The sequence below is a fragment of the Roseomonas sp. AR75 genome, from assembly GCF_005222815.1.
Lineage (GTDB): Bacteria > Pseudomonadota > Alphaproteobacteria > Acetobacterales > Acetobacteraceae > Falsiroseomonas.
The window spans coordinates 607776-665446 of record NZ_STGB01000005.1 but is presented as its reverse complement, the minus strand read 5'-3'; the positions used below and the strand labels follow the sequence as shown (position 1 = coordinate 665446).

General features: G+C 71.2%; 40 protein-coding genes (2 of these 40 cut by a window edge). 16 read left to right on the top strand and 24 right to left on the bottom strand.

Features of this window, described 5'->3' with window-relative positions:
- Positions 1 to 203, bottom strand: the 5' portion of a protein-coding gene (locus E4T13_RS22585) for a pentapeptide repeat-containing protein (RefSeq protein WP_240791245.1). Its footprint begins 181 nt before the window's first position; only the first 203 of its 384 coding nucleotides appear in the window; the start codon lies at positions 201 to 203; the stop codon falls past the left edge of the window.
- Positions 204 to 374: 171 nt separating this feature from the next.
- Between E4T13_RS22585 and E4T13_RS22580 the strand changes: the two genes are divergently transcribed.
- Together E4T13_RS22580 and E4T13_RS22575 are read left to right on the top strand one after the other, a co-directional pair.
- Complete coding sequence (locus E4T13_RS22580) at positions 375 to 1316, top strand: hypothetical protein (protein WP_240791244.1); 942 nt, start codon at positions 375 to 377, stop codon at positions 1314 to 1316.
- A 66-nt stretch (positions 1317 to 1382) separates the two neighbouring features.
- On the top strand, positions 1383 to 1817 hold the full coding sequence (locus E4T13_RS22575) for a hypothetical protein (protein ID WP_137180598.1): 435 nt from the start codon (positions 1383 to 1385) through the stop codon (positions 1815 to 1817).
- On the opposite strand, the gene E4T13_RS22570 is transcribed toward E4T13_RS22575, so the two are convergent.
- Entirely contained in the window at positions 1801 to 2385 is a 585-nt protein-coding gene (locus tag E4T13_RS22570; RefSeq protein WP_137180597.1) for a Uma2 family endonuclease, read from the bottom strand. The genes E4T13_RS22575 and E4T13_RS22570 overlap by 17 nt on opposite strands.
- Positions 2386 to 2432: 47 nt before the next feature.
- Positions 2433 to 3368, bottom strand: a complete 936-nt coding sequence (gene metF / locus E4T13_RS22565) for a methylenetetrahydrofolate reductase [NAD(P)H] (protein ID WP_137180596.1) — start codon at positions 3366 to 3368, stop codon at positions 2433 to 2435.
- 192 nt (positions 3369 to 3560) lie between these two features.
- Between metF and E4T13_RS22560 the strand changes: the two genes are divergently transcribed.
- On the top strand, positions 3561 to 4355 hold the full coding sequence (locus tag E4T13_RS22560) for a VacJ family lipoprotein (protein WP_240791243.1): 795 nt from the start codon (positions 3561 to 3563) through the stop codon (positions 4353 to 4355).
- A 61-nt stretch (positions 4356 to 4416) separates the two neighbouring features.
- A complete protein-coding gene (locus tag E4T13_RS22555) occupies positions 4417 to 5049 on the top strand; it encodes a phospholipid-binding protein MlaC (protein ID WP_137180595.1) in 633 nt (210 codons plus the stop codon).
- A 259-nt stretch (positions 5050 to 5308) separates the two neighbouring features.
- On the opposite strand, the gene E4T13_RS22550 is transcribed toward E4T13_RS22555, so the two are convergent.
- The 11 genes from E4T13_RS22550 to E4T13_RS22500 form a co-directional block, all read right to left on the bottom strand.
- Entirely contained in the window at positions 5309 to 5827 is a 519-nt protein-coding gene (locus E4T13_RS22550; RefSeq protein ID WP_137180594.1) for a GNAT family N-acetyltransferase, read from the bottom strand.
- Positions 5828 to 5888: 61 nt separating this feature from the next.
- The gene (gene ettA, locus E4T13_RS22545) at positions 5889 to 7568 is read right to left on the bottom strand and encodes an energy-dependent translational throttle protein EttA (protein WP_137180593.1); all 1680 of its coding nucleotides are present in this window, start codon (positions 7566 to 7568) and stop codon (positions 5889 to 5891) included.
- 83 nt (positions 7569 to 7651) lie between these two features.
- Positions 7652 to 8095 (bottom strand): host attachment protein, encoded by a 444-nt coding sequence (locus E4T13_RS22540; protein ID WP_170985163.1) that lies wholly within the window; start codon positions 8093 to 8095, stop codon positions 7652 to 7654.
- Between the two features lie 69 nt (positions 8096 to 8164).
- The gene (pqqE, locus tag E4T13_RS22535; protein ID WP_137180591.1) at positions 8165 to 9265 is read right to left on the bottom strand and encodes a pyrroloquinoline quinone biosynthesis protein PqqE; all 1101 of its coding nucleotides are present in this window, start codon (positions 9263 to 9265) and stop codon (positions 8165 to 8167) included.
- Positions 9262 to 9540 carry a pyrroloquinoline quinone biosynthesis peptide chaperone PqqD gene (gene pqqD, locus E4T13_RS22530; protein WP_137180590.1) on the bottom strand — a complete coding sequence of 93 codons (279 nt, stop codon included), beginning with the start codon at positions 9538 to 9540 and terminating at the stop codon, positions 9262 to 9264. Before pqqD ends, pqqE begins: the two co-directional genes overlap by 4 nt.
- A complete protein-coding gene (pqqC, locus tag E4T13_RS22525) occupies positions 9537 to 10265 on the bottom strand; it encodes a pyrroloquinoline-quinone synthase PqqC (RefSeq protein ID WP_137180589.1) in 729 nt (242 codons plus the stop codon). The genes pqqD and pqqC overlap by 4 nt, the downstream gene beginning before the upstream one ends.
- Positions 10237 to 11202 carry a pyrroloquinoline quinone biosynthesis protein PqqB gene (gene pqqB, locus E4T13_RS22520; RefSeq protein WP_137180588.1) on the bottom strand — a complete coding sequence of 322 codons (966 nt, stop codon included), beginning with the start codon at positions 11200 to 11202 and terminating at the stop codon, positions 10237 to 10239. The genes pqqC and pqqB overlap by 29 nt, the downstream gene beginning before the upstream one ends.
- A 49-nt stretch (positions 11203 to 11251) precedes the next feature.
- Complete coding sequence (pqqA, locus tag E4T13_RS31025) at positions 11252 to 11329, bottom strand: pyrroloquinoline quinone precursor peptide PqqA (RefSeq protein ID WP_170985220.1); 78 nt, start codon at positions 11327 to 11329, stop codon at positions 11252 to 11254.
- 134 nt (positions 11330 to 11463) lie between these two features.
- Entirely contained in the window at positions 11464 to 12618 is a 1155-nt protein-coding gene (locus E4T13_RS22510; RefSeq protein WP_170985162.1) for a hypothetical protein, read from the bottom strand.
- A 171-nt stretch (positions 12619 to 12789) separates the two neighbouring features.
- On the bottom strand, positions 12790 to 13383 hold the full coding sequence (locus E4T13_RS22505; protein WP_137180585.1) for a transposase: 594 nt from the start codon (positions 13381 to 13383) through the stop codon (positions 12790 to 12792).
- An 89-nt stretch (positions 13384 to 13472) separates the two neighbouring features.
- Positions 13473 to 14189: a PEP-CTERM sorting domain-containing protein gene (locus E4T13_RS22500; RefSeq protein WP_206030270.1), complete on the bottom strand. Its 717-nt coding sequence runs from the start codon at positions 14187 to 14189 to the stop codon at positions 13473 to 13475.
- A gap of 395 nt (positions 14190 to 14584) precedes the next feature.
- Here E4T13_RS22500 and E4T13_RS22495 point away from each other — a divergent pair, with 395 nt between their 5' ends.
- From E4T13_RS22495 to E4T13_RS22480, 4 genes are all read left to right on the top strand, one after another.
- Entirely contained in the window at positions 14585 to 14824 is a 240-nt protein-coding gene (locus tag E4T13_RS22495; RefSeq protein WP_137180584.1) for a type II toxin-antitoxin system Phd/YefM family antitoxin, read from the top strand.
- A 38-nt stretch (positions 14825 to 14862) separates the two neighbouring features.
- Positions 14863 to 15249: a hypothetical protein gene (locus E4T13_RS22490; protein ID WP_137180583.1), complete on the top strand. Its 387-nt coding sequence runs from the start codon at positions 14863 to 14865 to the stop codon at positions 15247 to 15249.
- A 76-nt stretch (positions 15250 to 15325) separates the two neighbouring features.
- Positions 15326 to 15610 carry a DUF2442 domain-containing protein gene (locus E4T13_RS22485; RefSeq protein WP_137180582.1) on the top strand — a complete coding sequence of 95 codons (285 nt, stop codon included), beginning with the start codon at positions 15326 to 15328 and terminating at the stop codon, positions 15608 to 15610.
- Positions 15607 to 17181 (top strand): hypothetical protein, encoded by a 1575-nt coding sequence (locus E4T13_RS22480; protein ID WP_137180581.1) that lies wholly within the window; start codon positions 15607 to 15609, stop codon positions 17179 to 17181. Before E4T13_RS22485 ends, E4T13_RS22480 begins: the two co-directional genes overlap by 4 nt.
- Positions 17182 to 17229: 48 nt before the next feature.
- Here the strand turns inward: E4T13_RS22480 and E4T13_RS22475 are convergent, their stop codons facing one another.
- Together E4T13_RS22475 and E4T13_RS22470 are read right to left on the bottom strand one after the other, a co-directional pair.
- Entirely contained in the window at positions 17230 to 19278 is a 2049-nt protein-coding gene (locus tag E4T13_RS22475; protein ID WP_137180580.1) for a hydantoinase/oxoprolinase family protein, read from the bottom strand.
- Positions 19278 to 20915 (bottom strand): hydantoinase B/oxoprolinase family protein, encoded by a 1638-nt coding sequence (locus E4T13_RS22470; protein WP_137180579.1) that lies wholly within the window; start codon positions 20913 to 20915, stop codon positions 19278 to 19280. Before E4T13_RS22470 ends, E4T13_RS22475 begins: the two co-directional genes overlap by 1 nt.
- A gap of 84 nt (positions 20916 to 20999) precedes the next feature.
- On the opposite strand from E4T13_RS22470, the gene E4T13_RS22465 reads away from it, so the two are divergent.
- The 5 genes from E4T13_RS22465 (at position 21000) to E4T13_RS22445 (ending at position 34761) form a co-directional block, all read left to right on the top strand.
- On the top strand, positions 21000 to 22607 hold the full coding sequence (locus E4T13_RS22465; protein WP_170985161.1) for an AMP-binding protein: 1608 nt from the start codon (positions 21000 to 21002) through the stop codon (positions 22605 to 22607).
- 24 nt (positions 22608 to 22631) lie between these two features.
- Positions 22632 to 24032 carry an MDR family MFS transporter gene (locus E4T13_RS22460; RefSeq protein ID WP_137180577.1) on the top strand — a complete coding sequence of 467 codons (1401 nt, stop codon included), beginning with the start codon at positions 22632 to 22634 and terminating at the stop codon, positions 24030 to 24032.
- Positions 24033 to 24129: 97 nt separating this feature from the next.
- A complete protein-coding gene (locus E4T13_RS22455; protein ID WP_170985160.1) occupies positions 24130 to 29304 on the top strand; it encodes an alpha-2-macroglobulin in 5175 nt (1724 codons plus the stop codon).
- A gap of 50 nt (positions 29305 to 29354) precedes the next feature.
- Entirely contained in the window at positions 29355 to 31319 is a 1965-nt protein-coding gene (pbpC, locus tag E4T13_RS22450; protein ID WP_137180575.1) for a penicillin-binding protein 1C, read from the top strand.
- 127 nt (positions 31320 to 31446) lie between these two features.
- Positions 31447 to 34761: a hypothetical protein gene (locus E4T13_RS22445; RefSeq protein ID WP_137180574.1), complete on the top strand. Its 3315-nt coding sequence runs from the start codon at positions 31447 to 31449 to the stop codon at positions 34759 to 34761.
- Here the strand turns inward: E4T13_RS22445 and E4T13_RS22440 are convergent, their stop codons facing one another.
- Positions 34762 to 35457, bottom strand: coding sequence for an RluA family pseudouridine synthase (locus E4T13_RS22440; protein ID WP_137180573.1), 696 nt, complete (start codon positions 35455 to 35457; stop codon positions 34762 to 34764).
- Here E4T13_RS22440 and E4T13_RS22435 point away from each other — a divergent pair.
- Positions 35456 to 36358 carry a PfkB family carbohydrate kinase gene (locus E4T13_RS22435; RefSeq protein WP_137180572.1) on the top strand — a complete coding sequence of 301 codons (903 nt, stop codon included), beginning with the start codon at positions 35456 to 35458 and terminating at the stop codon, positions 36356 to 36358. The two genes, E4T13_RS22440 and E4T13_RS22435, sit on opposite strands and share 2 nt — an antisense overlap.
- A 95-nt stretch (positions 36359 to 36453) precedes the next feature.
- Here the strand turns inward: E4T13_RS22435 and E4T13_RS22430 are convergent, their stop codons facing one another.
- The 3 genes from E4T13_RS22430 to E4T13_RS22420 all read right to left on the bottom strand — a co-directional run bounded on the left by E4T13_RS22430 (position 36454) and on the right by E4T13_RS22420 (position 43624).
- Positions 36454 to 41061, bottom strand: a complete 4608-nt coding sequence (locus E4T13_RS22430) for an Ig-like domain-containing protein (protein ID WP_170985159.1) — start codon at positions 41059 to 41061, stop codon at positions 36454 to 36456.
- A gap of 288 nt (positions 41062 to 41349) precedes the next feature.
- Entirely contained in the window at positions 41350 to 42894 is a 1545-nt protein-coding gene (locus tag E4T13_RS22425) for an ATP-binding protein (RefSeq protein WP_137180570.1), read from the bottom strand.
- Positions 42887 to 43624, bottom strand: coding sequence for a winged helix-turn-helix domain-containing protein (locus tag E4T13_RS22420; RefSeq protein ID WP_137180569.1), 738 nt, complete (start codon positions 43622 to 43624; stop codon positions 42887 to 42889). The genes E4T13_RS22425 and E4T13_RS22420 overlap by 8 nt, the downstream gene beginning before the upstream one ends.
- Positions 43625 to 43843: 219 nt before the next feature.
- Here E4T13_RS22420 and E4T13_RS22415 point away from each other — a divergent pair, with 219 nt between their 5' ends.
- Positions 43844 to 44368: a hypothetical protein gene (locus tag E4T13_RS22415; protein WP_137180568.1), complete on the top strand. Its 525-nt coding sequence runs from the start codon at positions 43844 to 43846 to the stop codon at positions 44366 to 44368.
- 76 nt (positions 44369 to 44444) lie between these two features.
- Here E4T13_RS22415 and E4T13_RS22410 read toward each other — a convergent pair whose 3' ends face one another.
- Together E4T13_RS22410 and pnp are read right to left on the bottom strand one after the other, a co-directional pair.
- A complete protein-coding gene (locus E4T13_RS22410) occupies positions 44445 to 45845 on the bottom strand; it encodes a nitronate monooxygenase family protein (protein ID WP_137180567.1) in 1401 nt (466 codons plus the stop codon).
- A 123-nt stretch (positions 45846 to 45968) separates the two neighbouring features.
- Positions 45969 to 48236, bottom strand: coding sequence for a polyribonucleotide nucleotidyltransferase (gene pnp, locus E4T13_RS22405; protein ID WP_137180566.1), 2268 nt, complete (start codon positions 48234 to 48236; stop codon positions 45969 to 45971).
- Positions 48237 to 48640: 404 nt separating this feature from the next.
- Between pnp and E4T13_RS22400 the strand changes: the two genes are divergently transcribed.
- Entirely contained in the window at positions 48641 to 50914 is a 2274-nt protein-coding gene (locus E4T13_RS22400) for a heavy metal translocating P-type ATPase (RefSeq protein ID WP_137180565.1), read from the top strand.
- Positions 50915 to 50929: 15 nt separating this feature from the next.
- On the opposite strand, the gene E4T13_RS22395 is transcribed toward E4T13_RS22400, so the two are convergent.
- Entirely contained in the window at positions 50930 to 52030 is a 1101-nt protein-coding gene (locus E4T13_RS22395) for an LLM class flavin-dependent oxidoreductase (protein WP_137180564.1), read from the bottom strand.
- An 86-nt stretch (positions 52031 to 52116) separates the two neighbouring features.
- Positions 52117 to 57671 carry the 3' portion of an Ig-like domain-containing protein gene (locus tag E4T13_RS22390; protein ID WP_137180563.1) on the bottom strand. 727 nt of this gene lie beyond the right edge of the window, so only the last 5555 of its 6282 coding nucleotides appear in the window; its start codon lies off the right edge, out of view; it ends in the stop codon at positions 52117 to 52119.

The window sequence follows — 57671 nt, the reverse complement described above, 5'->3', positions numbered from 1 at the left end:
TTGCGCATCGTGGCCCGCGTGAAGTCCGCCTCCCGCAGCGTCGCCTCCGTCATCACCGCATCGCTCAGGTCGGAGGAGACGAAGCGGGCGTTGAAGGCATCCGCGCCGTGGAGTCTGGTGCCGACCAGCCGTGCCCGCTGCAGCGAGGTGTCGCGCAGCACCGCCCCGGACAGGTCGGCGCCGGAAAGATCCCGCCCGTCCATCAGGCATCGTCGCCAGACCACGCCCGGTCCGGCCGGATCCGTGCAGGCTGCGAGGGCCGGGGGCGCGACCAGCAGGGCCAGCGCGGCGAGCGGGAGGAGTTGGCGCGGGAACACACCCCGGGATATAGAACACAGATCGAACGTCTCCAACCGCGCGCGCCACACCACCCCTTGGCTCCGATCCGACATTTCCTCGAATGGGCGGCGCGGCGTGGCGGGCTTCTGCTCGCCGGCTGCATCTTCGTCGGCGTCGCGGTGCCGCCGCTTGCCGCGATCCTGCGGGAGACGCTGACCGTCACCGTTGCCGGGCTGATGACGCTGGTGATGCTGCGCATCGATCTCGGCCAGGTGCTTGGCTATCTGCGCCGGCCGCTGCTGGTGGCGGGGCTGGTGGCGTGGATCCTGTTGGCCTGCCCGCTGATCGTCTTCGCGCTGACCTGGCTCGCCGGGCTGCACGGGCCGCTGGGCGCGGCGCTGGTCATCATGGCGACGGGCTGCGCCGCTACCTCCTCCCCGGCTTTCGCCAGGCTGGTCGGGCTCGATGCCTCGATCTCGCTGGTGGTGGCGGTGGTATCCACGCTGCTGGTGCCCTTCACCGCGCCGCCGCTGGCGCTCGGGCTTCTGGGCATCGACCTGGCGATCTCGATCGGCGGGCTGATGGCGCGGCTGGCGCTGATCGTGCTGCTCCCGCTGGTGCTGGCGCTGGTCATCCGGCGCGTGGTGCCGCCGGCGCGGCTGGCGGGCTGGTCCGGCATGGTGGACGGCACCGTCGTGCTGCTGCTGGTGATGTACGGCATCGGCGTGATGGACGGCATGCTGGCGAAGCTGCTGGCCGAGCCGGCCTGGGTCGCAGGCGGCCTTGCGCTCGCCTTCCTCGGCAATTTCGGGCTGAACGCCCTGACCGCGCTCGCTACCTGGCCCGCGGGGCCGAAGGTGGCACTGGCCACCGGCCTGCTCAGCGGCAACCGCAACATGGCGCTGTATCTGGCGGTGCTGCCCGCGGCGACCGAGCCGCGCATCCTGCTGTTCTTCGCGCTCTGCCAGTTCCCGCTTTTCCTCAGCCCCTTCCTGCTGCGCCCCCTCTACGACCGTCTGCGCGGCATCGCCGCCTGATTGCACGGGGTTACGGCCCGCCGCCGAGGTGATCTACGCTGCGGCCACAACAGCCTCGGTGATGCGATGTCCTGGCCCGAAGCCCGCCTTGGCGAGCCGACCGATCCGAACCGCCCCTGGCACTGGGTGAGCCGGGCGGAGGAACCGGGCGGCCATCCGCTGCCGATCGGCTGGAACCCGCATCTGCGCCACTGGGTGCTGTGGGACGGCAGCACGATCAGCGCGGAGGAGGCCGCGCGGCGCTTCGCCTATATCGGCCCCTGCCTGACGCCGGCCGAGACGCAGGCCGCGGTGGCCGACGCCGTGGCCGTCGCCGCGCCAGCCGCGCCCCCGCCGGAGCAGGAGCCGCGCGGCCTTGCGGCGTTGGCCGCCTCGGCGCTGCCCGAGCCGCCGCCGGCCATGGTCTATCGCAAGGACGCGATCCGGAACCACCTGCTGATCTTCGCGGGCACGCTCTTCGGCACGCTGTTCCTGGCGGAGAAGCTCAACCTGTTCCGCTGATCCCGGCGGTGCGGTAGAGCGCCGCGACCGGCGCGGCGAAACCGATGCTGTCGAGCGCGAACTCGCCTTCCGTCACCTGCAGCGTGTTGGCGGGCCAGTTGCCGTCGGGCTGGCGGCGCAGCAGCTCCGCGCGGATCTCCTTCGTGTGCAGGACGAGGATCTCCCGCACGCTGGGGATGGTGGTGTAGGCCCAGACATTGGCCCAGCTGTCGCGCTCGTTGCCCGGCGAGAGGATCTCGACCAGCAGCACGGGCGCGGGGACGAAGACCGAATCGGTGGGGACTGGCGTGCAGGTGACGCCGAGGTCGGGCACGCGGAAATTCACCCCGGCGCGAACATGCGGGACGACGCCGGGCGTCGCGATCGCCACGCAAGGGCTGCCTCGCTCCGCGAGGTGGTTCCGCAACAGCGCACCCAGTTCGATCAGCAGCGCATTGTGCCCGAAGCGCGCCGGCGCCATCGCGACCGGCTCGCCGTCGATCAACTGCCAGCGCTGCCCGTCATCCGGGCACCAGGCCAGGAAATCCTCACGCGTGAGGTGGAAGGGCAGCTTCGACGCAGCCGACATACAGGGACCCTAGCACGCCGCCGCCAGGCCGGGACCTGAAAAGCGGCTCACCCCGCTGCCTTCGGCCGCACCCCCAGCAGATGCGCAATGGCATAGGCCAGGTCCGCCCGGTTCAGCGTGTAGAAGTGGAACTCGTCCACCCCATTGGCCTGCAACAGCCGCACCTGCTCCGCCGCCACCACGGCGGCGATCAGGCGCCGCGTCTCCGCATCCTCCTCCAGCCCTTCGAACAGCCGCGCCATCCAGGCAGGAACCGAGGCGCCGCACATCGCGCTGAACTTCTGCACCTGCTTGAAGTTGGACACCGGCAGGATGCCCGGCACGATCGGCACCGTGATGCCGGCCGCCGCGCAACGATCAAGGAAACGCAGGTAGATGTCGGTATCGAAGAAATACTGCGTTATCGCGCGCGTCGCGCCCGCATCGATCTTGCGCTTCAGGAAGTCCAGGTCCATCGCCGCGGAGGTCGCTGCGGGGTGAGTCTCGGGATAGGCACCGACGCTGATGTCGAAATCGGCGATGCGCCGCAGGCCCCTGACCAGGTCCTCGGCCTGCGCATAGCCGCCCGGATGCGGCTCGTATCGGCTGGCCCCGGCCGGCGGGTCGCCGCGCAGCGCGACGATGTGGCGCACGCCCGCGTCCAGATAGCCGCGGGCGACCTCGTCCACCTCCTCGCAGGTGGCGCCGACACAGGTGAGATGCGCCGCCGGCGTCAGCGAGGTCTCCCGCGCCAGGCGGGAGACGGTCTCATGCGTGCGCGCGCGGGTGGATCCACCGGCACCGTAGGTCACCGAGACGAAGCGCGGCGCCAGCGGCTCCAGCCGTCGGATCGCAGCCCAGAGCTGCTGCTCCAGCGCCTCGTTCTTCGGCGGGAAGAATTCGAAGGAGAGCGCAGGCGGCGGCAGTTCGGTCGGCTGCGGCAGGCCCGACACGCGCGGCCCGGTGAGCCAGCGCTGCAGGGTGCCCGACAGGGCCAGGTTCATCGTCGATCACTCCCCCGCGATGGCCGGCCGGCACCGCACCGCCCCGCAACACGCCGCAACAGCGCGACCGTTCCGCTCCGGCGCGCGGGCGCATATAAGGGCGCCGCCGCGCCGCTTGGAAGTCCTCGGGGCGCGAGCCTCCGGCCGTGCCGAGCCGGAACCCGCCCGGAGGTCCCCTTGAGCCGAACGCACATGCGTCCGACCCGTCTGCCGATGGCCCTGGCGCTGGGCGCTGCCCTGGCGCTGGGCGCCTGCGCCACCCGCCCCGATCCCGCCGACCCGGAGGCCGTGGCCGAGTTCGAACAGAACAACGACCCGATCGAGCCCTGGAACCGGGCGATGTATTTCGTCAATGACGGGCTCGATACGCTGGTGATCCGTCCGGCGGCCGAGGCCTATCGCATCTTCCTCCCGCCGGAACTGCGCACGGGCATCCGCAACGCCCTGGGCAATCTCCGCTCCCCGGTCATCTTCGTGAACGACGTACTGCAGGGCGAGCCGCATCGGGCCGCGGCGACCGCAGGCCGCTTCCTGCTGAACACCACGCTCGGCGTCGGCGGCTTCTTCGACGTGGCGACGGATCTCGGCCTGCCCGGCCATGGCGAGGATTTCGGCCAGACGCTCGGCCGCTGGGGCGTGCGGGAGGGTCCCTACCTGTTCCTGCCCATCCTGGGCCCGTCCAACCCGCGCGACCTGGTCGGGACCGGCGTGGATATCGCCACCAACCCGCTCACCTGGGTCACCGGCGGCGCCGACTATGACGCCTTCACCTACTCCCGCACCGGCCTGACCGGTCTGGACACGCGGGAGGGGCTGATCGAGCCGCTGGATGCGCTGCGCCAGCAGTCGCTCGACCCCTATGCCGCGCTGCGCAGCGCGTATCGCCAGCGGCGCAACGCCGAGATCAACAACACCGCAGAGGTATCGCCCGCCGCGCGCGGCATGGGCTTCGGCGCCGGCACCGGCATCGAAGGTCCGCGCCGCTGACCGGCCTGCGGGCCCCGGGCCGGCTCCGTCCGGCCTGCCGCCAGGAAGAGGAACCATCGCCATGACGCCGACCCCCCGCCGCCTCCTGCTGCTCGCCGCCGCCGCCGTGGCGGGCATGCCGCGCGGCGCGCATGCGCAGCAGGTGGACATCGCCCGCGCGACCGCCTTCATCCAGCAGACCGGCGAGCAGCTCGTCAGCGCCATCAACGCCACCGGCCAGTCCGTGGCGCAGCGGCGCGACCGCGTCGCGCAGATCCTGCGCCAGGCCGTGGATGTGGAAGGCGTGGGCCGCTTCATCCTGGGCCGCTGGTGGCGCCAGGCCACGCCCGATCAGCAGCAGGAATACCTGAAGCTGTTCGAGCAGGTGCTGATTCACAACCTGTCCTCCCGCTTCGGCGAATATCAGGGCGTGCGATTCTCGCTCGGCCGGACCCAGGCACGCACCGAGGAGGACGCGCTGGTGAACACCGTGGTGGAGCGCCCGGGCAACCCGGCCTTCGGGCTCGACTGGCGCGTCTCGGAAGTCAGCGGCCAGCCGAAGGTCGTGGACGTGATCGCCGAGGGCACCAGCCTTCGGCTGACCACGCGCAGCGAATACAGCAGCGTCATCACCCGCAATGGCGGCCAGGTTGCGGCGCTGCTGAACGCGATGCGCAACCAGATCCGGCAGATGGCGGCGCGCGAAGGCGCCTGAAGCCTTCGCTTGCGGCCGGCGCCGCCGGCCGAGGCCGCGAAGCGGCCCGCGCACAGATCGGCAGCATCGCCAGCGCGTCGGGGGCCTGCGCGAAAGCCAAGCCCGCGGATGCGGGCGCCGGCGCCTGAGGCCTTCGCTTGCGGCCGGCGCAGCCGGCCGAGGCCGCGAAGCGGCCCGCGCACGGACCGACAGCCCCGCCGGCGCGTCAGTGGCCTGCGCGAAGCCAAGCCCGCGGATGCGGGCGCCGGCGTTTGAGGCGCTACCGAAGACTCTCGAACACCAGCATCCGGTGGCCCTGGTGCTGGAACTCGCCGCATTCGCGCATGCCGATGTCGGTCAGCACGCCGCGTGAGGAGAGGTTGCTCTCCCGAGCTACCGCGATGATGCGCTTGAGGCCGGCGCGATGCCCGAAGGCCAGCCCCGCCGCGGCGGCCTCCCGCGCATAGCCCTTGCCGCGGCATTCCGGCCACAGCGCGAAGCGCAGCGCGACGCCGCGGCCGTCCGGCCGCTCCATCAGGCCGCAGATGCCGAGGAACTCGCCGCTGCCCTGCTCGAACACGCTCCAGGTGCCGTAGCCGCGCACCAGCCAGAACTCGATGTCGTCCTCCAGCTCCTCCTTCGTGCGCTCGGCGGAGCGGGTGCCGTGCAGCATGTAGCCGAAGACGCGCTCGTCGGCCTTCAGGCGGATCAGGTCGGGAAGCTGTTCCGGCGCCGGCGGCAGCAGGGAGAGCCGCGCGGTGCGCAGCGTGCGCGGGGCGGAGTGGAGATTGGTGGTCATGGGCGAGCGGGCCTCCCCCGGCCCCGCTCTCCCCCGCGGAAGCGGGGGAGGAAGCGGGACATCAGCGGGCGAGCGGCTTGTATTTCAGCCGGTGCGGCTCGGTCGCGGCGGCGCCGAGGCGGCGGCGCTTGTCGTTCTCATAGGCTTCGAAATTGCCCTCGAACCATTCGACATGGCTGTCGCCTTCGAAGGCGAGGATGTGCGTGGCGAGACGGTCGAGGAACCAGCGGTCGTGGCTGATCACCACGGCGCAGCCGGCGAAATCCTCCAGCGCGTCTTCCAACGCGCGCAGCGTGTCCACGTCGAGGTCGTTGGTCGGCTCGTCCAGCAGCAGCACGTTGTGCTCCCGCTTAAGCATCTTCGCGAGATGCACGCGGTTGCGCTCGCCGCCCGAGAGGATGCCGACGCGCTTCTGCTGATCGGCGCCCTTGAAGTTGAAGGCCGCCACGTAGGCGCGGCTCGGGATGGTGCGCTTGCCGATGGTGATCTGGTCCATCCCGTCGCTGATTTCCTGCCAGACGGTCTTGTTGTCGTCGAGGCTGTCGCGCGACTGGTCCACGTAGCCGAGCTTCACGCTGTCGCCGATCGTCAGCGTGCCGGCATCGGGCTCCTCCACGCCGGTGATCATCTTGAACAGCGTGGACTTGCCGGCGCCGTTCGGGCCGATGATGCCGACGATGCCGCCGGGCGGCAGCTTGAAGTCGAGGTCGTCGATCAGCAGGCGGTTGCCATAGCCCTTGCGCAGCTTCTCCGCCTGGATCACCAGGTTTCCGAGGCGCGGCGCGGGCGGGATGACGATCTCGGACTCGCCGATGCCCTTCTCCTGGCTCTTCTGCAGCATCTCTTCGTACGCCGTGATGCGGGCCTTGGACTTGGCCTGGCGCGCGGCGGGCGAGCGGCCGATCCATTCCTGTTCGCGGGCAAGCTGGCGCTGGCGGGCGCTCTCCTCGCGCTCCTCCTGCTGCAGGCGTTTGCGCTTGGCATCGAGGTAGGAGGAGTAGTTGCCCTGGTAGGGGAAGCCGCGGCCGCGATCCACTTCCAGGATCCAGTTGGTGACGTTGTCCAGGAAGTAGCGGTCGTGGGTGACAACCAGCACCGCGCCCTGCCATTCGCGCAGCGTCTTCTCCAGCCAGGCGACGCTTTCCGCGTCGAGATGGTTGGTCGGTTCGTCCAGCAGCAGCAGGTCGGGCTTCTCCAGCAGCAGCTTGCACAGCGCGACGCGCCGCTTCTCGCCGCCGGAAAGATGCGCCACCGGGCTGTCGAAGGGCGGGCAGCGCAGCGCGTCCAGAGCGATCTCCACGCGCCGCTCCATCTCCCAGCCCTCGGCGGCGTCGATCTTCTCCTGCAGCTCCGCCTGCTCGGCGAGGAGGGCGTTCATCTCCTCCTCGCTCATCTCCTCGGCGAACTTCTCGGAGATCTCGTTGAAGCGCTTCATCTGCGCGTTCAGCTCGGTGAACGCCTCCATGACGTTCTCGCCGACGGTCTTGTCGGGATTGAGATGCGGCTCCTGCGGCAGGTAGCCGACGCGCGCGCCCTCCGCGGCCCAGGCCTCGCCGCCATACTCCTTGTCGAGCCCGGCCATGATCTTCATCAGCGTGGACTTGCCGGCGCCGTTGGGGCCGAGCACGCCGATCTTGGCGTCGGGCAGGAAGGAGAGGGTGATGCCCTTGAAGACCTCGCGCCCGCCCGGATAGGACTTGGTGAGGTCTTTCATCACATAGACGTATTGCCACGCGGGCATGGGCAGGACTTCCGGAAGCTGGGGAGGGGCGGCGCGTTCTATCGCGCCGCGCCCTGCCCTGCAAACCGCGAAGCGGGGCCGGATCAGGCCTGGCGGATGCCGTCCAGAAGCGGAGCCAGATCGGCCAGCGCGTGCTTTGTCAGATCCTTGTCCAGGGAGCCGGCCAGACGCTTCCGCGCTTCCTCCCCCAGCACCTCGCGCAGGTCGCCGAGGAAGGCGGGCGGCGCGACCAGTACCAGGCGGGCATAGCGGGGCGCCGCCGCCTCCAGCCGGTTGGCCAGGTGGCGAGCGTAGCCGTGCTTGGCCTCCCGGTGCGGGTCGGTCTTCGGTTCGATGGCGTGGCGGGCGGTGCCGGCGCTTTCATGGCTCCGGCCCGGCCGTTCCGTGCCGCGCTCATGCGAGGGCCGGTTGTGGGTCTCCTCGGCTTCTTCGGGCAGTTCGTGCCAGGCGCCGAAGGGCACCTGGCGTTCCAGGATGCGGCAGTGCTGGGCGTCGGCGACCAGGGCCCATTCGACCTCGGGCTTCATCGGCGGGTGCTCCTCCATCGGTGACGAAGGGAACGCAGCACCGGCGCCCGGTCGGCGCCATGACGCGGATCAAGCCCGCGCGGGCGCGCGGCCGATCTCGCGATATGTGAACGCCTCCCCTGCCTCGGCCGCTTCGGCCACCGCCAGGTCGAGCAGCGCGTGGTGCGGGGACAGGGCGCAGGCCGGGTCGGTGGCGGCGGCATCGCCGGTCAGGGCGAAGGCCTGGCAGCGGCAGCCGCCCCAATCCTGCTCGCGCCGGTCGCAGCTGCGGCAGGGCTCCGGCATCCAGGCGGTGCCGCGGAAGCGGGTGAAGGCCTCGGCCCGCTCCCACGCCTCGCGCAAGGAGGTGTCGCGGACATTCGGGAAGGTCAGGCCCGGCAGGCTTTCCGCGGCGTGGCAGGGCAGGATTCGCCCGGCGGGGGAGACCGCCAGCACCATCCGCCCCCACCCGCCCATGCAGGCCTTGGGCCGCTTCGCGTGGTAGTCCGGCACGACATAGTCGATCACCAACCTGCCCCGGAGCCGCGCGCGCGCGGCCTCTACCGTCGCGGTCGCGGCCTGGAGCTGGGCGAGGCTGGGCAGCAGCGCATCGCGGTTCGCCAGCGCCCAGCCGTAATACTGCACATGCGCAACCTCCAGCCGTTGCGCACCGAGATCGAGCGCCAGGTCGATCAGCGCCGGCAGGCGGTCCAGGTTCTGCCGGTGCACCACGGCGTTGAGCGTCAGCGGCAGTCCCGCTGCCCTTGCCAGCGCGGCGAAGGCGAGCTTGCGCGCATGGCCGCCGGCATAACCGCCGATGCGGTCCGCGCTCGCTTCCTCGGCGTCCTGCACGGAGAGCTGCACATGATCGAGCCCCGCCTGCATCAGCGCGTCGAAGCGCGCCGCATCGGTCATCACGCCGGAGGTGATGAGGTTGGTGTAGAGCCCGGCCTGCTCGGCGTGCCGCACCAGATCCGGCAGGTCGCGCCGGACCGTCGGCTCGCCGCCGGAAAGGTGCAGTTGCAGCACGCCGAGCGCGGCGGCTTCGCGGAACACGCGCGCCCAGGTTTCCGTGTCGAGCTCCGCCGCGGCGCGCGACAGCTCTAGCGGATTGGAACAGTAGGGGCAGCGCAGCGGGCAGCGATGCGTGAGTTCCGCCAGCAGGCCCAGCGGCGGATCGATCGGCGTCATGTCGTGACGATCCCGCGCGCGGCGAGGTCGGCCAGCAGCTCCGCGACATCCGCCGCGATCTCCTCGCGCGGCGCGGCGAAGCGGGCGGCGAGTTCCTCCACCACCGCATCCAGGCTGCGCGCGCCATCCAGCAGCCGCAACACCTCCAGCGCGATCTCGTCGGGCACGAACATGCGTTCCGGCGCCAGCACCACCCAGCGGCCGCGCGCCGCATCCTCCCGCAGCTTCACGCCGCGTGCCAGGCGCGGGATGGCGTCGGCTGGGATCGCGCTCATGGGCGGAAGGCACCGGGCGGCGGCAGGGCGGGCTCCACATAGGCGAAGTGCAGCGCATCGAGTTGCGCCCAGAGCAGGTCGCATTTGAACCGCAGCGCGCCCAGCACCTGGTCCTGCTCGGCGCGGCTGCGCGCCTCCCGCTTCACGTACTCGAGCGCGAAGGCGACATCCTGCGGCGCCTGGGTCAGCCGCGGCGTGAAGTAGGCCAGCGTGTCGGCGGTGACGAAATCGTAGTTGCGCAGCATGCCGGAGACGCGTTCGGAAATGATGTTCGGGCTGAACATCTCGGTCAGCGAGGAGGCCACGGCTTCCAGCACGGAGCGGTCGCGCACCCAGGCGACATAGGCGTCCACGGCGAAGCGCGTGCCCGGCAGCAGCCCTTGCAGCGAGATGACGTAGTCGCGGTCGAGGCCGAGCCCGTCGGTCAGCTTCAGCCAGCGCTCGACACCGCCCGGCGCCGTGCCGTCGCCGTCATGGTCCACCAGGCGGCGGCGCCATTCGCGGCGGAGCTCCGGCGTCGACAGGCGGGCGAGCAGCGTCGCGTCCTTCCGCGGGATCGAGGCCTGGTAGTAGTAGCGGTTGAGCGCCCAGGCCTGCACCTGCGGCTTCGTCAGCTTGCCGCCATGCAGCAGGCGATGGAAGGGGTGATGCACGTGGTAGCGCTCGTCGCCGATGGCGCGCAGGCGGCGCTCCAGCTCATCCGGCGGCAGCAGGTCGGTGCTCATCGTGCAGCGTAAGCTCCATGCCGTCCTCCGCCACCTCCCAGCCCTCGGCCTCCACATGGGCGCGTTCGGGGCTGTCGGCGAGCAGGACGGGGTTGGTGTTGTTGAGGTGGATCAGGATGCGCCGGCGCGGCTTCAGGCCCCGGAAGGCGGCGAGCGTCCCCTGCGGTCCGACCAGGCTCATATGGCCCATGCGCGCGCCGGTCTTGGGGCCGGCGCCGGCGCGGATCATCTCGTCATCGGCGTAGAGCGTGCCGTCGAAGAACACGGTGTCGGCGGCATCGATGCGCGCGCGCAGGGCGGGCGTCATCGCGGCGCAGCCGGGGATGAAGAGCAGCGTCGCCTGCTCGCCTTCCGCGCGCAGCGCCAGCCCGATGGTCTCGCCCTCATCGGCGAAGCCGGGCGCGCCATCCCGCTCGGCGAAGAGCGGCACCTTGCCGGGAACGGCGAAGGCCTCGGCGACGAGGCCGAGCGGCGCGCCTTCCGCATCCGTCACGGGGAAGGGCGCATCGAGCACCATGGGGCGGCGCGGGACGATGGCCGGGGCGAGCGCGCGGAAGATGGGGTTGGCGTCCAGGACGCCCAGCGTCTGCGGCGCGGCATGGATGGCGAAGGGGTGGCGCTCGCGGAGGGTGAGAAGGCCCGCGATTGTGTCCACCTCGCCGCCCGTCAGCAGCACGGCGGCGATGGGCGAGTGGCGGATGCGGCCGGGCGCGGGAAGCGGGTGCAGCGCGCGTGTCGCGGCAATCTGCGCGCCCAGCTCCGGCGCGGCGTTGAGCAGCGCCCAGCGCGCGCCATCGGCGCTGACGGCGAGGGATGTCTGGGTGCGGCGCTTCGCGGCGGGATCGCCGGCGCGCGCACGCAGGCAGCCCGGACCGGCGGAGTTCCACTGCGGGAAGCCGCCACCCGCCGCGGAGCCGAGGACGCGAACCTGCAGCATCGAAGGTGAGGATGCCGCCGCGACCGAGCCGGACGCGGCGGCGCGCGCGTCAGACCTTCGCGCAGGCGTAGCAGTTGATCTCCATCGCGACGGAGACTTCGACGATACGGGGCTTCTTCCAGGACATGACGTGTTCTCCTCCGGCCTGCCGGCGATGCGACCGGCTGCCGCGAAGATGACCTCGCCGCAACCGCTCCGCAACCCGCAACGCCCCGCACGCCCTTCGGTGGCCTGGTGCTGACGGCTTCGTGTGCGGGCGCATCAGCCCCAGACCCGCCGCGCCACCGCCTGCATCACCTCGATCTTCCGCCACTGCTCGGACTCGCTGAGCATGTTGCCCGCGATGCCGGAGGCGAAGCCGCATTGCGGGCTGAGCGCCACCTGGTCGAGATCCACGAAGCGGCCGGCTTCCTCCAGCCGGCGCAGCAGCGCCTCCTCGGTCTCCACCGCGCCGGATTTCGTGGTGATCAGGCCGAGCACCACCATCGGGCCGCCCTTCGGCAGGAAGCGCAGCGGCTCGAACCCGCCGGCGCGTTCGCTGTCGTATTCCAGCAGCAGCCGATCGAAGCGCAGCCCGCCCAGCACGGCTTCCGCGATGGCGTCGTAGCTGCCCTCCCGGTGCCACATGCTGGCGCGGTTGCCGCGGCAGATATGCAGGCCCGTCACGACGCGCCCGCCCAGGCCCGCGATCACGGCGTTGTCGGCTTCCACCGCGCGGCGCAGGTTGCGCAGCGGGTCCTCGCCGCGTTCCGCCATGCGGGCGAGCGTCGCCGGGTCCACATAGCCGGTGTAGCTGGGCTCATCGAGCTGCAGGTACGAACAGCCGGCTTCGACCAGCTCCTCCGCCATGCGGCGCTGGATGGCGACGACATCGGCGAGGAAGGCGTCCGCATCGGCATAATACGGGGCCGAGCCCGCCACGTCGCACATCTGGCAGACGCGATCCGGGCCCATCAGCGTGATCTTGGCCGGGACATCCGGCGCGATGTCGCGCAGGAAGCGCAGTTCCTTCAGCGGGAAGCTCTCGGTGAGCCGCAGCCGGCCGGTGGCCGGCGTGCGGGCGGAGACGACGGTGTCGAGGCCGCGGGCATTGGGCCGCTCCCCTTCGGCCATGTTGGAGGGCGCGTTCAGGAAGGCCTGCCAGGTGCCCGGCCAGAGGTCCCAGTTCTCCACGGCGGAGAAGGAGACCTGCCAGTTGAGCCGGCGATACTCGCCATCGGTGACGAAGGGCATGCCATGCGCGCGCTGCCGCGCAACCACCTCCGCGATGGCACGGTCCTGCGCCGCGACGAGGTCCTCCATCGGCAGCCTGCCGCGGGCATGGGCGAGGAAGGCGGATTTCAGCCATTCCGGGCGGAGGAAGGAGCCCACCTGGTCCACCCGGCAGCGGCGCAGCGCATCGGCGGCATCGGTCATGCGTCCCTCCTCGGCGGACTCGCCTGCTTTCGGGGCGCGATGCTCCCCGGCATGCGCGGCGGCCGCAAGCTCCCGGAGGTGGCGGCGCGCCGCCCCGTGCCGGGACCGGACGCCCGGGCGGCGGGGAGGCGCGTGACGGCGTGCGATGCGCATGGCGCCGCGCCGCGCGCTTCAATCCGTGGTCCGCCACCGCCGGGGCTGCCCCGCCGCGCGATCCGAGAGATCCAGCAGGGCGCGGAGCAGGCCGAGGGAGAGCGTTCCGGCCAGCGCCTGCGCCCGCGCGGCGATGGCTTTGACGGTTTCGGACAAATTCGCATCCGGCAGCCAGACGGCATCGGCGGGCAGGGCGCAGGCCAGGCCGAGGCGGCGGGCGAAGGGGATGGCGATGCTTGTGATCCGAAAAGCGCGGCGATAGGCGCGGACGATGAACCACTCGATCGCGCGCAGCGGGTTGTTTTGGGCGAACTCCGGATGGTCGGAGACGCGCAGCAGCATGCGGTGCAGGTGCTTTTGGGCCGCCGCGCGGCGCAGCGCGCGATGGGCGGAATCGGCCTTGCCCAGATGTTCGGGCAGGGCGCGCCAGGGCCTGGTGGAGCAGGCGACCCAGAAGATGGCATCCCAGGTGTAGCGCGCGATTGTGGGCGGCCGGCCGCGGGTGGAGCGGTGGAGGATGGCCGACAGCGCCGCCCATTCGATGTCGGTCAGCGCACGCCAGGGGCGCGGGGCGGAGCGGCGGAGGGGGAAGGCGGGGGGTGTGGGGCGCATCCCCCAGTATAGCGGAATCTTATCCTAGATGCAAGCCGAAATTCCTGGGGCCCGGCCCGGTCAGGGCTGCCGGGGCCGGGGCCTGCCGATCAGCCCGCGCCGCGCCGGCGCAGCGTGGCGAGGCCGAGCAGGCCGAGGCCGAACAGGGCGATGCTGGCCGGCGCCGGCACGGCGGTGACGGTGCCATCGTCGCCGAACAGGATCACGCGGCCGCCTTCGTAGTCCGGGGTGTCGAACAGCCCGCTCGCGGCCTCGAAGCGGAAGGAGAGCGCTTCGCCCGCGCGGGCCGACTGGTCGCCGAGGAACGCATCGGAGAGGACAAAGCCGATCAGCGTGCCGGGCGTCGTCTCGAGGCTGAGCAGGCTGAGGCTTCCACCGGGATCGCCGCTGCAGCAATTGCCGCCCAGCCCGGACGCGCCAGGGCCGAAGGAGGCGAAGCCGAAGGGACTGTCGATCAGGGGGGTGAAATCCTCGGCGGGACCGGTGCCGAGCTGCACGTTGCTGAGGCTGAAGCCGAAGGACTGCGTGCCGCCGCCGGATGGAACCGCGTTGCCAATCCCGCCGATCCGGATTCCGGTGAGGGAGCCGAGCACCTGCTGCAGCAGCGCCGCCGAGGCGGCGGGACCACCCGCCGAACCGATGCCGAAATTGCCCGCGGTGAGCGGGACGGAGATCACGGCGAAGGTTCCGGGGGGGCCGAGGTCGAACTGCGCCCAGAGCTCGATGGGCGCCGCGGTGGCCGGCGCGGCCATGCCCAGCGCGATGCCCGCCGCGGCCAGCGTGCGCTTGCGTGTCTGCATCGTCATCGCGAACCCCCTCTCGGCCTTGCACCGCGCCCCTGGGTCGCGATGCAGCCTGGCCAGCCCCTGGATGCGCATTAAGCAAGACCTGGACTGGAAATGGAACAGGCGCAGTCACAACAGCTTGCCGGTTGCGGCGGTGCGCGGAAGGGCGAGATCGTAAAGCCCTCCGACATCAGAAGGCGGGGTGGACGCCAGCGGCGCGCTTTGGCCGGTCCCTGGCCGGCGAGGGGGCGCGCATCCGCCGACCGCGGCCAGGCTGATGCCGGGCGAGCAGCGCGCAAAGATGGAGGCAGCGGGACGAGCGGAAGGCGCGGCGAAATCACGTTGACCGCTCCTGATCTTGCGCATTATGTTGCGCAACATGTTGCGCAACATGTTGCGCCAGAAGGGGGAGCTCAATGCGATCCGTGTCCGCGGCCGAGGCTGCCCGGAGCTTCGGGGCGATCCGGGAAGAGGTCTGCGCCCCCGGCGGCGAGCCCGTGGCGGTGACGCACTACAACATCCCGCAGGTCGTCGTGCTGTCCTTCAAGGAATACCAGGAACTGGTCCGCAAGGCGCGCTTCGCCGGCCGCGTCGCCGACCTGCCGGAGGAGGATCTGGCCTTCCTGGCCTCGGTTGACCGGCGGAACGCGCCCTGAGCGGCATTCCGCCGCTCGACGCCCTGCCAGACGGGGCGGTGGTGCGCTTCGAATACGAATGGGGCAGCGGGAACGCGGATGATTACAAGCCGCGTCCCTGCGCCATCATCATCCGCGGCAACGGACCTCGGGTCTTCTACTTCCCGATCTCCCACGAGCCGCCGCGCGAGGACGACGTGGCACTGGCCATTCCGCCGGAGGCGCGGGCGGCAGCCGGGCTGGACGGCTTTCCGCAATGGGTGGTGGTCAGCCGCTGCAACCGCGCGGATTGGCCTGATGGCGTCCGGAATATCCCGGGCCGGGCCAGCCCGATCTACGGCACGCTGCCGCCGGGCTTCCTGCGACAGTTCCGCAGCGCCGTTGCCGAGGTCGCGCGGCGGCAGTTGATGCGCGGCTGGGACCGGGCGCCGGACAAGGCGGGGTGATGCGCGCGGTGGCAGTCGGCGCTGCTGGTCCACGCCAACCGCAAGGCCCCGCCGCGCGACGCGCGAGGATATGGCGGTGATCGAGGTGGAGGCCCTCGGCCTCGGCATCCATTTCCCCCGGCTGGACGCCGATTTCCATGTTCCGGCGCTGCTGGAGGGCGTTTTGGGATGGAAGGCCTGGATGATCGCGCGGCCGGGTGCGGCGGGCGGCCGGGCGCGCGGTGTGCGGCGCGCGGGAAAGGGAAGGGCGCGGGAGGCATTTGAACGTCCTCGCGCGAAAACATTCCGACTTGGAGGAGGAGTGGATATGGAGAGGGGTGTGTGGTCTGAACCGCAGTTTGAGAGGCGGCGGAGTGGATGAGCCTGCGCAGAACTGCACACAAACATGGTCACGGCAGGCGACTGAATCCCGATCAACTTGGCGCCAAGGGCGAGGCTAGGTTTCCTGAGCTGTGCCTGGACGGAAGAATAGAATGTAACAGGTCAGAACGCGACCGCACGGGCTGGGATTTCCTGGTAGAATTTCCGATTTCCGAAGGAGATGCCTCGCCTCTACACGACAGAAGGATGCCGCTTGAAGCACGAGTTCAAGTAAAGACAATTTGGGAAGGTCAGAGTCGCGTCAAGCTGCGCCTTTCGTCGGCAGAAAGGTTGGCCAAAGCGCCCACTCCTGCGTTCCTTTGCATATTGACAGTATCGCATGATTCGCTTGAGTTTACTAAAATTCAAATACTGCACTTTTGGGGTGCACTAACCGAGCAGATTTTGAAGGACGTTCGCAAGCTGCAGGCGTCTGGGCGTTCTACCAAAATCAACAAGACAACGCTCGCTGTAAACGTTAATCAACACGGTAGCTCGCTGCCTGTGACCGGCCAGACGCTTCGTGCCGAGATGTCAAGGTTCATCGGGCGCGACATGGCATCGTATATTGAAAAGAAGATAGCATTTCTTCAATCCTGTGGATTTGAAGCTGCGCCTCTTCGCGGTTCGTTCACCGTTCAAGGGAACGACGTAACGGACTTCAGCGATTTCTTGCTTGGACTCCGCCCCCTATCTGCTACACAGTTCGAACTGCGGGAGAGCCGGTGGGGAATAGAGCTACCTGCTCTTCCAAATACTGTGGTTGACGGTGAAATTTGGATAGTTCCTGACCCTATCCCAGTCCAAGTTACGTTTAGATCGCCCAAAAAAGGGAAACCTGTTTCTTTCTCTATGGGCCTGCGACGGATACCAAAAGAATTTTCGAAATTGACGCCCAGCAAAGAACTTCTCGAAAATGCAAATTTGAAAATCGTCACCGAAGGTGAAAAATTCAATCTGAAGATATCGTCCGCTAATGTTGTACCAACCTCAGTGCGGACCCTGCGAGCGCTTTACGAACTCGAAGTAATTCTTGCGCAGGGTGGGGTAGATGTAAGAGTTTTGCAGAACGGCCGCCTTGCGAAGGGATTTACACTGAACGATCCGTTATCGTTTGGTGATCAAGGAAGATTAGACGCCGTTAAGACTTTGATCCAGGACCTCGAATTTCTTGCACAAGAGGCCGGTATAGACGATTTTATACTACCGTGCCCTCCGGATCAGAAATTTTACCACAGCGTCGAACTTCTGCACGCAATGGTCGCGCCTCGCCCGGGCGTCTCAATTAACGCGAACTTCACGATAAAAATAATTGATGGCTCCACCATTCCTGTGCGAAATACAGAGGCCATCCTAATTGATGGCATAAAAATGCACGACGGGGTGCTCGCGTTTTACTCAGTATGCAGAGTTGCTCTTACCGAAACGGCTGATGCCACCGAATACGCGACGACGGCGACGAACTTCAATTGCAGACAAATAAGCATGCTTGACGGTACGAGAGGCTCGTTGGAGGCATTTAGGGCAGAGGCCGAAGCTCTAACAGGCATATCGCTCGTGTTGGCGCCGTAACCGTCACAGCGGAGAACCATTGTTGCCCAGGTTTACTTTCTGTCGGTGTCACCCCACCCCCACCTCCAACCACCCCCTCCTATCCAACGTCGCAAAATCCCCCGGCAGCAGGAGCACGGTCGTCGTGTCGCTCTCCACGATCGCCGGCCCCTCCACGCGCTGGTCCGGCGCCAGGTCGGAAAAACTCCAGACCGGAATTTCGGCAAACGCGCCGCCGATGCGGGCGCGGCGGAGGCCCATGGGGGCGGACACGCCGCGCATCTCGCGCGGCGGCGCGGGGCGGGGGGGCAGCTTGCCCACGGCGGCGACGCGGGCGGTGACCAGCACCACCTCCTCGCCGCGCAGCGCGTAGGTGAACAGCGCCTCGTGGCGCGCATGAAACGCCTCGGCGATGCGGGCGGGCAGGCCGGGCTTGTCCCAGTCCACGCCGTCCAGCGGCACCGCAATCTCGAACACCTGCTCGCCGTAGCGCATGTCGGCGCTGCGGCGCAGCTCGGGCGTGCCGGTCATCCAGCGCGCCATCCGCGCGCGCGCCTTCTGGTCGAGTGCGGCGAAGAAGGATCGCACGGACTCCTCGGCGGGCAGGCCTGACGCGTCGGCGAGACTCTGGGAGACCTCGTAGCGCAGGTCGGTCTGCAGCATGCCCCAGGCGGAGAGGCCCGCGGCCAGCAGCGGCACGGCCACGCGCTTCATGCCCAGGTCGCGCGCAACGGCGGAGGCGTGCAGGCCGGCGGCGCCGCCGAAGGCGAGCAGCGTGAAGTTGCGGGGGTCCACGCCGCGGCGGACGGTGGCGACGCGGATGCCCTCGGCCATCGCGACATTCGCAAGCTGGTGGATGCCCGCGGCGCATTCCATCGGGTCCATGCCGAGTTTCGCGGCCAGGCGCCCGACGGCGGCCTCGGCGGCGGCGATGTCGAGGCGGCGCTGGCCGCCCAGGAAGCGATCGGGGTCGAGGTAGCCGAGCAGCAGGTTGGCGTCGGTCACCGCGGGCTCGGTGCCGCCGGCGCCGTAGCAGGCGGGGCCGGGCACCGCGCCGGCGCTGCGCGGGCCGACGCGCAGCATCCCGCCGGAATCGACGAAGGCGAGGGAGCCGCCGCCGGCGCCGAGCGTCACGATGTCCAGGCTCTCGAGCGCGATGCGCTGGCCGCCGACCTCGCGCCCCTTGCCGAGCGCGGCCTCGCCATTGGCGACGAGGGCGACGTCGGTGGAGGTGCCGCCGACATCGAAGGTGACCAGGTTGTCGCCGAGGCCGGCGCGGGCGAGGGCGAGCGCGGCGGCGACGCCGCCGGCGGGGCCGGAGAGGGCGGTGCCGGCGGCCAGGCGCTGCGCTTCCTCCACGGGTGCGACGCCGCCATGGCTCAGGATGACGAAGAGCGGGCCGTGGAAGCCGGCGGCGTCGAGGCGCTGCTGCAGGCGGCCGAGATAGCGCGCGACGATGGGGCCGACGGCGGCGTTCACGACGGTGGTGGAGAAACGCTCGTATTCCTTGATCTGCGGCAGCACGTCGGCGGAGCGGGTGACGTAGGCGTCGGGCAAAGCGGCCTGGATGGCGGCGGCCGCCTGCGTCTCGTGGCGCGGGTCGCGCCAGGCGTGGAGCAGGCAGATGGCGACGGCGTCCACCTCGGCGTCGCGGAGCGCGGCGATGGCGGTTTGCAGCGAGGTTTGGTCGAGCGGGATTTCGGTGCTGCCATCGGCGCGGATGCGCTCGCGCAAGGGCAGGCGCAGGTGGCGCGGGACGAGCGGCGCGGGGGTGGGCAGGCGGAGGTCGTAGCGCTCGGGCTTCAGGCCCTCGCGCATCTCGATGATGTCGCGATGGCCCTCGGTGGTGAGGAGGGCGACGCGGGCGGTGCGGCGTTCGAGCAGGGCGTTGGTGGCGACGGTGGTGCCGTGGACCAGGCGCTCGGTGACTTCCAGAAGCTCGGCGAGGGTGAGGTGCAGCGTGGTGGCGAGCAGGCGCAGGCCGTCGAGCACGCCTTCGGACTGGTCGTGCGGCGTGGTGGCGGCTTTGACGAGAAGCGTCTCGCCATCGGCGCCGATGCACACGACGTCGGTGAAGGTGCCGCCGACATCGACGCCGATGCGATAGGGGGCGCGCATCAGATCAGGCCCTCCTTCGCGTCGGCCTCGCGCAGCGCGGGGGCGCGCTTGTCGGGCGGGCCCCAGCCGCCGCCGCCGCCGGAGCGGACGACCAGCACGTCGCCGGGGCGGAGCTCGACGCCGGTCTCCTTGGTGCGCAGGTCGCGCTCGGTGCCGTCGGCGTGGCGCAGCGTGTAGCGATGGGGCGCGCCGTCCGCGCCGCCGAGCATGCCGGCGGCGCCATGCCGCACGCCATCGCCGGCGGTGTTGGCCATCGCGGGCTGTTGCGTCTCGATCACCAGTTCCAGCTCGGCGCCGAGGCCGCCGCGGAAGGTGCCGTCGCCGGCGGAACCGGGGCGGAATTCGTGGTGGCGGAAGAAGAGGGGGAAGCGGGCCTCGGCCATCTCGACGCTGCCGAATTTCAGGCCGCCGGCGGAATGCCACTCGCCGGCGGAGGACCAGCCGTCGCCCTTCGCGTGGCCGCCGCCGCCGGGGCGGGCGTGGAACAGGTGCCAGACGAACTTCTTGGCACGCTTGGGGTTCTCGCCGGCGATGGCGACGCGGAAGCGGCGGCCCCAGCCGCCCATGGCGCGCTCGGGGCAGGCGGGGGCGAGCGCCTTGACGATGGCCTCGACGATCTCGTTGGAGCAGTGGCTGGTGCAGAGCGTGACGGCGGCGCCCTCCCGCGGGCGCACGATGCTGCCTTCCTGCGCGATGACGGTCAGCGGGCGGAAGGCGCCGTCGTTCTTCGCGACCTCGGGGTCGAGGAGATAGGCGAGCGCCATGCGCGCCGCGCTGACGGTGTTGGGCCAGGAGGAATTGACGAAGCCGCGCACCTGCGGCGACGAGGCCGAAAGATCCACCGCGATGTCGCCGCCGCGCTTCGTCACTCGCGCGCGGATCGGGATGTTTTCGGCGCCGTGCCCGTCATCGTCCAGCGTCGCCTCGCCGAAATATTCGCCATCGGCCCAGGACGCGATGATGCGGCGCGCATGCGCTTCGGAGAGATCGAGGATCGCGTCGGACGCCGCCGCCAGCTTCGTCGCGCCGTGTTCCGCCAGCAGCGCCTGCACGCGCTTCGCGCCCAGCCGCGCCGCGCCCCACATCGCCATCAGGTCGCCCCGGAAATCGCGGGCGATGCGCGTGTTCAGCGCGAGCATCGCGACCAAATCCTCGCGCAGCGCATCGTCCTCGCCGAGCCGGATCGGCGGGATGCGGATGCCTTCCTGCCAGATCTCGAAGGCGGCGGGGTTGTAGGCGCCATGCGTCGCGCCGCCGATGTCGGATTGGTGCGCGCGAACCACGGTGAGGAAACGCAGCGCGCCGTCGCCGAACACGGGAAGGACGATGGTGAGATCCGGCAGATGGCTGCCGCCATGCCAGGGGTCGTTGAGCAGATAGGTCTCGCCCGGCTGCATCGTCGCGCCGAAGCTTTCGAGCACCGCCGCGGCGGCGAAGGGCATGGCGCCGACATGCACGGGTATGTGATCCGCCTGCGCCACAAGCCTTGCCTGCGCATCGCACAACGCGATCGAGAAGTCGCGCGAGGAATTCAGGATCTGCGAGGTCGCGGTGCGCAGCAGCGCCTCGCCCATCTCCTCCACGATGGCGCGGAAGCGGTTCTCGAGTACGGCGAGGGTGACGGGGTCGGGCTGCATGGCCGAAACGCTCGGACGCGGCCGGGGCAGCGTCAAGCCGCGGGCCTCTGGCGGCGCGCCGGGGCCGGGACCATGATGGCCGCCATGGCGCGCCCCGCCACCCTTCCCGCCCTGCTCGAAGCCACCGCCGCGCGGAACCCGCGCGGGGCGGCGCTGCCCGGCCATGACTGGGCGGGCGTGGCCGCGGCGGTGCGGCGGATCGCGGGCGGGCTGGCGGCGGCGGGCATCGGAAAGGGCGACCGTGTCGCGCTGTTCCTGCCGAACCGTTCCGAGTTCCTGTTGCTGCTGCTCGCGCTGGCCCGTCGCGGCGCCTGCGCGGTGCTGCTGAACACGCGCTTCCGCGCCGCCGAGCTTGCCCCGCTGCTGGCGCGCGCGCGGCCGAAGGCCATCGCCGTGGCGCGCGATTTTTCTCTCGTCGACGCGGCGGCGCTGCTGGAGGGCGTGCCGGCGGAGGCGCGGGCCTCGCTGCGCTTCGTCATCGGTGCGGACGGGCTCGGCCCGGACCGCGTGGCGGGGCTGGAGGTGCTGCCGCTCGCCGGGCTCGACGGCGCCGAGGCGGCCGACGCATCCGCGCCGGAAGCCGAATGCCTCACCTTCACCACCTCCGGCACGACCTCCGGCCCGAAGCTCGTGCTGCATCGCCAGCGCAGCATCGCGACCCATGCGCAGGACGTGGCGGCGCGGATCGGCACGGCGGCGCCGGGCGCGGCGTTCCTGGCGGCGGTGCCGCTCTGCGGGACCTTCGGCCTTGCGGCGGCGATGGCCGCGCTGGCCGGCGGCGCGGCGATCCATCCGATGGAGCGCTTCGACGCGGCGGAGGCCGACGCGCTGATCCGGCGCGCAGGCGTCACGCATCTGGTCGGTGGCGACGACCTGCTGCTGATGCTGGCCGACGCTGCCGGCGGGCGAGCCTATGCGCCCTTCGCCTTCACCGGCTTTGCGAATTTTCACGGGCAGGCGGAACGGGTGATGGCGGAATCGGCGCGGCTGAACCTCGCCGCGCGGGGCGTGTACGGCAGTTCGGAGGCGCAGGCGCTGTTCGCGCTGCAGGACCCGGCGGGGCCGCATGCGGCGATCGGCGGTGGCGTGCCGGCAAGTGCGGAGGCGGCGTTCCGCGTGGCGAGTGACGGAGAATTGCTGCTGCGCGGGCCATCGCTGTTCGACCGCTACCTCGGCGATGAGGCGGCGACGCAGCGGGCCTGGACCGCGGATGGGTGGTTCCGGAGCGGCGATCTGGCGAGCGTTCAAGGCGATCCGGATGGCTCTCATGCGGGGGTGCCCCCCTCACCCAACCCTCTCCCCCCTGTGGGGGGAGAGGGCTTTGCCGGGGCGGGGGGAGAGCGCTTTCGGGCGGTCGGCGGAGACGGCGGCGGCTTCGACTTCCGGACGCGGGCGGGGGATGCGCTGCGGCTCGGCGGGTTCCTCGTCGCGCCGGAGGAGATCGAGGCCTTCCTGGACGACCAGCCCGGCGTGATGGCGGCGCAGGTGGTGGCGCAGGACGGGCAGGCGGTGGCCTTTGTGATCCCAGGCGCCGGCTACGACGAGGCCGCGCTGCGGGCCGCGTGCCGCGCGGAACTCGCGCATTTCAAGGTGCCCAGGCGCTTCGTGACGCTGGCGGAGTTCCCCACCACGGACGGGCCGAACGGCCGGAAAATCCAGCGGAGCAGGTTGCGCGAGATGGCGGGTGAGTGAGTCGCGACGGCGGCGCTGCCGCGCATGAGGCAGGCGAAGGACCCCCGCATCGTCGCGGCCATCGTGGCCAGCGCGCTGTTCATGCAGAACCTGGACGCCAGCGTAGTCGCCACCGCGCTGCCGGCCATGGCGCGCGACCTCGGCACCGATCCGGTGCATCTCTCGGTCGCCATCACCTCGTACCTGGTGTCGCTCTGCGTCTTCATCCCGGTCTCCGGCTGGGTGGCGGACCGGTTCGGGGCACGGCGGGTCTTCATGGCGGCGATCGTGGTCTTCACCATCGCCTCGGCCTTCGTCGGCCTGTCGCAGAACGTGCCCTGGCTGGTGGCGGCGCGCATCCTGCAAGGCGTGGGCGGGGCGATGATGGTGCCGGTCGGGCGCCTGCTGCTGCTGCGCCGCGTGCGCAAGGAAGAACTCATCACGGCGATGACCTGGCTGACCATGCCGGGCCTGCTCGGCCCGGTCTTCGGCCCGCCGGTCGGCGGGCTGCTGACCGATGCGATCTCCTGGCGCGCGGTGTTCTGGCTGAACATCCCCGTCGGCCTGATCGGGCTGCTGCTGGTCTGGCGCTTCATCCCCGATGTGGAGAAGCAGGACCCCGGCCCGCTGGACCGGCTGGGCCTGTCGCTCTGGGGCTTCGCCCTGGCCTTCCTGATGGCGGGGCTGGAGACGATGGGAAGGCCCATCGCGCCGCCCTGGTTCGCGCCGGCGATGCTGGCGCTCGGAATCGTCACGACCGTGGCGGCGGTGCGCCATTCGCGTCGCGCCCGGCGGCCGGCCATCGACCTCTCGCTGCTGAAGCTGCCGACCTTCGGCATCACCATCACCGGGAGCATGATGTTCCGTGTCGGCGCTTCCACGCTGCCATTCCTGCTGCCGCTGAAGCTGCAGCTGGTGTTCGGGCTGTCGGCGGCGGGCAGCGGGCTGATCACCTTCGCGACCGCGCTCGGCGCCTTCTTCATGAAGCCGCTGGTGCGACCGACGCTGCGTCGCTTCGGCTTCCGCACCACGCTCGCGGCGAATTGCGGCCTGGCGGCGCTCGGCGTCGCGATCTGCGCGGCCTTCACGCCTTCCTGGCCGGTGGCGGCGATCTTCATCGTGCTGGCGGTCGGCGGCGTCACGCGCTCGCTGCAATTCACCTCGCTCAACACGCTGGCCTTCGCCGACGTGCCGCAGGAGAAGCTGGCCCAGGCCACCGCCATGTCCGGCGTGGTGCAGCAGCTGGGGCAGGCGCTGGGCGTGGTGGTGGGGTCGCTGCTGCTGGAAGGGGCGCTGGCCGCCACCGGCAGCCCCGGGCCCGGCGAGCGGGAATTCGCCATGGCCTTTCTGGTCGCCGGCTTCATCGTGCTGGGCTCGCTGCCCGCCGCGCTGCGGCTGCCGCACGACGCGGGCGCGCGCGTCTCCGGCCACCGGAAGGGCGAGTAGGAAAAGCGTCACGCAGCCGGCGGGACGCTTGCCGCCCCGGCTGCACGGCGACGCGCGCCGTGGCATGCTGCGCATCATCCGAGGGAGTTTTCCGGCCATGCTGCGTCGGGTCGTCTCGCTGCTGCTCGTCCTGCTCGCCCTGTCGCTGCCGGCGCAGGCCTTCGAGATACCGGGGCTGGAGAACGACGCCGTCGGCTACCAGTCGCAGTTGCAGCGCCGCTTCCCCGCCGGCGCCACGCCGCAGCAGCGCACCCAGGCCGAGCAGCGCGCCCGCACCGCGCAGCAGCGCAACGACTGGGCCGCCGCCGCGCAGGCCTGGGAAGAACGCATCGGCATGGGCCAGGCGAACCAGGATGCCTGGCTGGCGCTGGGCGAGGCGCAGCTTCGCCGCACCCCGCCCGAGGCGATGCGCGCCCTTCAGGCGGGCTGGCGCGCCTTCATGATGGTGGATGCCGGCGCGCCCGAGATCCCCTCCTTGCTGCTGATGGCGGAGGCGCTGAAGCGGCTGGACCAGCCGATGTGGCAGATCCAGGCGCTGGAAGCGGTGGTGGAGCGCGCGCCGGCCGATGCCAAGCAGCGCGCCGCGCTGGCCGAGGCGCGGCGCAATGCCGGCATCCTGGTGCGCCAGGTCCGCACCGAGCCGGACGCCGAGCCGGCGCGGGTTTGCCTCAGCTTCACCACCGCGCCGGCGCGGCGCGACGACTGGCAGCCCGGCGACTGGGTGCGCGCCGACCCCGCCGTGCCGGGCATGGCGGTGACGAAGGAAGGCGACCAGCTCTGCGTCGCCGGCCTGCCCTGGGGCCGCACCACGCGGCTGGTGCTGCGCGCCGGCCTGCCCGGCGAGGACGGGCTGCGCATGATGCGCGACACGCCCGTGAACGTGGCGATGCCCAACCGCGCGCCGCGCATCATCTTCGACAGCCGCGCCTTCATCCTGCCGCGCGAGCAGACGCCGGCGATGACGGTGGCGACGGTCAACGTCGCGGAGATGACGCTGCGCGTGACGCGCATCGGCGAGCGCAACCTGGTGGGGCTGACGCGGGACTGGCGGCCGGGCGAGCAGATGGAAAGCTGGCTGGCCGGCGGCCAGGCGGAGGAGATGGGCCGCGTCGTCTGGGAAGGCCGCGTCGTGCTGCCGCAGGCCGAGCCGAACCGGCTGGTGCGCAACGCGATGCCGCTGCCCGAGGCGCTGCTGACCGCGGGTCCCGGCATGTATGTGATGCTGGCGCGGCCGGCGGACGGGTCACGCGGGCGCTACCGCGCGGAAGCCGCGGCGGCGGTGCTGGTGACCGATCTCGGCATCACCGCCTGGCGCGGTGCCGGCGGGCTCTCGGCGCAGATCCGCGCCTTCTCCGATGCGCGGGCGAAGCCGGGCGCGCGCGTGGCGCTGGTGGCGCGCAACAACGACGTCCTGGCGGAGGCGACGACGGACGAGCAGGGCCTCGCCAGCTTCAACGCGGCGCTGCTGCGCGGTGAGGGATCGCTGGCGCCGATGGCGCTGCATGTCTTCCTCGGCGAGGATTTCGCGTCGCTCGACCTGGAGACGGCGGCCTTCGATCTGTCGGATCGCGGCGCGGCGGGGCGGCCGCATCCGGGGCCGCTCGATGCCTTCGTCTGGCTCGACCGCGGCATCTACCGGCCCGGCGAGACGGTGCAGGTGGGGGCGCTGCTGCGCAATGCCGGCGGCCAGCCGGTGGACATCCCCGCGCGGCTGCGCGTGCTGCGGCCGAACGGCCAGGTGTTCTGGCAGGGCGTGCCGGAGCGGGTGAATGGCGCGGCCTTCGTGCAGCCGGTGGCGCTCTCCACCGGCGCGCCGGCGGGGGCCTGGACGGTGGAGGTGCTGGCCGATCCGGACGGGCCGCCGATCGGCCGCACCACCTTCCGCGTGGACGCCTTCGTGCCGGAGCGCATGGAGGTGGAGGCCGGGCCGCTGCCGCCGGCGCTGGTCGGCGGGCAGGCGACGCAGGTGCCGATCACCGCGCGCTTCCTGTATGGCGCCCCGGCGGAGGGGCTGACGGGGACCGCGGAGCTGCGCCTGGTGCCCGACCCCGAGCCCTTCGAGGCCTGGCGCGGCTGGCATTTCGGCCTCGTCGACGAGGTCTTCGCACCCGATCTTCAGACCTTCGAGGTGCCGGAGACGGATGCGCAGGGCCGCACCACGCTGACGCTCAACCTGCCGCGCGCGCCGGACAGCACGCGGCCGGTGAAGGCCGAGGTCGCGGTGACGCTGGAGGAGCCGGGCGGGCGCGGCAGCGGGACGCGCTTCTCCCTGCCGGTGCGCGCCCCGAACACGCTGCTGGCGATCCGTCCGGCCTTCCAGGGCGGCGCGGTGGATGCGAATGCCGAGGCCGCCTTCGACATCGCGGCGGTCAGCCCCACGGGGCAGGCGGTGGCGGCGACGCTGCGCCTGCGGCTGGTGCGGGAGCGGCCGGACTGGCGGATCGTGCTGCGCGAGCGCGTGGCCCGCTATGAGACGGTGTGGCGCGACGAGCCGGTGGATTCCACCGACATCCAGGTGGCGCCAGGCCGCCCCGGCCGCTTCGCGCGCATGCTGCCCTTCGGGCGCTATCGCATCGAGGTGACGCAGCCGAACGGCATGGCCATCGCCTCCTACCGGTTCCGCTCGGGCTGGGCGGGCGGCGAGACGGCGGAGGTGCCGGATCGCGTGGACCTCGCCGCCGACAAGCGCGCCTATGCCGCGGGCGAGGTTGCCCGCATCCGCATCACGCCGCCCTTTGCTGGGCAGGCGAGTGTCGCGGTGCTGACGGACCGGCTGGTCTCGCTGCGCGACATCGCCGTGCCGGAAGGCGGGGCGGAGGTCGAGGTGCCGGTGGATGCGGCCTGGGGGCCGGGCGCGCATGTGGCAGTGACCGTGTTCCGCGCGGGGCAGTCGCCGCCGGGACGGCCGGCGCGGGCGCTGGGGCTCGCCTGGATCGGGTTGGATCCCGCCGCGCGACGGCTGGATGTGGCGATCGAATCGCCCGATCTCGTGCGGCCGAACACGCGCGTGGAGGTTCCGGTGCGCGTGGCGAATGCGGCGGGCGGCACGGCGATGCTGACGCTGGCGGCGGTGGATGAGGGCATCCTGCGCCTGACGCGCTTCCGCTCGCCCGATCCGGTCGAGCATTTCCTGGCGCGACGGCGGCTGGGGCTGGATATCCGCGACGATTACGGCCGCCTGATCGCGCCGGCGGAGGGCGAGGCGGCGGTGCTGCGCCAGGGCGGCGACGAGCTCGCCGGTTCGGCGCTGGAGATCCCGCAGCGCCTGGTCGCACTGTTCGTCGGGCCGGTCGCGGTCGGGAATGACGGCGTGGCGCGCGTGCCGCTCGACATCCCCGATTTCGCGGGCGAGCTGCGGCTGATGGTGGTGGCCTGGGACGGCGCGCGGATCGGCGCGGCGTCGAAGCCGATGACGGTGCGCGAGCAGGTGGTGGCGGAGGCGCTGCTGCCGCGCTTCCTGGCGCCGGGCGACGAGGCGCGGCTGCCGGTGCTGCTGCACAATATCGAGCTGCCGGCGGGCGATATCGTGGCGACGCTGACGGCGTCCGGCGCGATCGAGCTGGCGGGGCCGGCGAAGCTGTCGGAACGGCTGGCGACGGGGGCGCGTGCGACGCCCGCGACGGCGCTGCGCGCGACGGTGGCGGGTGATGGCGTGCTGCGCCTGACGGTCACTGGGCCGAACGGCTTCGCGACGCAGCGGGAGGCGCGGATCACCGTGCGATCCTCCCGCGCGCCGGTGACGGAGATCGCCACGCGCACCCTGGCGCCGGGCGAGACGGCGCCGGTGGAGGTGCCGTCCGCGCGCTTCATCCCCGGCACCTGGCAGGCGCGCGCCACCTGGGGCGCGCCGGTGCGCTACGACCCGGCGGCGCTGCTCGCCTCGCTGCTGAACTATCCGCTGGGCTGCATCGAGCAGACCGCCTCGCGCGCGCTGGCGCTGGTCTATGCGCCGCAGAACCCGGACACCGCGGCGGATGACGCGGCGGCGCTGGGGCGGGCGATCGCCTCCATCCTGGATCGGCAGCGTTTCGACGGTCGCTTCGGGTTCTGGACCGCGGAGGGGCAGGCGCAGGAATGGGCGAGCCTCTACGCGACGGAAGTGCTGCTGCGCGCGCGTGCCGCGGGCGTGACGGTGCCGCAATCGGCGCTGGACGATGCGCTGCGTGCGGCGGAGGAGGCGCTCGATCGCAACGCGGACCAGCCGGATCAGCGCGCCGCGATGGCGTATCGCGTGCACGTTCTGGCGCTGGCCGGGCGCAACCGGCTGGGCGCGGCGCGGCGGCTGGCGGAGGATGTGGAGGCGCTGCCGACGCCGCTGGCGCGCGCGCAGCTTGCCAGCGCCTTCGCCCGCGCCGGCGACACGCAGCGCGCCGAGCAGATTTTTGCGCGCGCGCTGGATGCGGGCGCGCGGGAGTTCTGGTCCTTCGACTTCGGCACGGCATCGCGCGACCTGCTGGCGATGGCGGTGCTGCTGAAGGAGAGCGGCGTGGCGCAGGACCGGCTGCCGAACCTGCTGGGGCGGCTGCCGGGCGCGGATTTCACGCCCGCCAACACCAACACGCAGGAGCAGGGCTGGGCGGTGGCGGCGGCGCAGGTGCTCGGGCGCGATGGCCGCCCCGCGCGCATCGTGCTCGATGGGCGCGATCTGCCGGTGGCGGCGGTGGTGGGCGCGCAGCTCACCGGCAACGCGACGGCGCAGAACCGCGGCCAGGCGCCGGTGGTGCAGGCGGTGTCGGTGGTGGGGGTGCCGAGCTCGCCGCTGCCTGCGGCCTCGCAGGGGATGCGCGTCGCGCGGCGCTTCTTCGCGCTGGATGGCCAGCCGCTGAACCTGGATGCGCTGCGCACCGGCACGGATTTCGTGCTGCTGCTGGAAGCGCGCGCGCTGACGAACGAGCAGCACCAGGCGATGGTGCTGCAGGGCCTCCCGGCGGGGTGGGAGATCACCGGGCGGCTGCCGGCCGGCGATGTGCAGGGCATGCCCTGGCTCGGCACGCTGAACGAGCCGGACAGCATGCCCGCGCGTGACGACCGCTTCGCCGCGGCGGTGACGCTGACGCCGCAGCAGCCACTGACGCGGCTCGCGGTGCGGCTGCGCGCGGTGACGGCGGGGCGGTTCGAACTGCCGGGGATGGAGGCGCAGGACATGTATCGTCCCGGCGTCTTCGCGCGGCAGAACAGCGCGCGGATCACGGTGCTGGGGCCGGATGATCCGGTGCCGACGCCGCCGGCGCCGGCACCGGCGCGTCCGGCGGCGCCGCAGCAGAAGCGGTAGTGGTCGTGGCGGGGGAGGGCGCGCCGCCCCCACCCCGACCCTCCCCCGCAGTGCGGGGGAGGGTTGGGTGGGGGCTTTTCTGCGTCGTTCTCCTCGCGCTCGCCGCCCTTGCGCTCGATCGGCTCTTCCCGCCCGACCTCTCGCGCTACCGCAGCACCGGCACGGAGATCCTGGACCGTGAGGGCCGCACGCTCTCCGTGCTGCCGGTCGGCGGCGGGACCTGGCGGTTGCGCACCATGCCGGCGGACGTGCCGCCGCATCTCGTCGCGATGCTGATCGCGGCGGAGGACCGACGCTTCCTCAGCCATCCCGGCGTGGATCCCTTCGCCATCGCGCGCGCCGCGGCGCAATGGGTGCGCGCGGGGCGCGTCGTCTCGGGCGGCTCCACGCTGACCATGCAGGCCGCGCGACTGCTGGAGCCGCGGCCGCGCACGCTGCGCAGCAAGGCCATCGAGGTGTTTCGGGCGCTGCAATTGGAAGCGCGGTTCAGCAAGGACGAAATTCTCTCGATCTGGCTGACGCTGGCGCCGCAGGGCGGGAACCTGGAAGGCTTGCGCGCGGGATCGCTCGCCTGGTTCGGCCGGGCGCCCGCCACGCTCGACGCCGCGGAATCCGCGCTGCTGATCGCGCTGGCGCGGCGGCCCGAGGCGCTGCGGCCGGATCGCCACGCCGAGGCCGCGCGGCGCGCGCGCGATGCGGTGCTGCTGGCGCGCGCGCCGCAGGCGGGCGAGGTCACCGATGGCGAACGCCGCCACGCCCTGGCGCAGGATGTGCCCGTGCGCCGCCAGCCCATGCCGCGCCTGGCGCCGCACCTGTCGCGCGAACTCGCACGGCAGGCCGACCCCGGCGCGCGCATCGCCACGACGCTCGACCGCGACCTGCAGCGCGCGGCGGAACGCCTGGCCTTCGACGCGCTGCGCGACCTGCATCCGCGCGCGGCCCTCGCCCTGGTGATCGCGGAGAGCGGGTCGCGCGAGGTGCGCGCGCTGGTGGCCGGTGCTTTCGGCGAGGAGGCGCGCGCGGGCATGATGGACCTGACGCGCGCGGTGCGCTCGCCGGGTTCGGCGCTGAAGCCGTTCCTGTATGCGCTGGCCTTCGAACAGGGCGTGGTGCGGCCCGACACGGTGCTGGCGGACATGCCGCGCCGCTTCGGCAGCTACGCGCCCGAGAATTTCGACCGCGGCTTCGAAGGCCGCATCACGGCCGCCGAGGCGCTGCGGCGCTCGCTGAACCTGCCGGCGGTGGCGCTCCTGAACGAGGTCGGTCCGCTCCGCTTCGCCTCGCTGCTCAAGGCCTCCGGCGCGCCGCCGCGGCTGCCGGCGGGGGCGGAGCCGTCGCTGCCGCTGGCGCTGGGCGGGGCGGGGATGACGCTGCGGGGCATGGTCTCCCTCTATGCGATGCTCGGCGATGGCGGGCTGGCGGCGCCGGTGCGCGTGCTGCCCGCCGCGCAGGAGGAGGCGCATCCCCGCGTGCTGTCGGCACGTGTCGCCGCGCAGGCGGCGGGCGTGCTGGTGCAGCCCTTCCCGCGCGGCGGGCCTGCCGGCGTCGCGTGGAAGACCGGCACGAGCTGGGGCGGCCGCGATGCCTGGGCCTTCGGGCTGGATGCACGCCATGTCGCGGGGGTCTGGATCGGCCGGCCCGACGGCACGCCGATGCCCGGTGCGACCGGCGCGACGCTGGCGCTGCCCGTGCTGGCGCAGGCCTTCGCCCTGCTGCCAGCGGCCCCGCGCGAGGCGCTGCCGGTGCGCGCCGCGCCTGCCCCCTTCGCCGAGGCCGCGGACCGCCTGCGGCTGCTGTTCCCGATGCCCGGCGCGGTGCTGGCCGAGGGCGGCAGCGTGACGATCCGCGCCGCGGGCGGCCGCCGCCCGTTGACCTTCCTGGTGGATGGCGCGCCGGTGGAGGCGCAGCGCGCGCGGCGCGAGACCGCATGGACGCCGCCCGGCCCGGGCTTCTACCGTATCACCGTGCTGGACGCCGATGGCGCGGCGGCGCGCGCGGAATTGCGGGTGCGCTGACGCGGCGCGGTCGCGGCGCCGGTGGCCCGCGGCCGATCCCGCTCAGCCTGAAAGGACTTGCGGCGGGTCCGGTTGCATCGGATGATGCAATTCTTGAGAGATCGTTAAGCAAACTGGGACATATCTCATGTCGTCGAGCGGCGCGCCGGGGAGCCCGGAGTTTGACGTCAACATCACCGAGCGGAAGTGGACGGTCAGTCCGCAGTACTTTCCCTCTCCCGGCGACGGTCTGGAAATCGCTTTCCTGGTAGGCGAAGAATATTCCTACAACATCAATATCCAGGCGGCCTCCGGGTTCGAGGAATTCTACAAGTATTGGTACACCTGGGTCGCGGATTCGACCGTCGTCGAGGATGACCTTCTGTGGACCCAGGTGTACGGCACCTTCGCGATGGGCGACGGCAACGACACGATCACCAATGCCATCGGCGGCCCCGGCGTCACGTCGCTTTCCGGCTATTTCCTCGGCGGCCCCGGCGACGACCTGATCACCACCCAGGACCCGACCTACTTCAACACCGCCTTCATCTACGGCGGCTCCGGCGCCGACACGATCGGCGGCACCGATGCCGATGATCTGCTGTACGGCGACGAAGTGGACTACTTCAGCCTCTGGCCGACCACTTCGGGCTTCACCCCTGCGATCTACGTCCTGTCGTCGCTGGGCGGCGCCGATTCGATCGATGGCGGCTTCGGCAGCGATACGCTGGTGGGCGGCGGCGGCAACGACACGCTCACCGGCGGGGGCGACAACGATTCCATCACCTCCGACAGCGGCGACAGCCAACTGCTCGGCGGGGACGGCGCGGACACGCTGGTGGGCGGGATCGGCAACGACTTCCTGTATGGCGGCCCGCGCGGCGCCGGCTTCCTCGACGTCCTGAGCGGCGGCGGCGGCGCCGACGTCTTCATGCTGAGCTACACGGACGGCAACGACACCAACAGCAGCAGCGGCGCGGAGTTCTGGACGGGCTATTTCGCGGCGAACGCCGTCACCATCACCGGCGATGCCGTGCAGAGCACGCTGGCCGACTGGTTCAAGGGCGAGGCGAAGGACCTCACCACCGGGTTCCTGGGCGCGGCCCTCGGCGGTGCCGGCGCGACGCTCCTGACGGATCTCTTCGGCTGGCTGCTCAGCCTGAGCCCGGTCGCGACGCCGGAGGAGGACATCCTCGTCATCCGCGACTTCGACCCGAGCCAGGACGTGCTGGTGCTGCCGACCTCGACGGGCGTGGACCTGACGGGGACCCCGGGGGCCTTCGCGCCCGACCCGGCCGGCGATTCCGGCCAGGGCATCACCTTCACGAACAACAGCACGAAATACGCGGAGCTGACGCTCAGCGACGATTTCCTGGCGTCGCTCGGCCTCAGCCAGGACAGCGACCCCAGCATCATCGACTCGATCCTGCAGTTCCTGCTCGACCGGCCGACGCGGATCGTCGCCGGGGCGCAGTTCGATTCGCTGTCCAGCCTGGCCGAATCGCTGCCCGGCGGCACCTTCGACCCGCCCTCCGATTACGGCGTGCCGGCGGGGACGAGCGTCGACCTCTACGGCGCGATCGGCGGGCTGGTCTATCGCGGCGAATCCGGCGGCGCCGGCAGCCCCTTCATCGTCGGCACGGTGTATGCCGACATCCTGACCCGCAACCCCGTGATCAGGCTGGCCGAGGACTACTACGCCGACAGCGCGATCATGACCGACCTGGGCTCCGTGGTGCATGGCCTCGGCGCCGACGACCTCATCTACGGCACCAACGGCTCCGACGACCTGTATGGCGGCGACGGGAACGACATCCTCTACAGCTTCCGCGCCGGCTCGGAGGGCGAGGATCTGTACGGCGGCGCGGGCGACGACACGATCTACGGCGGCGGCAGCTACGGGAATTTCGACGGCGGCGACGGCGTGGACACCTTCGGCGTGCTCTACATCGCCGACGAGCTCGCCGACGCGCGGACGGTGATGCAGCTCTACGTCGACCTGAAGAACAACGTCGCCGGCGAGCGCGCCTTGAGCGACGATGTCGACCTCTCGGCGCCCGTCAGCGCCGATCGGCCCTTCATCGCAGCCGACAGCAGCACCTACGCCCTGTCGGGCTTCGAGAACGTGATCGGCGGGCCGCTCAACGACTGGATCCGCATGATGGCGGGCGGCACGGTCGAAGGCGGCGCGGGGGCGGACTACATCGACGCGACCGCGGGCGGCGTGACCTTCAGCTATGCAAGCGCCGGGGTCCTGCTGGACAGCCCCGTGCTGGTGCAGCTCTTCTTCACCGATGCGGTGACCAGCGGCGGCGACGCCGAGGGTGACGTGCTGAACTTCGAGGGCAGCGCGCCGGCCGGCCTGATCGGCTCGGGCAGCGCCGACACGCTGGGCGGCACCGCGAGCGCGACGGACGGCTTCACCTTCACCGGCGGCGGCGGCGCGGATCTGTTCCAGGTGCTCAGCGTGCGCAACGGCGAGGTCTACACGATCACCGACTTCTCCCCCGCGGATGGCGACCTGATCGACCTGCGGCCCGTCGGCATCGCGGCGTCGCAGGTCCAGCTCGGCAGCAGCGGGGTGACGATCTTCACGCCGGATGGCGGCACGGCGAGCGTCGTGCTCGAGAACTTCACCGGCACGCTGACGACGCAGGACGTGCGGTTCGCGACTGCGGTCTCCGGCGCCGCGCGCGCCGATATCGGCGGCGGCGCGCTGTCCGGCGGCGAGGGCAACGACGTGCTGAAGGGCCGCGGCAGCCAGAACTTCCTCAACGGCAATGGCGGCGACGACACGGCGATCGGCGACAGCGGCGTCGACATGCTGGATGGCGGGCGTGGCCGCGACGTGCTGCGCGGCAATGGCGGCGACGACCGCCTCTCGGGCGGCGACGACGACGACCAGCTGTTCGGCGGGGAGGGCGACGACCGGCTGATCGGCGGGGCGGGCAACGACAGCCTCTGGGGCGGCGGCGGCGGCGATCTCATCCTGGCCGGCGCGGGCGACGACGTGGTGCGCACGGGATCGGGCGGCGACACGGCGCGCGGCGAGGCCGGCGACGACATCCTGATCGGCGGCGACGGACGCGACCAGCTGTTCGGCGACGACGGCGCGGATACGCTGAACGGCAGCCTCGGCCATGACGAGATGTTCGGCGGCGCAGGCAGCGACATCCTGATGGGCGATGCGGGCGACGACACGCTGGAAGGCGGCGCGGGCGGCGACATGATGCGCGGCGGCCTCGGTGCCGACCTGTTCCGCCTGGTCTTCGGCTTCGCCGCGGGCGATTCCATCCTGGACTTCAATGCCGCCGAGGGCGACCGCCTGGTGGTCGAAAGCGACCATCCCATCGGAGTCTCCCATCTCGGCGGGCGGCGGTTCGCGATCACGGATGGGTTCACCACCGAGATCCTGCAGGTGAAGGGCGCGACCCAGGCCGATTTCGACATCCTGATCGGATAGTCACGCGCAGGCCGCGATGGCGGGCTGCATATGCGCCGGAACCGGCGCCGTGACCTGCAGCGGCGGCTCGAGCGGCAGGGCGAGGCTGCGCGCCAGCAGGTGCAGCCCGCCCGTGCCGCCGCCGTAGAGCGCATCGCCCAGGATCGGCGCGCCGAGTGTCGCGCAATGGACGCGAAGCTGGTGCGTGCGGCCGGTCTCGGGGCATAGCTCGACCCAGGTCAGGCCGGGCGCGCGGCCCAGCACGCGCCAGGCGGTGCGGGCGGGATCGCCTTCGGGATGCGCCTCCATCCGCCAGCCGCGCTGCCTGGTGCTGACCTTGCGCAAGGGCGCGTCCACCACGCCCGCTTCCCCGCGCAACGTGCCGCGCAGCACCGCCCAGTAGGTCTTCCGGGCGCGCCGTTCCGCGAACAGGGCGTTGAGGCGGGCCAGCATCGGCGCCGTGCGGCCCAGCACCAGGCAGCCGGACGTATCGGCATCCAGGCGATGCGCCGGCTGCGGGTCGCGCCGCTTGCCCATCCGCAGGGAAGGCAGCCAGCGTTCGAGGGCGTCACCCGCACGGGACGAAACCGGCAGGCCGGCGGGCTTGTCCAGCACCAGCACCTCCGGCCCGACATGCAGCAGCCGCGCGCGCAACCAGGCGGGCGGGTCAATCTCCGCTTGCGGCGGTGCAGCATTGGCGGGCAGCCTGCGCCGCATGGCCCCGGACCTCCGCCCCGTCGTCGTCTGCCTCGGCAGCGTCGTCATGGACCACACCTTCCATGTCGAGGACATCGTGCAGCCGCCTTCCAAGAACCGCGCGCGGAGCTATGCGCTCGGCGCGGGCGGGCTGGCGGCGAATGCCTCGATCGCCGTGAGCCGCCTGGGCGGCCACTGCATCTTCTGGGGCCGGGTGGGGGATGACCTCAATGGGCGCCCGCTGCTGGACGCGCTGGCCGAGCAGGGGGTGGATGTCTCGCAATGCCGCCTGGCGCCGGGCGGCCGCACGCCGGTCTCGGCGGTGCTGGTGGACCCGATGGGCGAACGCAGCATCTATTCGTATCGCGGCGAGAACCTCGGCACCGAGCCGGACTGGCTGCCGCTGGACCGCATCGACACCGCGCAGGCCTTCCTGTGCGACCCCCGCTGGCCGGAAGGCGCGGCGCGTGCACTGGACTACGCTCGCGCGAAGGGCGTGCCGACGGTGATCGACGGCGAGAAGACCGAGACGCGCATCCTGATGGACCTGATCCCGCGAGTGGATCACGCGGTGTTCTCGGTGCCGGGCCTCGCGCTGTATGCGCCGGGCAGGAAGCCGGTGGAGGCGCTGCGCCGCGCGCTGGAGGAGGGCTGCCAGGTGGCGGCGGTGACGCAGGGCGAGAAGGGGACGCTGTGGATGACGAAGGCGGACCCGACCCCGCAGCGGACGCCCGCCTTCCGCGTGCATGCGACGAACACGACCGGCGCGGGCGACGTGTTCCACGGCGCCTATGCGCTGGCGATCGCGGAGCGGCAGCCGATCGAGCAGGTGATGCGCTTCGCCTCGGCGGCCGGGGCGCTGCGCGCAAGGGACGGCGCGACGCCGACGCGGGCGATGGTGGAGGAGTTGTTGCGGGGGTGAGCCTGGCTTTCTGATCCTGTCAGCCCCCCTCACCCCGACCCTCTCCCCCCTGAGGGTGGAGAGGGAGAGGCGAGGCAGGGGAGGGGGGAGCGGCCTCAGAGGATGAAGTCGGCTTCGGTCAGGGCGTGTGTGCCGGTCAGCGTCACGCGGAACTCCGCCGCGGCAGGGTCGCCGTCGAGGTCGGCGATCACGACGGAGTCGCCGCCATCCTGGAAGACGGAGACGCTGTAGGCTTGGCTCAGCACGGCACCGCCTCCGGCTTCGAAGACCAGCGTGCCGCCATGCAGCGCGGTGAGGTCCAGCAGGTCCTCGCCTTGGGTGAAGTCGGTCACGCGGTCGCCGAGGTCGCCAGGGGTGGTGAAGGCAAGAATGTCCTCGCCCGCGCCGCCGGAGAGCGTGTCGGCGCCTGGCCCGTCGGTGAGGCTGTCATTGCCGGTGCCACCGATGAGGATGTCGTTGCCGGCGGCGCCGGAGAGGCTGTCCTCGCCCTCCGCGCCGAGCAGCACGTCGTTGCCCGGTGTTCCCGCGATGTCCTTCGGTGCGATGGCCTCCGTCACCTCCACCAGCACGCGGGTGGCGATCTGGCTGTTCTGGAGGTAGATCAGGGCGAGTTCGCCGCCAACGAGCTGCACGAGGTCGGCATAAAGCTGGTCCCCGTCTGTCTCGGCCGAGAGGCGGAATTCCGGGCCGTCGGCATTACCGCCGGCATCGTAGCGCTGGCCGTAGATGCCGTAGCCGCTGCCGTCCTGGGGATAGGACATCCAGGTGACGACGAAGCCGCCATCTGCCAGGGCGGCGACGGAGGGATAGCTCTGGTCGCCGCTGTTATAGGTATTGGCGCGGAACTCGGCGCCGGCGGCATTGCCGGCCGCATCGTAGCGCTGGCCGTAGATGCCGTAGCTGCCGCCGTCCTGGCCGTTGGACATCCAGGTGACGACGAAGCCGCCCTCCGCCAGCGCCGTGACGGAGGGATAACTTTGGTCGCTGTCGGTATAGGTATTGGCGCGGAACTCGGCGCCGGCGGCATTGCCGGCGGCATCGTAGCGCTGGCCGTAGATGCCCCAGCCGCTGCCGTCCTGGCCGCTGGACGACCAGGTGACGACGAAGCCGCCATCCGCCAGCGTCGTGACGGAGGGATAGTACTGCGAGAAGCTAGTATAGGTGTTGGCGCGGAACTCGGCGCCGGTGGCGTTGCCGGCGGCATCGTAACGCTGGCCGTAGATGCCCCCGAAGCTGCCATCCTGGAAGTTGGACATCCAGGTGACGACGAAGCCGCCATCCGCCAGCGCCGCGACGGCGGGATAGGCCTGATCGATACTGGTGTAGGTGTTGGCGCGGAACTCGGCGCCGGCGGGATTGCCGGCGGCGTCGTAGCGCTGGCCGTAGATGCCGCTGCCGCTGCCGTCCTGGAGGTAGGACTGCCAGGTGACGACGAAACCGCCATCCGCCAGCGCCGCGACGGCGGGATAGGACTGGTCGTTGCTGGTGGTGGTGTTGGCGCGGAACTCGGCGCCGGTGGCATTGCCGGCGGCATCGTAGCGCTGGCCGTAGATGCCCCCGAAGCTGCCATCCTCGAAGTTGGACATCCAGGTGGCGACGAAGCCGCCATCCGCCAACGCCGCGACGCTGCGCGCGCCGGTCAAGCTGGCCGGTTCCTTGGAGAAACCTGAGGTCGTGACGACGGGCGGGCTGGCGGCGTAGTCGCTCGGGATCGCGTCCACCGCCGGCGCTTCGCCGTCGAGCGAAACGACGAGGCCGCCGAGATTGTCGTTGAAGGCGACGGCGAGCGTGCCATCGGCGAGTTCCGCGACGCGCGGGTATTGCTGTCTGCCGAAGGTCGCCTCGTGCAGGTAGGTCTCGCCGCCCACTGTACTGCCGGCGGCATCGTAGCGCTGGCCGTAGATGCCGTAGCCGTTGCCGTCCTGGTCGACGGACATCCAGGTGACGACGAAGCCGCCATCCGCCAGCGCCGCGACGGAGGGAAAGCTCTGGTCGCTGCTGGTGGTGGTATTGGCGCGGAACTCGGCGCCGGCGGCATTGCCGGCGGCGTTGTAGCGCTGGCCGTAGATGCCAGAGCCGCTGCCGTCCTGGTTCTGGGACGCCCAGGTGACGACGAAGCCGCCATCCGCCAACGCCGCGACAGAGGGATAGCGCTGGTCGATGGTGGTAAAGGTATTGGCGCGGAACTCTGCGCCGGCGGCATTGCCGGCGGCATTGTAGCGTTGTCCGTAGATGCCAGAGCCGCTGCCATCCTGGCCGATGGACATCCAGGTGACGACGAAGCCGCCACCCGCCAGTGCCGCGACGGAGGGATAGCTCTGGTCGCTGCTGGTATAGGTATTGGCGCGGAACTCGGCGCCGGCTGCGGCGCCCGCGGCATCGTAGCGCTGGCCGTATATGCCGCGGCCGCTGCCGTCCTGGCCAATGGACATCCAGGTGACGACGAAGCCGCCATCCGCAAGTGCCGCGACGGAGGGAACCTCCTGGTGGTTGTCGGTGAAGGTGTTGGCGCGAAACTCGGCGCCGATGGCGCTGCCGGCCGCGTCGTAGCGCTGGCCGTAGATGCCGTAGCCGCTGCCGTCCTGGTTCTGGGACGCCCAGGTGACGACGAAGCCGCCGTCTGCCAGCGTCGCGAGAGAGGGAAAGAACTGGCTGCTGCTGGTGTAGGTATTCGCCTGGATGGCGGCGCCAAGCGGCTGGCCCGCGGCATCGAAGCGCCCGACGAAGACACCCTGGCCGCTGCTATCCGTGCCCGTCCAGGCCTGGACATAGCCGCCCCCCGGCAGCGCCGCGATGTCGTGGTAGCGAAATCCGGTCTGGGCGGCCGTGTTCCCGACATGCCGCGCATCCGAGCCAAGCTGCACATAGCCCGGCGGCAGCGCCGCGGTGGCGCCCGCGATCTCCACCGCGACCGTAGCCGTCGCGGTCGCGCCAGCGCCGTCCGTCACGGTGAAGCTGAAGGAATCGCTGCCGGTCTCGCCCGCATCCGGCGTGTAGGTGAAGCTGCCATCGGCGGCGATGACGACCGCGCCCTTCGCCGGCCCGGTCTCCAGCGCGAAGTCCAGCGTATCGCCATCATCCACGTCGAAGGCCGTCAGCCAGCCGGAGGCCGCCTCGCCCTGATTGGTCGCGACCAGGCTGGCAATGGCCACGGGACCGTCGTTTACCGCCGCCGCGGTGACACTCACCACCTGCTGCACACTGCCGCCCTGGCCGTCCTCGACGAGCACGACGAAGCTGTCGTTTCCGTTGAAGTCGGCGTCGGGGACATACTCCCAGGCGCCGGTCGCGGCATCGATGCTGGCGGTGCCATGCGTGGCGTCGGCGAGGATCGAGAAGGCCGGCGTGTCGCCGTCAACGTCCTCGGCATCCAGGTCGCCGGCGATGGTGGTGTCCTCGTCACCCGTGCCGCTGGCGTCACCCGAGACGGTCGGGTCGTCATTCACCGGCGTCACGGTGACGCTCACGACCTGCGTCGCGCTGCCGCCATTGCCGTCGGTGATCGTCACGACGAAGCTGTCGGTGCCACTGAAGTCGGCTTCGGGCGTGTAGAGGAAGGCGCTGGTCGCGTCATCGAGGGAGACGCTGCCATGCGACGGTCCGTCGCCAGCCGCGATCGCATAGGCCAGCGTGTCGCCATCCGGGTCGGTCGCGTTCACCTGGCCGGCGATGCCGGTGTCCTCCTCGCCGGTCCCGCCCGCAAAGCCCTGGGCCAGCGGCGCCCGGTTGGTCGGCGTGCCGATGGCGACATCGGTGACCAGCACGAGGTCGTCGGCGGACCAGCCGACCTGGTTGTCCACCACCGAGCCGAGGGTGAGGTGATTCGATCCACCTGCGGCGAAGGCGGCGAAGAAGGCGGCGGCGTCGCCGGCAAAGAGCACGGACTCATCGAACAGGATCGTCTGGTTGACGTAGTCGATCGTCACCTTCGTGCCGTGCGCGAGGTCGCCGAGGTTCAGCTCGCCGGACGATTCGTCCTGCACGAAGCCGCCCTGCGCATCGCCGTTGGTGTCGCGGATGGTGGCGCCGTCGCTGTCGATCAGCACGGCGGTGCTGGCGTCGCCCAGCACCTTCACCGTGAAGGAGGCGAGCAGCAGCACCTTGTCCTGCCGGATCTCGAAATCGATGGACTCGCCGTTGTTGATGCGGGCGGCGTTGCCGTTCGGGTCGAAGCCGGCGCCGCCGATCAGGCCGAAGCCGAGATCGTTGGAGAACATCACGCGGTTGCCGGTGTCGGCGGCGTCGATGCCCGCGGCATCGAGCTTGCCGCCGCCGGCCTTGCCCAGGCCGGTGATCCGGATGGGATCGTCCGCGTCGTCGAGCAGGCCGCTGACATCGACGATGCGGCCGCCATTGAGGTCGGCGATGTTGTGGGCGTCCACGCCTTCGCCGACCCGCAGGTCGCCGGTGCTGTCGACCTGGCCGGCGAGTGCCACGTCCACGCCGTCGGAGAGGTCGATGCCATTGGCGTTGGCGGCGTTGAAGGCGTCGAGATCGGCCTGGGTGGCGGAGAAGGCGAGGAATTGCTGCCACTCTGTGCCGGTGTAGTCGGCGGTCGAGCCATCCTTGAAGGTGCGGGTGGCGAAATCCCCGGCGTCGTCGAGCTCCTCGAGCTGCGCGCCGGTGTTCTTCCCGTTCGCAAAATCCACTGCGCGGGTACCGAACCAGATGTAGCTGGCCGTCGTTGTCGGCAAGGAATCCATGACGCCTCTTCCCCCGTGCTGTGTCGTGCCGGTCGGGACAGAGGATGGCGCCGCGCTGCCTATCCGTCCGCGCATCGTTCTGGACGCACCGTTCGCCACGGCGAACACCTCGCCGAGGCGGGCGATCCCACGTCTTGTGCAGCGACCGGAATGCGCGAAACCCGCGAGACGCGCGGGTGAGGTTGCTGGAGCATGCTGCGTTCGCTCGCGCTCACGTCGCAGGCTCTAGCTTCCTGTTTTCAGAGCATCTTCACGCGTTCGGATGAGTTCATCTGAACGCGATCTGCTTTAGCCCGCGCCCCGCTCTTCCAGCCGCGCCAGCACATCCGCCACGTCCTGCGGCGTGAAGGGCTTTTCGAGGATGGGCGGGGGGGACTGCGGGTCGAGCGCGCCGATGGCGCCGGGGCCGGCCACCGTGTCGCCCGTGACGAAGGCGAAGCGGCCGCGCAGATGCGGCTGCGCGGCCAGCGCCTCCCGATACAGCGCCGCGCCGCCGCCGCCGGGCATGCGCAGGTCGCAGAACACCGCGTCGTAGCGCTGCGCGGCCAGCCGCGCGCGGGCCTCGGCGATGTCGCCGGCCGTCTCCGCCTCGATGCCGTGCAGGCCGAGCAGCTCCGCCAGCACCGCACCCACTTCCGGCTCGTCGTCCACCACCAGCACGCGATGGCGCGTCGGTGCGGCGGCCACGGCGTGCGGCGTGGCCTCGGTGCCGGCCTCCCCGGTGGGCAGGCGCACCACGAAGCGCGCGCCGCCGAGCGTGCCCGGCTCCAGCACGATGCTGCCGCCATGCGCGCCGAGGATGTTGCGGCACACCGCAAGCCCGAGCCCGGTGCCGGCGCCGAGCGGCTTGGTGGTGACATAGGGATCGAAGATCATCTCGCGCAGCGCCTCCGGCACGCCGGGGCCGTTGTCCTCCACCGCGAAGCCGATGCCGCCCGCGGCCTCGGCCCAGCTTTCCAGGCGCAGGATGCGCGGCTCCGGCCGGTCGGCCAGCACCGCCTGCGCATTCACCACGAGGTTCACCGCCACCTGGCCGAGCTGGTCGGGATCGGCCTGGATGCGCGGCAGGGCGGGATCGAGCGCGCGCTGCACCGTGATGCCGGCGCTGCGCAGCCCGTAGCCGGCGAGATCGAGCGCGCCCTCCAGCGCGGCATTCGCCTCCACCGCGGTGCGGACCGGCGATTGCTGGCGCACCATGGCCAGGAAGGTCTTCACGATGCGGCCGCAGCGCGCCGCGGCGGCGTGGATGCGCGCGGCGCGGTCGCGCACCGCGGGGTCCTGCGCCATCGCCTCCAGCATCGTGGTCTGCGCGACGACGACGGCGAGCGGATTGTTCAGCTCATGCGCGACGCCGGCGAGCAGGCTGCCGAGCGCGCTCATCTTCTCGCTCTGGTGCAGGCGTTCGCGCTGGCGGGCGAGTTCGGCCTGCGCCTGGTGCATCGGCGTCAGGTCGCGCAGCCAGGCGGTGAAGAACACCTTGCCCGCGGCCTTCACCTCGTGGATCGAGAGCTCGCAGGGGAAGATGGAGCCGTCGGCGCGCATCGCCTCCATCTCCAGGCGCTGGCCCAGCACATGCGGGCAGCCGGTGCGGTGGTAGCGGGCGAGGCCGGCCTCGTGCCCGGCACGATGATGCGGCGGCACGATGGTGTCGCCGATCGGCTTGCCCATGATCTCCGCCTTGCGGTGGCCGAAGATGCGCTCGGCGGCGGCGTTCCAGCCGATCACGCGGCAGTCGCGGTCGGCGGTGATCACGGCGTCGAGCGCGGCATCGATCACGCCCTGCTTGAGCGCCTCCGCTTCTGTCAGGCGGGCCAGGAGGTCGCGATCACGCATCGGGCGCGAGCAGGTAGCCCTGGCCGCGCACGGTGCGGATCAGGGTGGGGTTGGCGGGATCGGCTTCCAGCTTGCGGCGCAGCCGCGTGACGCGGATGTCGATGGAGCGGTCGAACGGGTCCGCCGCCTCGCCCGGGGGCAGGCGCATCAGCCGCTCGCGCGTGAACACCTCGTTCGGGTGCTCGGCGAGCATCTGCAGCAGGTCGAACTCCATCGGCGTCAGCGCCACCTCGGCGCCGGCGGCATCGAGCAGGCGGCGCTCGGCGGGGCGGAGCCGATACCGGCCGACCCGCAGCTCCTGCGCGGCGGGGCGTGGCGGGGCAGCGGGCACCGCGGCGGCGGCCTCGGCCTGGGCGCGGCGGCGGCGGATCACGCTGCGCAAGCGGGCGAGCAGCTCGCGCAGCTCGAAGGGCTTGGCGATGTAGTCGTCGGCGCCGATCTCGAGCCCGACGATGCGGTCCATGGAATCGCCGAGCGCGGTGACCATCAGGATGCCCGGCGGATCGTCCTGCGCGCGCAGGCGCCGCGCAATGGACAGCCCGCCCTCCCGCGGCAGGTTGAGGTCGAGCAGCACGGCTTCCACCGGCGCCTCGGCCAGCACGGCATCCAGCGCCGCGCCGTCGCCGCAGGGCAGCGCGGCGAAGCCCTGCGCGCCGAGGTATTCCACGACGACATCGCGGAGATCCGCCTCGTCCTCCACCACGGCGATGCGCGACGACGCCTGCGACATGCCCGCCCTGACCGTTTCGGTTGCGTGGGACATAAGCAGCACCCGGGCAGCCTGTCACCTCCGCAGGCGCAAGGCTGCACGATGCGGCGCCGGATGAAACCCGCCTTCGGGGCGCGCGGTTGACTCCCCGGCACGCGTCGCCGGCAGCGCCGGAGAGACCGATGAGCCGGGAGAACCGCGTCCCGACCGTGCCAGTCCCGGAAACAGCGAGGAACACGCATGCAACGGATCATCAAGGCTGTGGCGCTCGGCGCCGCGATCATCGGCACCGGCACGCTCGCCACGGGCAATGCCTCGGCGCAGCAGAGCAGGTCCTATGGCTACGACCAGAACCGCAACTACGGCTATGACCGCGGCAACCAGGGCCAGTCCGGCCTGGATTGGAACCGTGGCGAGAACTGGGGGCGCGGGCAGGATTGGGGCCGCGGCCAGAGCTGGGGCAGCGGGCAGAACTGGGGCAGCGACCGCGACCGCGACGCCTATGATCGCGGCTACCGGATGGGTCGCGAGGATGAGCGCCGTGAAGGCCAGCGCCAGCAGCGCTTCGGCTATGGCAGCGAGCGCCGGAACTACGGCCAGGGCAACTACGGCCAGTATGACCAGCAGCGGAACCGCGACTGGGGCAGCGGCGGCAACGACGGCGCCCGCGGCAGTTACGGCTCGGGCGGCTCGGGCAACGACGGGTCCGGCGGCTATGGCTACAATCGCGGCTACGACCGCAGCGACGATCGCGACAACGACTGATCGGTAAGGTGGCCGGGGGCAGGGCTCGCCGCCCCCGGCCGGCCCTGCCCCCGACGTGGGGCAGGGCGGCGCCGGATCAGCGGCCGGTCTGGATGCGCTCGACGAGCTGCTTCGCGGTCGGCACGAAGCCGTTCGAGTAGAACGGGTCGTTGGCGAAGCGATAGGCGTTGTGGCCGGCGAACATCAGGTTGTGGTCCAGCGCGCCGTCATGGGCGATGTCCTGCAGCGTCTTCTGGATGCAGAAGCTGCGCGGATCGGCCTTCTTGCCGGTGCTGAAATCGGGCTCGGTCTGCGCCCAGTTGCTGAACCGGCAATGCGACAGGCAGCCCATGCAGTCGATCTGGTCCTGCACGATCTCCTTCGCCTTGTCGGGCGTCACGAAGACCAGCGTGTTGTCGGGCGTGCGCATGGCTTCGACGAAGCCTTCGACCTCCCATTGCTGGACGCGGGCCAGGTCGTGCGGCGTGAGATAGACGATGCGCTTGCGCGGGCCAACGCCGTATTCTGCGATGTGGTCGCCGACGGGTTCCGCCGTGTAGGCCACCTGGCGCTCGTTCCGCTCCTCGAGTTCGACGAGGAAGGCGTTGCGCACGGCGGAGGAGTAGAAGCCGGTCGGCGAGAAGGGCTGCAGCAGCACGTCGCCGGGCTTCAGCGTCAGCAGGCGCTGCTTCCACGCCTCGCTGATCGGGCTTTCCTGCGTCAGCAGCGGGCGGGTGCCGAACTGGAAGGCGATGGGGCCGAGGTCCGGGTTGTCGATCCAGTCCTCCCACTCCTCCAGCCACCAGACACCGCCGGCCATGATGATCGGCACGTCGCCCAGGCCGAATTCGCGCATCTGCTGGCGCAGCTTCAGCACGCGCGGGAAGGGGTCCTCGGGCTTCTTCGGATCCTCGGAGTTCGACAGGCCGTTATGGCCGCCGGCGAGCCAGGGGTCCTCGTACACCACGCCGCCCAGCCATTCGCGGGTCTTGCTGTAGGCGCGCTTCCACAGCGCGGAGAAGGCGCGGGCGGAGGAGATGATGGGGTAGTAGTGCACGCCGAAGTCGCGGGCGATGTCGGCGAGGCGATACGGCATGCCGGCGCCGCAGGTGATGCCGTGGACCAGGCCCTTGGCCCCTTCCAGCACGCCCCGCGCCACGCGTTCCGCGCCGCCCATCTCCCACAGCACGTTCATGTGGATGCGGCCGACGCCGCCCGAGCGCTCATGCGCCTCACGCGCCTGCGCGATGCCGCCGGCGATGCCGTAGGCAACCAGCTCCTCGTGCCGGTCGCGGCGGGTGCGGCCGTGATAGACCTGTCGGATGATGGTGCCGTCGGCGTCGTAGCTGTCGGCGTTCACGCCGGAGAAGGTGCCGACGCCCCCACCCGAGGCCCAGCCGCCGCAGGTGGCGCCGTTGGACACGGCAACGCCCTTGCCGCCCTCGACGAGGGGCAGCACCTCGACACCGCCCATGCGGATCGGGTTGATCGCCTTCAAGGCTGTCTCGCTCCGGTGACTGTGCAGACATGAACCACGGGCTTCTCCCCGTGGCAGACAAGACGGTTATATGGCGCGGCCGGAGCCCCTTGGGGAGGCCCCGGCCAGGCCGATTTCAACGCGTTATTCGGCCGCGTCGCGGCCGTCACCGCCCCCGCTGCCGCCTTCGCGGTCACGGCGCGGGCCGCGATCGCGGAACCCGCCACGATCGCCGCGGTCGCGCCGCGGGCGGTCGCCGCCCTCGCCGCCCTCGCCCTCGGGGCGGGGACGGCGCGCGCCGACCTGTTCCGTGATGTCGGCGCCGGTCTGCTGGTCCACCACGCGCATGGACAGCTTCACCTTGCCGCGGTCGTCGAAGCCGATGACCTTCACCTTCACCGCGTCGCCGTCCTTCACGACATCGGTGGTCTTCTGCACGCGCTCATTCGCGAGCTCGCTGATGTGAACGAGGCCGTCCTTGGCGCCGAGGAAGTTCACGAAGGCGCCGAACTCGGCGGTCTTCACGACCTTGCCGTTGTAGATCTTGCCGATCTCGGCTTCCGCCGTGATCCCCTGGATCCAGTCGATCGCCTTCTGCGCGGCTTCCGTGCTGGTCGCGGCCACCTTGATCGTGCCGTCGTCGTCGATGTCGATCTTCGTGCCGGTCTGCTCGGTGATCTCACGGATCACCTTGCCGCCGGAGCCGATGACGTCGCGGATCTTGTCCTTGTTGATGCTGATCACGGTGATCCGCGGCGCGGTCGCGGCCACGTCGCCGCGGGCGCCGGAAATCCCCTTCGCCATCTCGCCCAGGATGTGCAGGCGGCCGTCGCGCGCCTGGCCGAGGGCGATCTTCATGATCTCGAAGGTGATGGAGGTGATCTTGATGTCCATCTGCAGCGAAGTCACGCCGCCCTCGGTGCCGGCCACCTTGAAGTCCATGTCGCCGAGATGGTCCTCGTCGCCGAGGATGTCGGACAGCACGGCGAAGCCCTTGTCCTCCTTGATCAGGCCCATCGCGATGCCCGCCACGGGCCGCTTCAGCGGCGCGCCGGCATCCATCAGCGCCAGCGAGGTGCCGCAGACGGTGGCCATGGAGGAGGAGCCGTTGCTCTCGGTGATCTCGCTGACCACGCGCAGCGTGTAGGGGAACTTGTCCTTCTCCGGCAGCACGGGCCGGATGGCGCGCCAGGCGAGCTTGCCGTGGCCGATCTCGCGCCGGCCGGGGCTGCCCATGCGGCCCGTCTCGTTCACGGAGAAGGGCGGGAAGTTGTAGTGCAGCATGAAGTGCTCGCGGTACTCGCCCGTGAGCGCGTCGATGATCTGCTCGTCCTGGCCGGTGCCGAGGGTGGCCACGCAGAAGGCCTGCGTCTCGCCGCGGGTGAACAGCGCCGAGCCATGCGCGCGCGGCAGCACGCCGACCTCGGAGGTGATCGGCCGCACGGTCTTGGTGTCGCGGCCGTCGATGCGCAGGCCGGTGTCGAGGATGTTGTTGCGGACGACGTCCGCCTCCAGCTCCTTCAGCAGGCCCTTGGCGGCGCCCGCATCCAGGCCCTCGGCCTCGAGCTGCGCGACCACCTGCTTCTTCACCGCGCCAACGGCGTTCTGCCGCTCGAGCTTCGGGATGATCTTGTAGGCCTCGGCCATCGGCGCGCGGCCGATCTCCGCGATGCGGGCCTTCAGCGTCTTCTCCGCCTCGTTCTCCTCGGGCAGCGCCCAGGGTTCCTTGGCGGCGACCTCGGCCAGCTCGATGATGCCCTGGATGACGGACTGGAAGCTCTTGTGGCCGAATTCCAGCGCGCCGAGCATCACCTCCTCGGAGAGCTCCTGCGCCTCGGATTCCACCATCAGCACGCCCTCGGCGGTGCCGGCGACGACGAGGTCGAGCTGGCTCTGCTTGCGCTGCGCCAGCGTCGGGTTCAGCACGTACTGCCCGTCCACATAGCCCACGCGCGCCGCACCGATCGGCCCGAAGAACGGGATGCCGGAGAGCGTCAGCGCCGCCGAGCAGCCGACCAGCGCGACGATGTCGGGGTCGTTCTCCAGGTCATGCGACAGCACCGTCGCGATCACCTGCACCTCGTTGCGGAAGCCGTCCGGGAACAGCGGGCGAATCGGCCGGTCGATCAGGCGGGAGATCAGCGTCTCGGATTCGGAGGGCCGGCCCTCGCGCTTGAAGAAGCCGCCAGGGATCTTGCCCGCGGCGAAGGCCTTCTCCTGGTAGTTCACGGTCAGCGGGAAGAAGTCCTGGCCGGGCTTCACGCCGCGGTTGCCCACCGCCGTGCAGAGCACGATGGTGTCGCCGAGGCGCGCCATCACCGCGCCATCCGCCTGGCGGGCCACCTTGCCGGTCTCCAGCACCAGAAGCTGGCCGCCCCAGGCGATCTCCTTGCGGAAATACTTGTCGAACATGCGTCGTCCTTCTCGGCCCGGCATCCTTGCCGCGGCCATGACATGCGGCCGCACGCGCGACAGGGCGCGCGCACGGCCAGGAAACGACGACAGGGATCTTTCGAGGGTGTGCCCGACCGCTGATGCGGCGGCCCGGTGTGGCAGCGGCGTCTCGGGCGGCATGGAAGGGGGCTCCGGAGTACCGGATTGAACCGCCCATGTGGCCGGAAACGCCGCCATCGTCCCTGAGGCCTGGCGGCAATCTCGTGCAATCCGCTGCCATCGCAGCGCGGGCCTGACCCCGTTGGAGGCCGGCCGCGGCGGGTATCTAGGGCCTCCGGGGCGGAAAGGCCAGGGAAAAACAACCTGCCCGGGTTGATCCATGTCCGTTCCGCGCGGGCACGGGGCGGGGCAGTGTGGGGGCGATGCGCCGCTACCTGCTGCTGATCTGGGTCTGCCTGGGCCTCCTCCTGGGCCTCGCCTGCCACCTGGCGGGCCTGCCGCGCGCGGCCGCCTGGGCCTGGTCGGCAGCGGCGCTTCCAGTGGCGCTGCATGTCGGGATCGGCATGGCGCGGACGCTGCTCGGCGGGCGGATCGGGGTGGATGTGGTGGCGCTGGCCGCGATCCTGGGCGCCGTGGCCCTGGGCGAGGCCGCGGCCGCCGCGGTGATCGGCCTGATGGTGGCGGGCGGCGAGGCACTGGAGGCCTGGGCCGAGGCGCGGGCCACGGCCTCCCTCACCGCGCTCATGGCCCGCGCGCCGCGGCGCGCTGCGCGGCTGGAAGGCGAGGCGGTGGCCGAGATCGGCGTGGAGGCGATCCGCCCCGGCGACCTGCTGCTGGTGCGCCCCGGCGAGACCGTGCCGGCCGATGGCGTGCTGGAGGAGGACGCCGCGCTGCTGGACGAGAGCGCCCTGACCGGCGAGGCGCTGCCCGTCGCCTTCGCGCGCGGCGACGCGCTGCGCAGCGGCGGGGTGAACCAGGGTGCCGCCTTCCGGCTGCGCGCGCGCAGCGCGGCCGGGGCCAGCACCTATGCCGCCATCGTCCGCCTTGCGGAGCAGGCGGCGGCGGAACGCGCGCCGATGGCGCGGCTGGCGGATCGCTGGGCAGTCGGCTTCATCGCCTTCACCGCGCTGCTGGCGGGCGGCGCCTGGATCGTCACGGGCGACCCGGTGCGGGCGCTGGCGGTGCTGGTGGTGGCGACGCCCTGCCCGCTGATCCTTGCCGCGCCGGTGGCGCTGGTGGCGGGGATCGGCCGCGCGGCGCGGCGCGGCATCGTGGTGAAGGGCGGCGGCGCGCTGGAACGGCTGGCGCGCATCCGCACGGTGCTGTTCGACAAGACCGGCACGTTGACGCCGGGAAGGCCGCGCCTGGCGGCGGTGGATGCCGATCCCGCGCTGGGCCGCGACGCGGCGCTGCGCCTGGCGGCAACGCTGGCGCAGGGCTCGACGCATCCGGTCTCGGCCGCGCTGGTCGCCGCGGCGCAGGCGCGCGGCATCGCGCTACCGGCGCCCGACAGCGTCGCGGAGGTGGCGGGCGGCGGCGTGACCGGCACCGTCGAGGGCAAGGCGTTGCTGCTCGGCGCCGAGGGGTTCCTGCGGTCCGCCGGCATCGAGCCCGAGAACGGCTTCGGCGTGGCGGCGCAGGTGGCGGCCGCGGCGGGTTCGGTGGCCTGGCTCGCGGTGGAGGGCAGGCCGGCGGCGGCCTTCGTGATGGCCGACGGGCTGCGGCAGGAGGCGCCGCGGGCCGTTCGCCGGCTGCGTGCGCTTGGCGTGGCGCGGCTGGTGCTGGTCACCGGCGACCGCGCCGCCGCCGCCTCCCCGATCGCGCGCGCGCTGCGGCTGGATGCGGTGCTGGCGGAGCAGGCGCCGGCCGACAAGATCGCGGCGGTGCGAGCCGAATCGGAAGCCGCGCCGACCGCGATGGTCGGCGACGGCGTGAACGACGCGCCGGCGCTGGCAGCGGCCGATGTCGGCATCGCGATGGGCGCGCATGGCACCGCGGCGGCGGCCGAGGCGGGCGACGTGGTGCTGCTGGTGGACCGCGTGGACCGCGTGCCGGAAGCGATCGCCATCGCCCGCCGCGCGCGGCGCGTGGCCTTTCGCGCGATCGCGCTCGGCATGGGCCTGTCGGGCGTGGCGATGGGCTTCGCCGCAGCAGGCCATCTGCCGCCGCTGGCCGGCGCGCTGGTGCAGGAGGGGATCGACGTCTTCGCCATTCTCTTCGCGCTGACCGCGCTGCGCCCCGGCGCCGACGAGGCGGTGCCCGCCGCGCTGCCTGCCGAGGCGGGGCTTGCCGAGCGCCACGCCGAGCATGCCGGGCTGCGCCGTCTTGCCGAGGAGTTGCGCGCGGGCGCCGAGGCGATCGGGCCGACGCCGGCGGCGCGGCCTGCGCTGGAAGCGGTGGAACGCCGGCTGCGCGCGGAGCTTCTGCCGCATCAGCAGGAGGAGGAGCGCGCGCTCTATCCCGCCGCCGCGGCGCGGCTGGGCGGCGTGGACCCGATGGCGCCGCTGGTGCGCATGCATGCGGAGATGGAGGGGCTGGCGGAGCGCGTCGCCCGGCTGCTGGTGCTGGCGGAAACCGACTGGCCCGGCGCCGCGCCGGAACTGCGTCGCACCCTGTTCGCGCTGGAGGCGCTGCTGCGCCTGCACCTGGCGGCGGAGGAGGAGATGCTGGCGGGGATGGGAGCGGAGGCAGCGTAGCGCGGGCGGGCTGGCCTAGGCGCGCCCCGCCGCCACATGCTGGCGGAAGCGGGGCATCACCGCCTCCGCCAGGCTCCGCATCGTCTCCTGCTCCCAGGCGGCGTTGGGGCCGCTCCAGTCAAGGCCGGCCATCAGCAGGTGGTCGAAGGGGCCGACGCGGTCGCGCAGCGCGACGAGGCGATCGAGCACGCCGCGCGCCGTGCCGGCGATGACGCAATCCTCGATGATCGCCTCCAGCGTCACCGCCTCGTCCGGCGTGTCCTCGCGCGGCTTCAGCGTGCCGAGCTGTCCGGCGCGGCGCGCCAGCGAGGAGAGGTAGTGGAAGTAGTAGCGGTTGGCGGAGTCCGGGTGGAACATGCGGTCGCGCGCCTCGGCCTCCGTCGCCGCGATGCAGAAGTTCCGCGCCAGGCGCCAATCCGTGCCGGGCCTGCGGCCCTGTGCGGCGAAGGCGGCCTGCAGCGTGCGGCCATGCCCCTCCACGATGCGCTCCGCGACGAAATTGGCGGAGACCACGCCCCAGCCGCGCTCCACCGCGGTCTTCACGCCGAAGCTGTCGGCGCTGCGCGCGGTGATGGCGATGGGCGGGTGCGGGCGCTGCCAGGGCTTCGGCATGGTGCCGACGCCGAATTCCGGGATCACCGCCTGGGTGATGCGCGCGGACCAGGTGGGGCCGGCGATGTCATAGGGCGGCTCGGCTTCCCAGATCGCCTGGATCATGTCCATGGATTCCAGCATGCGCCGGCCGCGCTGCATGGGTTCGGTGTTGCCGAACAGCTCGAAATCCGAGGGCAGGCCGCCCGGACCGATGCCCAGGATGAAGCGCCCCTGCGTCATGTGGTCGAACTGCGCGACCTCCGCCGCGACCTTCGCGGGGTGGTGGTTCGGCAGGTTGATGACGCCGGTGGCGAAGGTGAGCCTGGTGCGCGGCGCGAGACCCGCCATGAACATCAGCGGCGAAGCAATGGGCTCCGACGACGCCGAGAAATGCTCGCCCACCCAGAGTTCCTCGAAGCCCAGCCGGTCGGCCAGCAGCGACTTCTCGGTGTCCTCGGCCAGCATGGCATGCATGGGCCGCTCGGGCGGATGCAGCGGCATCATGAACAGGCCGAGACGCATGCGGCGATTCCTTCCCCCCGGGCGCGACGGTTGCGCGCCTCGGCGGGCAGGATAGGCGCGATGGCGGCGCCGCGCGAGCGGCCCGGCTATCCGAGGATGAGCACGTCCTCCGCGCCGAGCGCCGGACGGTTGGACAGCGTGGCGATGACGATCGCCGCGCCTTCGCCGCTGCCATCCGCGTCCCAGGCGAGCACGCCGGTCGCGCGCGCATAGACGAATTGCGGCATGGCGGCGTCCGGCATGTCCTGCGCGAAGTGGTCCGCGGCGAGCGCGCCGGCGGGGAGCCCACCGAAGCCGGCAGCGGCGAAGACCAGCAGATCCTCGGCGCGGTGGAACACCATCAGCGCGTCGCCGCCTTCCTCCGGGCTGGTCCAGAGGAAGCGGTCGGCGCCGGGGCCGCCATGCAGCGTGTCCGCGCCCTCACCACCGGCGAGCAGGTCGTCGCCCTCGCCGCCGCGCAGCAGGTCGGCGCCGGCATCGCCGCGCAGCGTGTCGGCGCCGGCCTCGCCGGCGAGCAGGTCGTCGGCGGCGCCGCCATCCAGCGCGTCGTTGCCGTCGCCGCCGCGCAGCGCATCCGCCTCCGCACCGCCGGCCAGGCTGTCGGCGCCATCGCCGCCGATGAGGCTGTCCTCGCCCGCATCGCCGGAGAGGCTGTCGTCGCCGGCTTCGCCGAAGAGCGCGTCGTCGCCGGCGCCACCGGCCATCGTGTCGGCTTCGGTGCCGCCGGCGAGGCTGTCATCGCCGGCATCGCCGGAGAGATCGTCGGCGCCTGTCCCGCCAAGGACGATGTCGTCGCCGCCGCCGGCGCGGATCGTGTCGTCCCCGCCGCGGCCGAGCACGCGGTCGGCTTCCTCGGTCGGGCGATTGCGTCCGGCCGGGCCGCTGCCGGGCAGCATCAGGTCGGCGCGTGCGCTGCCCACGCTGCGCTGCCCCGGCACGTCCTCCACCGCGATCGCCAGCGTGCGGTCGAGGAACAGCCCGCCGGCATCGGTGACGCGCAGCGTGATCGCGTGCTGCGGTGCCGCCTCGAAATCCAGCGGCGCGGCGAGGACCAGCGCATCGCCGAGGATGGCGAAGCGGCCGCCGGCATCGTCGATCAGGCTGAAGGCGAAGCGCTCGCCCGCATCGGGATCGGTGGCGGAGAGCGTGCCGATGATGGCGCCGGCCGCCGCATCCTCCGCCACGCTTGCGGCCGAGAGCAGCAGCGCTGTCGGCGCGTCGTTCACCGGCGTGACGGTGATCGCGACGGTCGCGGCCGCGCTGGCGCCGAGCCCGTCGCTCAGCACGTAGCCGAAGCTGTCGCTGCCGGCGAAGTCGGCGTCGGGCCGGTAGGCGAAGCCGCCATCCGGATCGAGCGTCAGCGTGCCATGCAGCGGCGCGGCGGCAAGCGCCACGGTGAAGGCGCGGCCGGAAACCTGCAGGTCGTTCGCCACCACCGTGCCGACGATCGCCGTATCCTCCTCGCCCGTCACCGCGTCGTCCTGCGCGAAGAGCGGCAGCGTCGTGGCGGCCCCCAGCGCGAGGTTGTCCGTGAGGTCGGGGTCGCTGGCGAGCGATTCCACGGCGACGGAGACCGGATCGCCCGCCGCGCCGCCTTCCGTGCCGAAGGTCTTGAGCACGATCTCGAAGCCGCCCTGCGCGGCAAGGCTCGCCAGCGTGAAGCTCAGCGACGTGCCGGTGAGCGTCGGCGCCGCCAGGCCCGCGGGCAGCGAGACGATCTCGTATTGCGCGGTGGGAAGCAGGACGGTGACGACGACGCCCTTCGCCGCATCGGGACCGGCATTGGCGACGCGGATGCTGTGCGCGACCTCCGTCGCATCCGCCGCGGCCGCGGGATCGCGCAGGAAGGCGACGGAAAGGTCGGCGACATCGGCGCCCTGCACCGCCTCGCTGCGATAGGGCGTGACGCGCAGGTCGTTGTCCGGTTCGCGCACGAGGATGTAGAGGAACAGGTCGCCGGGCGGCGCATCCGCCAGGCCCCAGGTGACGCCCGCCGCAAGCTGCGCGGCGGTGAGGCCGCCGGCGACGAGCAGGCCATCGTAATCGGCCATGTCGCTGTCGGCGAAGACGTCGAAGGCCGCGCCGTCATCGGCGCCGTCCACGGTCGCGCGCAGGAACAGCTCCGGCACGGGATCGTCGCGGCGCGTGACCTCCAGCCATTCGACCTGCAGCGGGTTTGCCGCGGTCTGGCCATCATAGGCGATGGCGCCGAGGCCGGTCTCGTCCGCCACCGCGATGTCCCAGACGCCGGCGATGGGGGAGAACACCGCGACGGTCTTGGCGAAGCCGTTGGTGAGGCCGGCGACGATCTCGATGCCGTTCGCGGCGAACTCCGCTTCGGTGTAGGTGGCGAGGACGGGGCCGCCGACGACCGCCTTGTAGGTGACGATGACGGCGACGGGATCGGCCTGCTCGTTCTCCCACTGCGCGGTCATGGTGATGTAGTCGAGGCCGTCCTCGACCTGCCAGCTTCCGACCGCGGGCAGCGCGCGGCCGCCGGTGAAGAGCTCCATCTCGCCATCGAGCGAGACCTGGAAGCCGCCGAGCTGGGTGCGGCCCCGGCCGATGGTGACGGCGGTGGTCACGGCGACGTAGTCGTTGCGGCTGTCGCCGTCGAAGCTGACGATGGCGAAGAACTGCGCGTCGCCGGTGGCGCCCGAGAGCGGGCCGAGCGACGAGGCGCTCGGCAGCTTGACGATGCCGGTGCCGCTGGCCGCGATGAAGCTGTTGTTCGCGCTGCCCGTCGGGTCGGAGGGATCGCCGGAGCCGCCGGGGATCAGATCCGCCTTCAGCTTGCCGGTGCCGCTCAGCAGGCTGCCGAAGTTGAAGCTGCCCTGCGCCTCGATGGCGCCGGAGTAGAAGTTGACGAGCGGCTTGCCCGGCACGTTGGACAGCGTGGCCGTGAAGAAATCCGGCGTCAGCATGAAGAACTTCGCCGAGCCGTCGAGCTGGAAGGCGCCGGTCACGCGGGACACCTGCGCGGTGCCCGTCAGCTCAAGATTGAGCAGGCTGCCGACGACAGGCTTGCCCTTCTCGAAGCCGAGCCAGTCGTTGATCGGCGTGAAGGTGTATTCGCCGCCGTAGTCGAAGCCGATCTTGCCTTCCAGCACGAAGGGCGACTGGCTGGGATTGGCGGGCGGGCCGGAGGCAAGGCCCTTCGCCGACATCTCCAGCAGGCGCAGCGCCAGCCCCGGCACCTGTGGGATGGGGATGCGGACCTCGGAGGAGAGCGCGATCTCGTCCAGCGCGAGTTCGGGCTCGACGATCACCTTGATGCTGCCGCCGATATAGGCGGGGTCGGTCAGCGTGCCGCCGAGCCGCCCGAAAGGCAGCGCAACCTTGAGCCCGCCGCCGATGCTGACGCTGTCGTCGAGGATCGCCAGCGAGGCGGTGAGATCCTTGATGCCGAAGCCGCCGCCGAGCTTGATCTCCGGGAAGGCGATGGCGCCCGACCCGGTGAAGACCAGCCCCTGCACCGGGTCCTCGCGCAGCTGAAGGAAATTGCCGTTGGGCGCGTTGGCGTTGCCGAGGTCGAGCGTCAGCGCGGTGAAGCCGCGGCGGTCGCGGGCGTCGATCTCCGGTGTGAGGTGCGGCTTCAGGAACTCGTTGAAGAAGCCGTCCTCGATGGTCAGCGTGCCTTCGAATTTCAGCGCGCGTTCGGCGCTGAGGCTGGTGATGCCGACGCCCTTGGTGGTCAGCGTGAGGTCGCTGAAGGGCAGCTTGAGCGCCTTCGCGTCCGGCAGCACGATCCTGCCGCCGGCGAAGCCGACGCCGGCATCGCTGATGCGGATGCCGTTCAGGCCGAGGGCGGGGAAGGTGATGGCGCCGAACTGGTCGGGCAGCGTGAACTCGCCCGACAGGATGATGCCGTCGGGCTCAAGGCGGACAGTGCCGACGGCGACCTCGGTGGTGATGAAGGCGTAGTCATCGTCTGCCGGATCGAGCGTGTCGGAGACGCCGCCGCCGCCGGTGTCCGACATCAGCGTGAAGTCGCCGGCGAAGAGCGGCTTCGTCGCCAGCAGCGGATCGGCGCCGAGGCCGAGGCGTGCATAGGTGGTGCCGCCGATGATCTCCAGGCGATCCTCGAAGGCGCGGATGGTGCCGTTCACCACCTGCAGCATCGCTGCGGCGCCGTCCTTGCGGCCGATGGTGAAGGTGCCGGTCGCCTCCGAGTAGGCGGTATCAGGGACTTCCTGGAACTCGACGCCGTCCACCACGAAGGGGTCGGGCACGCCGGTCTTGCGCGCGATGCGCAGCGTGCCGGTGGTGCTGAGCTGGTCGGTCGTGTCCTCGAAGGTGTAGCTGATCACCGTGTCGCGGAAGCCCTGCGCGCCCGGCGTGTAGATGATCTTGCCGCCGACCACCGCGGCCGTGCCGTAGTCGGGCGCGACGGTGATGGTGAGCGAGGACGGGTCCTTCTCTCCGACCACGACGATGTCGTTCGCCAGCACGTCCAGCGTGACCGGCTGCACCACCGTCTCGCTGTCGTAGTTGAAGCGGTCGGCGACGGCGACCGGCTTGCCGTCCGAGACGAAGTCGAGCTTGAGGAGCTTGGTGTATTCCAGCCCACCCTCGTCGGTGGACTTCACGCCGATGGTGTAGCTGCGCGGTTCGGTCAGCGCGCCGAGCTTTGCGGCATCGGGCACCACCAGTTTGTCGCCGGCGATGGCGAAGAGGTTCTCCGGGTTGGCGGTCAGCGTGTAGACGGGGATGTTGGTCTCGTCCTCGTCTTCCGTCGTCAGCGTCGCCAGCACCTGGCCGACCGCAAACTCGTCGGCGCGCGTCAGGTCCAGCAGGAAGGCCTGGCGGGAGAGGGCGATGTCGGTCGGCGCCTCGTTCACGTCGAGGATTGCGATGTCGAGGGCGATCTCCTCCGTGCCACCGCCGATGAGTGCGACGGTGACGACGATGCTCGCGGTGTCGTCGGCTTCGTGGTCGAGATCGGCGCCGGCGGCGACATAGAGGATGTTGCCGGTGCCGAGCGTGAACTTCGCGGCGTCCGCGCCGCCGAGCGTGAAGCCCAGCGCCTTGTCGGCCAGGCCGCCGATGGCGCGCAGCGTGCCGATCTCGGTCCCGGCCGCGGCGTTCTCCTCGAGGCGGGAGGGCTCCAGCACCAGGCCGAAGATCTCGAAGACCTGGCTGAACTGCTGGAAGCCGGCGTCGGAGCCGCGAACCAGCACCTGACCGTTCGGCAGCACGCTCAGATACGTCACGTAGCGCATCGCGGGGTCGACCTCGACGACGTATTCGGCCGTGCTCGCCGAGGTCGGCGTGGAGAACAGCTGGACCGTGATCTCGTTGCCGCCGCCCGAGGAGAAATAGCGCCGCTCCGCCAGGAAGGCGCCGTACTCCTCGTCGATGCGGTGCACCGTGCCGCCGTGGCTGTCGGCGCCGGCGTTGAACAGATAGGGCAGCAGCGGCAGCGTGGCGCCGCGGCCGCCCTGGGCGTTGTAGATCGCATAGCCGTAGGCGCCGTCGGTCAGCACGGGATCGAAGACCGATTCGCGGTCCTCGATCACCGCGTTCTCGATCCAGTTGGAGGTGAAGGTGCCGTCGTACAGCCCGGTGGTGGAGCCGCCGGCGAAGGTCAGGAGGTCGTAGGCGGCAGGGCCGAAGCCCGACCACTCCGTCATTGCGATGA

Excerpts from the sequence above, each read along its gene's own strand:
- E4T13_RS22475 (WP_137180580.1), bottom strand. The coding sequence starts at position 19,278 with ATGCGCGCCCCCTATCGCATCGGCGTCGATGTCGGCGGCACCTTCACC.
- pqqA (WP_170985220.1), bottom strand. The coding sequence starts at position 11,329 with ATGTCCTGGAAGAAGCCCCGTATCGTCGAAGTCTCCGTCGCGATGGAG.
- E4T13_RS22560 (WP_240791243.1), top strand. The coding sequence starts at position 3,561 with ATGCGTCCGACCCGTCTGCCGATGGCCCTGGCGCTGGGCGCTGCCCTG.
- E4T13_RS22570 (WP_137180597.1), bottom strand. The coding sequence starts at position 2,385 with ATGTCGGCTGCGTCGAAGCTGCCCTTCCACCTCACGCGTGAGGATTTC.
- E4T13_RS22500 (WP_206030270.1), bottom strand. The coding sequence starts at position 14,189 with ATGACGATGCAGACACGCAAGCGCACGCTGGCCGCGGCGGGCATCGCG.
- E4T13_RS22420 (WP_137180569.1), bottom strand. The coding sequence starts at position 43,624 with ATGTCGCAGGCGTCGTCGCGCATCGCCGTGGTGGAGGACGAGGCGGAT.
- E4T13_RS22455 (WP_170985160.1), top strand. The coding sequence starts at position 24,130 with ATGCTGCGTCGGGTCGTCTCGCTGCTGCTCGTCCTGCTCGCCCTGTCG.
- E4T13_RS22540 (WP_170985163.1), bottom strand. The coding sequence starts at position 8,095 with ATGAAGCCCGAGGTCGAATGGGCCCTGGTCGCCGACGCCCAGCACTGC.
- E4T13_RS22550 (WP_137180594.1), bottom strand. The coding sequence starts at position 5,827 with ATGACCACCAATCTCCACTCCGCCCCGCGCACGCTGCGCACCGCGCGG.
- E4T13_RS22465 (WP_170985161.1), top strand. The coding sequence starts at position 21,000 with ATGGCGCGCCCCGCCACCCTTCCCGCCCTGCTCGAAGCCACCGCCGCG.
- E4T13_RS22505 (WP_137180585.1), bottom strand. The coding sequence starts at position 13,383 with ATGCGCCCCACACCCCCCGCCTTCCCCCTCCGCCGCTCCGCCCCGCGC.
- E4T13_RS22480 (WP_137180581.1), top strand. The coding sequence starts at position 15,607 with ATGAGCCTGCGCAGAACTGCACACAAACATGGTCACGGCAGGCGACTG.
- E4T13_RS22430 (WP_170985159.1), bottom strand. The coding sequence starts at position 41,061 with ATGGATTCCTTGCCGACAACGACGGCCAGCTACATCTGGTTCGGTACC.
- E4T13_RS22400 (WP_137180565.1), top strand. The coding sequence starts at position 48,641 with ATGCGCCGCTACCTGCTGCTGATCTGGGTCTGCCTGGGCCTCCTCCTG.
- pnp (WP_137180566.1), bottom strand. The coding sequence starts at position 48,236 with ATGTTCGACAAGTATTTCCGCAAGGAGATCGCCTGGGGCGGCCAGCTT.
- E4T13_RS22440 (WP_137180573.1), bottom strand. The coding sequence starts at position 35,457 with ATGCGGCGCAGGCTGCCCGCCAATGCTGCACCGCCGCAAGCGGAGATT.
- E4T13_RS22435 (WP_137180572.1), top strand. The coding sequence starts at position 35,456 with ATGGCCCCGGACCTCCGCCCCGTCGTCGTCTGCCTCGGCAGCGTCGTC.
- pqqD (WP_137180590.1), bottom strand. The coding sequence starts at position 9,540 with ATGAGCGCGATCCCAGCCGACGCCATCCCGCGCCTGGCACGCGGCGTG.
- ettA (WP_137180593.1), bottom strand. The coding sequence starts at position 7,568 with ATGCCCGCGTGGCAATACGTCTATGTGATGAAAGACCTCACCAAGTCC.
- E4T13_RS22425 (WP_137180570.1), bottom strand. The coding sequence starts at position 42,894 with ATGCGTGATCGCGACCTCCTGGCCCGCCTGACAGAAGCGGAGGCGCTC.
- E4T13_RS22495 (WP_137180584.1), top strand. The coding sequence starts at position 14,585 with ATGCGATCCGTGTCCGCGGCCGAGGCTGCCCGGAGCTTCGGGGCGATC.
- metF (WP_137180596.1), bottom strand. The coding sequence starts at position 3,368 with ATGAACCTGGCCCTGTCGGGCACCCTGCAGCGCTGGCTCACCGGGCCG.
- E4T13_RS22415 (WP_137180568.1), top strand. The coding sequence starts at position 43,844 with ATGCAACGGATCATCAAGGCTGTGGCGCTCGGCGCCGCGATCATCGGC.
- E4T13_RS22460 (WP_137180577.1), top strand. The coding sequence starts at position 22,632 with ATGAGGCAGGCGAAGGACCCCCGCATCGTCGCGGCCATCGTGGCCAGC.
- E4T13_RS22510 (WP_170985162.1), bottom strand. The coding sequence starts at position 12,618 with ATGACCGATGCCGCCGATGCGCTGCGCCGCTGCCGGGTGGACCAGGTG.
- pqqE (WP_137180591.1), bottom strand. The coding sequence starts at position 9,265 with ATGACGCCGATCGATCCGCCGCTGGGCCTGCTGGCGGAACTCACGCAT.
- E4T13_RS22395 (WP_137180564.1), bottom strand. The coding sequence starts at position 52,030 with ATGCGTCTCGGCCTGTTCATGATGCCGCTGCATCCGCCCGAGCGGCCC.
- E4T13_RS22445 (WP_137180574.1), top strand. The coding sequence starts at position 31,447 with ATGTCGTCGAGCGGCGCGCCGGGGAGCCCGGAGTTTGACGTCAACATC.
- E4T13_RS22575 (WP_137180598.1), top strand. The coding sequence starts at position 1,383 with ATGTCCTGGCCCGAAGCCCGCCTTGGCGAGCCGACCGATCCGAACCGC.
- E4T13_RS22555 (WP_137180595.1), top strand. The coding sequence starts at position 4,417 with ATGACGCCGACCCCCCGCCGCCTCCTGCTGCTCGCCGCCGCCGCCGTG.
- E4T13_RS22470 (WP_137180579.1), bottom strand. The coding sequence starts at position 20,915 with ATGCAGCCCGACCCCGTCACCCTCGCCGTACTCGAGAACCGCTTCCGC.
- pqqC (WP_137180589.1), bottom strand. The coding sequence starts at position 10,265 with ATGAGCACCGACCTGCTGCCGCCGGATGAGCTGGAGCGCCGCCTGCGC.
- pqqB (WP_137180588.1), bottom strand. The coding sequence starts at position 11,202 with ATGCTGCAGGTTCGCGTCCTCGGCTCCGCGGCGGGTGGCGGCTTCCCG.